General features: G+C 60.8%; 53 protein-coding genes and 1 pseudogene (1 of these 54 running past the window's edge). 21 read left to right on the plus strand and 33 right to left on the minus strand.

Annotated features, from left to right (window positions below; genetic code table 11):
* Positions 1 to 413: 413 nt before the first annotated feature.
* The 11 genes from WHJ28_RS10615 to dnaA all read right to left on the minus strand — a co-directional run bounded on the left by WHJ28_RS10615 (position 414) and on the right by dnaA (position 10,892).
* Positions 414 to 788, minus strand: coding sequence for an SHOCT domain-containing protein (locus WHJ28_RS10615; protein ID WP_340042099.1), 375 nt, complete (start codon positions 786 to 788; stop codon positions 414 to 416).
* A 3-nt stretch (positions 789 to 791) separates the two neighbouring features.
* On the minus strand, positions 792 to 3,299 hold the full coding sequence (gyrA, locus tag WHJ28_RS10620) for a DNA gyrase subunit A (RefSeq protein WP_340042100.1): 2,508 nt from the start codon (positions 3,297 to 3,299) through the stop codon (positions 792 to 794).
* 179 nt (positions 3,300 to 3,478) lie between these two features.
* Positions 3,479 to 5,428, minus strand: coding sequence for a DNA topoisomerase (ATP-hydrolyzing) subunit B (gyrB, locus tag WHJ28_RS10625; protein ID WP_340042101.1), 1,950 nt, complete (start codon positions 5,426 to 5,428; stop codon positions 3,479 to 3,481).
* Positions 5,429 to 5,495: 67 nt separating this feature from the next.
* Entirely contained in the window at positions 5,496 to 5,759 is a 264-nt protein-coding gene (gene remB, locus WHJ28_RS10630) for an extracellular matrix regulator RemB (RefSeq protein WP_340042102.1), read from the minus strand.
* Positions 5,760 to 6,071 carry a Tat pathway signal protein gene (locus WHJ28_RS10635; RefSeq protein ID WP_340042103.1) on the minus strand — a complete coding sequence of 104 codons (312 nt, stop codon included), beginning with the start codon at positions 6,069 to 6,071 and terminating at the stop codon, positions 5,760 to 5,762.
* Positions 6,072 to 6,111: 40 nt separating this feature from the next.
* Positions 6,112 to 6,234, minus strand: a complete 123-nt coding sequence (locus WHJ28_RS10640) for a hypothetical protein (protein ID WP_340042104.1) — start codon at positions 6,232 to 6,234, stop codon at positions 6,112 to 6,114.
* 95 nt (positions 6,235 to 6,329) lie between these two features.
* Entirely contained in the window at positions 6,330 to 7,433 is a 1,104-nt protein-coding gene (gene recF, locus WHJ28_RS10645; protein WP_340042105.1) for a DNA replication/repair protein RecF, read from the minus strand.
* The gene (locus WHJ28_RS10650) at positions 7,430 to 7,642 is read right to left on the minus strand and encodes an RNA-binding S4 domain-containing protein (protein ID WP_087187244.1); all 213 of its coding nucleotides are present in this window, start codon (positions 7,640 to 7,642) and stop codon (positions 7,430 to 7,432) included. The genes recF and WHJ28_RS10650 overlap by 4 nt, the downstream gene beginning before the upstream one ends.
* Complete coding sequence (locus tag WHJ28_RS10655; RefSeq protein WP_340042106.1) at positions 7,639 to 8,079, minus strand: acyl-CoA thioesterase; 441 nt, start codon at positions 8,077 to 8,079, stop codon at positions 7,639 to 7,641. Before WHJ28_RS10655 ends, WHJ28_RS10650 begins: the two co-directional genes overlap by 4 nt.
* A 37-nt stretch (positions 8,080 to 8,116) precedes the next feature.
* Positions 8,117 to 9,229: a DNA polymerase III subunit beta gene (dnaN, locus tag WHJ28_RS10660; RefSeq protein WP_340042107.1), complete on the minus strand. Its 1,113-nt coding sequence runs from the start codon at positions 9,227 to 9,229 to the stop codon at positions 8,117 to 8,119.
* Positions 9,230 to 9,575: 346 nt separating this feature from the next.
* Positions 9,576 to 10,892 (minus strand): chromosomal replication initiator protein DnaA, encoded by a 1,317-nt coding sequence (gene dnaA / locus WHJ28_RS10665; protein ID WP_087389994.1) that lies wholly within the window; start codon positions 10,890 to 10,892, stop codon positions 9,576 to 9,578.
* Positions 10,893 to 11,658: 766 nt separating this feature from the next.
* On the opposite strand from dnaA, the gene rpmH reads away from it, so the two are divergent.
* From rpmH to jag, 5 genes are all read left to right on the plus strand, one after another.
* Entirely contained in the window at positions 11,659 to 11,793 is a 135-nt protein-coding gene (rpmH, locus tag WHJ28_RS10670) for a 50S ribosomal protein L34 (RefSeq protein ID WP_006570963.1), read from the plus strand.
* A gap of 101 nt (positions 11,794 to 11,894) precedes the next feature.
* Entirely contained in the window at positions 11,895 to 12,242 is a 348-nt protein-coding gene (rnpA, locus tag WHJ28_RS10675; RefSeq protein WP_340042108.1) for a ribonuclease P protein component, read from the plus strand.
* Between the two features lies 1 nt (position 12,243).
* Positions 12,244 to 12,462 (plus strand): membrane protein insertion efficiency factor YidD, encoded by a 219-nt coding sequence (gene yidD, locus WHJ28_RS10680; RefSeq protein WP_206407218.1) that lies wholly within the window; start codon positions 12,244 to 12,246, stop codon positions 12,460 to 12,462.
* 31 nt (positions 12,463 to 12,493) lie between these two features.
* On the plus strand, positions 12,494 to 13,840 hold the full coding sequence (locus tag WHJ28_RS10685; protein ID WP_340042109.1) for a YidC/Oxa1 family membrane protein insertase: 1,347 nt from the start codon (positions 12,494 to 12,496) through the stop codon (positions 13,838 to 13,840).
* A gap of 38 nt (positions 13,841 to 13,878) precedes the next feature.
* On the plus strand, positions 13,879 to 14,655 hold the full coding sequence (gene jag, locus WHJ28_RS10690; RefSeq protein ID WP_340042110.1) for an RNA-binding cell elongation regulator Jag/EloR: 777 nt from the start codon (positions 13,879 to 13,881) through the stop codon (positions 14,653 to 14,655).
* Between the two features lie 330 nt (positions 14,656 to 14,985).
* Here jag and WHJ28_RS10695 read toward each other — a convergent pair whose 3' ends face one another.
* Positions 14,986 to 15,567, minus strand: coding sequence for a sugar O-acetyltransferase (locus WHJ28_RS10695; protein WP_340042111.1), 582 nt, complete (start codon positions 15,565 to 15,567; stop codon positions 14,986 to 14,988).
* 101 nt (positions 15,568 to 15,668) lie between these two features.
* On the opposite strand from WHJ28_RS10695, the gene WHJ28_RS10700 reads away from it, so the two are divergent.
* Positions 15,669 to 16,967, plus strand: coding sequence for a putative ABC transporter permease (locus tag WHJ28_RS10700; protein WP_340042112.1), 1,299 nt, complete (start codon positions 15,669 to 15,671; stop codon positions 16,965 to 16,967).
* A gap of 38 nt (positions 16,968 to 17,005) precedes the next feature.
* Here the strand turns inward: WHJ28_RS10700 and ricT are convergent, their stop codons facing one another.
* From ricT to WHJ28_RS10735, 7 genes are all read right to left on the minus strand, one after another.
* Positions 17,006 to 18,259 (minus strand): regulatory iron-sulfur-containing complex subunit RicT, encoded by a 1,254-nt coding sequence (ricT, locus tag WHJ28_RS10705; RefSeq protein ID WP_340042113.1) that lies wholly within the window; start codon positions 18,257 to 18,259, stop codon positions 17,006 to 17,008.
* Positions 18,260 to 18,270: 11 nt separating this feature from the next.
* Positions 18,271 to 19,269 (minus strand): DNA polymerase III subunit, encoded by a 999-nt coding sequence (locus WHJ28_RS10710; RefSeq protein ID WP_340042114.1) that lies wholly within the window; start codon positions 19,267 to 19,269, stop codon positions 18,271 to 18,273.
* Position 19,270: 1 nt separating this feature from the next.
* Positions 19,271 to 19,594, minus strand: coding sequence for a cyclic-di-AMP receptor (locus tag WHJ28_RS10715; RefSeq protein ID WP_209345755.1), 324 nt, complete (start codon positions 19,592 to 19,594; stop codon positions 19,271 to 19,273).
* Between the two features lie 51 nt (positions 19,595 to 19,645).
* Positions 19,646 to 20,959 carry an aminotransferase class I/II-fold pyridoxal phosphate-dependent enzyme gene (locus WHJ28_RS10720; protein WP_340042115.1) on the minus strand — a complete coding sequence of 438 codons (1,314 nt, stop codon included), beginning with the start codon at positions 20,957 to 20,959 and terminating at the stop codon, positions 19,646 to 19,648.
* Between the two features lie 183 nt (positions 20,960 to 21,142).
* Positions 21,143 to 22,159 (minus strand): tRNA 2-thiouridine(34) synthase MnmA, encoded by a 1,017-nt coding sequence (gene mnmA, locus WHJ28_RS10725; protein WP_340042116.1) that lies wholly within the window; start codon positions 22,157 to 22,159, stop codon positions 21,143 to 21,145.
* 81 nt (positions 22,160 to 22,240) lie between these two features.
* Entirely contained in the window at positions 22,241 to 24,049 is a 1,809-nt protein-coding gene (mnmG, locus tag WHJ28_RS10730; protein ID WP_340042117.1) for a tRNA uridine-5-carboxymethylaminomethyl(34) synthesis enzyme MnmG, read from the minus strand.
* A 180-nt stretch (positions 24,050 to 24,229) separates the two neighbouring features.
* Positions 24,230 to 25,123: a diacylglycerol/lipid kinase family protein gene (locus WHJ28_RS10735; RefSeq protein WP_340042118.1), complete on the minus strand. Its 894-nt coding sequence runs from the start codon at positions 25,121 to 25,123 to the stop codon at positions 24,230 to 24,232.
* Positions 25,124 to 25,328: 205 nt separating this feature from the next.
* Here WHJ28_RS10735 and WHJ28_RS10740 point away from each other — a divergent pair, with 205 nt between their 5' ends.
* The 3 genes from WHJ28_RS10740 (at position 25,329) to WHJ28_RS10750 (ending at position 26,987) form a co-directional block, all read left to right on the plus strand.
* Entirely contained in the window at positions 25,329 to 26,039 is a 711-nt protein-coding gene (locus WHJ28_RS10740; protein ID WP_340042119.1) for an AzlC family ABC transporter permease, read from the plus strand.
* Positions 26,033 to 26,365: a branched-chain amino acid transporter permease gene (locus WHJ28_RS10745; protein WP_340042120.1), complete on the plus strand. Its 333-nt coding sequence runs from the start codon at positions 26,033 to 26,035 to the stop codon at positions 26,363 to 26,365. Before WHJ28_RS10740 ends, WHJ28_RS10745 begins: the two co-directional genes overlap by 7 nt.
* Before the next feature lie 124 nt (positions 26,366 to 26,489).
* Positions 26,490 to 26,987 (plus strand): hypothetical protein, encoded by a 498-nt coding sequence (locus tag WHJ28_RS10750; protein ID WP_340042121.1) that lies wholly within the window; start codon positions 26,490 to 26,492, stop codon positions 26,985 to 26,987.
* 104 nt (positions 26,988 to 27,091) lie between these two features.
* Here WHJ28_RS10750 and WHJ28_RS10755 read toward each other — a convergent pair whose 3' ends face one another.
* Positions 27,092 to 28,342, minus strand: coding sequence for a M16 family metallopeptidase (locus WHJ28_RS10755; protein WP_340042122.1), 1,251 nt, complete (start codon positions 28,340 to 28,342; stop codon positions 27,092 to 27,094).
* 308 nt (positions 28,343 to 28,650) lie between these two features.
* Here WHJ28_RS10755 and WHJ28_RS10760 point away from each other — a divergent pair, with 308 nt between their 5' ends.
* Positions 28,651 to 29,178 (plus strand): nitroreductase, encoded by a 528-nt coding sequence (locus WHJ28_RS10760; RefSeq protein WP_340042123.1) that lies wholly within the window; start codon positions 28,651 to 28,653, stop codon positions 29,176 to 29,178.
* A gap of 67 nt (positions 29,179 to 29,245) precedes the next feature.
* On the opposite strand, the gene WHJ28_RS10765 is transcribed toward WHJ28_RS10760, so the two are convergent.
* On the minus strand, positions 29,246 to 30,334 hold the full coding sequence (locus tag WHJ28_RS10765) for a PTS sugar transporter subunit IIC (protein WP_340042124.1): 1,089 nt from the start codon (positions 30,332 to 30,334) through the stop codon (positions 29,246 to 29,248).
* 491 nt (positions 30,335 to 30,825) lie between these two features.
* Here WHJ28_RS10765 and WHJ28_RS10770 point away from each other — a divergent pair, with 491 nt between their 5' ends.
* Entirely contained in the window at positions 30,826 to 32,259 is a 1,434-nt protein-coding gene (locus WHJ28_RS10770; protein ID WP_340042125.1) for a M20/M25/M40 family metallo-hydrolase, read from the plus strand.
* On the opposite strand, the gene WHJ28_RS10775 is transcribed toward WHJ28_RS10770, so the two are convergent.
* The 6 genes and pseudogenes from WHJ28_RS10775 to WHJ28_RS10800 form a co-directional block, all read right to left on the minus strand.
* Complete coding sequence (locus WHJ28_RS10775) at positions 32,252 to 32,497, minus strand: RNA-binding S4 domain-containing protein (RefSeq protein ID WP_087267740.1); 246 nt, start codon at positions 32,495 to 32,497, stop codon at positions 32,252 to 32,254. The genes WHJ28_RS10770 and WHJ28_RS10775 overlap by 8 nt on opposite strands.
* Positions 32,498 to 32,815: 318 nt before the next feature.
* Positions 32,816 to 33,106: pseudogene (locus WHJ28_RS10780) on the minus strand (HU family DNA-binding protein); the annotation flags it as partial.
* A 45-nt stretch (positions 33,107 to 33,151) separates the two neighbouring features.
* Entirely contained in the window at positions 33,152 to 33,940 is a 789-nt protein-coding gene (gene mazG / locus WHJ28_RS10785; protein ID WP_340042126.1) for a nucleoside triphosphate pyrophosphohydrolase, read from the minus strand.
* A 37-nt stretch (positions 33,941 to 33,977) separates the two neighbouring features.
* Positions 33,978 to 35,738 (minus strand): putative polysaccharide biosynthesis protein, encoded by a 1,761-nt coding sequence (locus WHJ28_RS10790; RefSeq protein WP_340042127.1) that lies wholly within the window; start codon positions 35,736 to 35,738, stop codon positions 33,978 to 33,980.
* A 12-nt stretch (positions 35,739 to 35,750) separates the two neighbouring features.
* Positions 35,751 to 37,052, minus strand: coding sequence for an amidohydrolase family protein (locus tag WHJ28_RS10795; RefSeq protein ID WP_340042128.1), 1,302 nt, complete (start codon positions 37,050 to 37,052; stop codon positions 35,751 to 35,753).
* A gap of 149 nt (positions 37,053 to 37,201) precedes the next feature.
* Complete coding sequence (locus tag WHJ28_RS10800; protein WP_340042129.1) at positions 37,202 to 38,029, minus strand: purine-nucleoside phosphorylase; 828 nt, start codon at positions 38,027 to 38,029, stop codon at positions 37,202 to 37,204.
* A 192-nt stretch (positions 38,030 to 38,221) separates the two neighbouring features.
* Here WHJ28_RS10800 and WHJ28_RS10805 point away from each other — a divergent pair, with 192 nt between their 5' ends.
* The 3 genes from WHJ28_RS10805 (at position 38,222) to rny (ending at position 42,177) form a co-directional block, all read left to right on the plus strand.
* On the plus strand, positions 38,222 to 39,472 hold the full coding sequence (locus WHJ28_RS10805) for a putative DNA modification/repair radical SAM protein (RefSeq protein ID WP_340042130.1): 1,251 nt from the start codon (positions 38,222 to 38,224) through the stop codon (positions 39,470 to 39,472).
* Positions 39,473 to 39,579: 107 nt separating this feature from the next.
* Positions 39,580 to 40,362 (plus strand): TIGR03915 family putative DNA repair protein, encoded by a 783-nt coding sequence (locus tag WHJ28_RS10810; protein ID WP_340042131.1) that lies wholly within the window; start codon positions 39,580 to 39,582, stop codon positions 40,360 to 40,362.
* A 267-nt stretch (positions 40,363 to 40,629) separates the two neighbouring features.
* Positions 40,630 to 42,177: a ribonuclease Y gene (gene rny / locus WHJ28_RS10815; RefSeq protein ID WP_340042132.1), complete on the plus strand. Its 1,548-nt coding sequence runs from the start codon at positions 40,630 to 40,632 to the stop codon at positions 42,175 to 42,177.
* Between the two features lie 516 nt (positions 42,178 to 42,693).
* On the opposite strand, the gene spoIIID is transcribed toward rny, so the two are convergent.
* Positions 42,694 to 42,942, minus strand: coding sequence for a sporulation transcriptional regulator SpoIIID (spoIIID, locus tag WHJ28_RS10820; protein ID WP_087267768.1), 249 nt, complete (start codon positions 42,940 to 42,942; stop codon positions 42,694 to 42,696).
* Between the two features lie 133 nt (positions 42,943 to 43,075).
* Positions 43,076 to 43,978, minus strand: coding sequence for a LysR family transcriptional regulator (locus tag WHJ28_RS10825; RefSeq protein WP_340042133.1), 903 nt, complete (start codon positions 43,976 to 43,978; stop codon positions 43,076 to 43,078).
* 254 nt (positions 43,979 to 44,232) lie between these two features.
* Between WHJ28_RS10825 and WHJ28_RS10830 the strand changes: the two genes are divergently transcribed.
* The 6 genes from WHJ28_RS10830 (at position 44,233) to WHJ28_RS10855 (ending at position 53,594) form a co-directional block, all read left to right on the plus strand.
* The gene (locus WHJ28_RS10830) at positions 44,233 to 45,156 is read left to right on the plus strand and encodes an MBL fold metallo-hydrolase (protein WP_340042134.1); all 924 of its coding nucleotides are present in this window, start codon (positions 44,233 to 44,235) and stop codon (positions 45,154 to 45,156) included.
* Positions 45,157 to 45,235: 79 nt separating this feature from the next.
* Positions 45,236 to 46,528: a cytosine permease gene (locus WHJ28_RS10835; protein ID WP_340042135.1), complete on the plus strand. Its 1,293-nt coding sequence runs from the start codon at positions 45,236 to 45,238 to the stop codon at positions 46,526 to 46,528.
* Between the two features lie 364 nt (positions 46,529 to 46,892).
* The gene (locus tag WHJ28_RS10840; RefSeq protein ID WP_340042136.1) at positions 46,893 to 47,768 is read left to right on the plus strand and encodes a DUF2156 domain-containing protein; all 876 of its coding nucleotides are present in this window, start codon (positions 46,893 to 46,895) and stop codon (positions 47,766 to 47,768) included.
* 192 nt (positions 47,769 to 47,960) lie between these two features.
* Entirely contained in the window at positions 47,961 to 49,649 is a 1,689-nt protein-coding gene (locus tag WHJ28_RS10845) for a sigma-70 family RNA polymerase sigma factor (protein ID WP_340042137.1), read from the plus strand.
* 126 nt (positions 49,650 to 49,775) lie between these two features.
* A complete protein-coding gene (locus tag WHJ28_RS10850; protein WP_340042138.1) occupies positions 49,776 to 52,877 on the plus strand; it encodes an S-layer homology domain-containing protein in 3,102 nt (1,033 codons plus the stop codon).
* 117 nt (positions 52,878 to 52,994) lie between these two features.
* The gene (locus WHJ28_RS10855) at positions 52,995 to 53,594 is read left to right on the plus strand and encodes a Crp/Fnr family transcriptional regulator (RefSeq protein WP_340042139.1); all 600 of its coding nucleotides are present in this window, start codon (positions 52,995 to 52,997) and stop codon (positions 53,592 to 53,594) included.
* A 48-nt stretch (positions 53,595 to 53,642) separates the two neighbouring features.
* Here WHJ28_RS10855 and WHJ28_RS10860 read toward each other — a convergent pair whose 3' ends face one another.
* Together WHJ28_RS10860 and WHJ28_RS10865 are read right to left on the minus strand one after the other, a co-directional pair.
* A complete protein-coding gene (locus WHJ28_RS10860; protein ID WP_340042140.1) occupies positions 53,643 to 55,025 on the minus strand; it encodes an MATE family efflux transporter in 1,383 nt (460 codons plus the stop codon).
* 5 nt (positions 55,026 to 55,030) lie between these two features.
* Positions 55,031 to 55,615 carry a hydrolase gene (locus tag WHJ28_RS10865; RefSeq protein ID WP_340042141.1) on the minus strand — a complete coding sequence of 195 codons (585 nt, stop codon included), beginning with the start codon at positions 55,613 to 55,615 and terminating at the stop codon, positions 55,031 to 55,033.
* A 116-nt stretch (positions 55,616 to 55,731) separates the two neighbouring features.
* Here WHJ28_RS10865 and WHJ28_RS10870 point away from each other — a divergent pair, with 116 nt between their 5' ends.
* A complete protein-coding gene (locus tag WHJ28_RS10870; protein ID WP_340042142.1) occupies positions 55,732 to 56,301 on the plus strand; it encodes an MntP/YtaF family protein in 570 nt (189 codons plus the stop codon).
* Between the two features lie 53 nt (positions 56,302 to 56,354).
* Here the strand turns inward: WHJ28_RS10870 and WHJ28_RS10875 are convergent, their stop codons facing one another.
* Entirely contained in the window at positions 56,355 to 56,798 is a 444-nt protein-coding gene (locus WHJ28_RS10875) for a S1 RNA-binding domain-containing protein (protein ID WP_340042143.1), read from the minus strand.
* A gap of 28 nt (positions 56,799 to 56,826) precedes the next feature.
* Positions 56,827 to 56,963: the 3' portion of a septum formation initiator family protein gene (locus tag WHJ28_RS10880; protein ID WP_340042144.1), read on the minus strand. Its footprint extends 139 nt past the window's final position; only the last 137 of its 276 coding nucleotides appear in the window; its start codon lies off the right edge, out of view — the gene reads right to left on this strand; its stop codon occupies positions 56,827 to 56,829.

A 56,963-nucleotide genomic window follows, 5' to 3' on the forward strand; every position in this document is an offset into this window, starting at 1 on the left:
AGGTTAAGCGGTACAAAGCTTCCCCCCCACTGGGGGGAAGCTGGCGAGCGCAGCGAGACTGATGAGGGGGACCTTCTCTCGTGCATCCCCTCATCCGGCCCTGCGGGCCACCTTCCCCCCCCTCAGGGGGGAAGGTTAAGCGGTACAGAGCTTCCCCCCACTGGGGGGAAGCTGGCGAGCGCAGCGAGACTGATGAGGGGGACCTTCTCTCGTGCATCCCCTCATCCGGCCCTGCGGGCCACCTTCCCCCCCCTCAGGGGGGAAGGTTAAGCGGTACAGAGCTTCCCCCCACTGGGGGGAAGCTGGCGAGCGCAGCGAGACTGATGAGGGGGACCTTCTCTCGTGCATCCCCTCATCCGGCCCTGCGGGCCACCTTCCCCCCTCGGGGGGGAAGGTTAAGCGGTATATAACTCTTACAGCTCCTTCAAAATCTCCTGCCGCTTCTGCTCATATTCCTCTTTGGTGATGAGCCGCCGGTCATAGAGGGACTGGAGCTGCTCCAGCCGCTGCTCCGGGGTGCCCTTGGGGTCGTCCACCGACGCCCCCTCCTCCTCGATGTGGATCTCGGGGCCGATATACTTCTTGCCGAAGGCAGAATAGAAGTTGGTACCGGCGATGACAGCGGCAAGGATGGTCCAAAAGATGCCGAAGATGAGGCCAAAGCCCCCCACCATGGCAAACTGGGGAATGACGACAAACAGGCCGATGAGCACAAAGACGCAGCCCACCACGCCCCCCGCCACCGAGCCGGGCTTACTGGGACGGTAAGTGACCCTTTTTCTGGACATGGCTTATTCCTCCCCTTCGGTGGCGCCGGTGTCCTCCTCTTCTTCCTCGTGGTCGGTACGGGCGAAGGAGATGACCTTTACGCCCTCCTCCAGGTTCATGATCTTAACGCCCTGGGCGGTGCGGCCGTAGGTGGAGATGCCGGACACCGCCATACGGATGATGACGCCGGCATCGTTGATGACCAGCACGTCGTCGTTGTCGTTGACCACCTTGACCCCCACCACGGGGCCGGTCTTTTCAGTGACGTTGTAGCCCTTCAGGCCGTAGCCGCCTCGCTTCTGGGGACCATCGGCCCGGATATACTCGTCCATCTCGGTGCGCTTGCCGTAGCCGTTCTCGGTGATCATCAGCACCTGATGGTCGTACTTGGCCCGGGCGGCGCCTACCACGAAGTCGCCCTCCCGCAGGCTGATGCCCCGGACGCCGCAGGCATCGCGGCCCATGCAGCGCACGTCGGTCTCCTTGAAGCAGATGGCCATACCATCGTGGGTGACAATGAGGATGGCCTGCTCCCCGTCGGTCTCCCGGACGGTGATAAGCTCGTCTCCCTCCTCCAGGGTGATGGCCCGGATACCCGCCTTGCGGGCGGTGTGGATCGAGGAGAGCTGGATGCGCTTCACGGTACCGGTCCGGGTGACCATCACCAGATACCGGTCCTCGGGGAACTCCCTGAGGTGGATCATGGCGGTGACCTTCTCGTCCTGCTCGATGGGCAGCACGTTCACCAGGTTGGTGCCCTTGGCGGTGCGGCCCGCCTCGGGGATTTGGTAGCCCTTCTTCCGGTGGACCCGGCCCTTATTGGTGAAGAAGAGGATATAGTCGTGGGTGGAGGCGGTAAACACCGTATCCACATAGTCCTCCTCCTTGGTGGCCATGGCAGTGATGCCCTTGCCGCCCCGGCGCTGGGCCCGGTAGGTAGAGGCGGGGGTGCGCTTGATGTAGCCCCCGGCGGTGAGGGTAAACACGCACTCCTCCTCCTCGATGAGGTCCTCGATGTCGATCTCGTCCTCCACATCCTGGATCTCGGTGACGCGGTCGTCGCCGTACTTGTCCCGGATGGCAGTGAGCTCGTCCTTCAGCACGCCCCGGATCTTCTCCTCGCTGGAGAGCAGCTCGTTGAAGTAGGCAATGCGCTCCTCCAGCTCCTTGTACTCGGCCTCCAGCTTCTCCCGGTCCAGGCCCTGGAGGGCTTTCAGGCGCATATCCAGGATGGCCTGGGCCTGCACATCGTCCAGGCCGAACCGGTTCATCAGGTTCTCCCTGGCGTTGTCGTAACTGGAGCGGATGATGCGGATGACCTCGTCGATGTTGTCCTGAGCAATGAGCAGACCCTCCAGCAGGTGGGCCCGCTCCTGGGCCTTCTTCAGGTCGTACTTGGTGCGGCGGACGATGATCTCCTCCTGGAAGGCGATGTACTCGTCCAGGATGTGCCGCAGGGACAGGATTCTGGGCTGGGACTGGTCGTCCACCAGGGCCAGCATATTGATGGCGAAGGTGGTTTGCAGCTGGGTCTGGGCAAACAGGCGGTTGAGCACCACCTGGGGGTTGGCGTCCCGCTTGAGCTCAATGACTACCCGCATACCGTTGCGGTCGGACTCGTCCCGGATGTCGGAGATGCCCTCCAGACGCTTGTCCTCCACCTGGTCGGCCATGTTCTTGATGAGCTGGCGCTTGTTGACCTGGTAGGGGATCTCGGTGACGATGATGCGGGTACGGTTCTGGCCGAACTCCTCAAACTCGGTGCGAGCCCGGACGCACACCCGGCCACGGCCGGTGGCGTAGGCGGCACGGATGCCGGAGCGGCCCATGATGATACCCTTGGTGGGGAAATCGGGGCCCTTCACGTGCTCCATCAGGTCGGCCAGGGTGGCCTCCGGATTGTCCAGCACGCAGATGGCGGCGTTGATGACCTCCCGCAGGTTATGGGGCGGGATGTTGGTGGCCATACCCACGGCGATACCCGCGGAGCCGTTGACCAGCAGGTTGGGGAACCGGGAAGGGAGCACACGGGGCTCCTTGCGGGACTCGTCAAAGTTGGGGTCCCAGTTTACCGTGTCCTTCTCAATGTCCCGGAGCATCTCGTCGGAGATCTTGGACATCCGGGCCTCGGTGTAACGGTAGGCGGCCGGGGGGTCGCCATCGATGGAACCGAAGTTGCCGTGGCCGTCCACCAGGGGATAGCGCATGGAGAAATCCTGGGCCAGACGGACCAGGGCGTCGTATACGGACTGGTCGCCGTGGGGGTGGTAGCGGCCCAGCACATCGCCCACGCAGGTGGCGGATTTCTTAAAGGGCTTGTCAGCGGTCAGGTTGTCCTCATACAGGGCGTACAGGATGCGCCGGTGGACGGGCTTCAGGCCGTCCCGCACGTCGGGCAGGGCGCGGCCCTTGATGACGCTCATGGCGTACTCGATATAGGACTGTTCCATCTCATGCACCAGGGGCGCGGTAACGATGGTCTGGTCCGGGTACCGGATCTCCTCCGGATCGTACTGTGGCTTTTTGCTCATGCTGTTGCCTCTCAATCTTCATGATAGGGAATCTGTTCCGTACAAGCTTCCCCCCTGTGGGGGGAAGCTGTCAGCCGCAGGCTGACTGATGAGGGGTTCTTTCCATCGTGGGCCCCCTCATCCGGCCCTGCGGGCCACCTTCCCCCCTGTGGGGGGAAGGTAATATGGAATACAATCCCTTAATAGTCCAAATTCACCGCGTACTTGGCGTTGCGCTCGATGAACTCCTTCCGGGGCTCCACCTTCTCGCCCATGAGGACGGTGAAGGTCTGGTCGGCCAAAACGGCGTCGTCCAGCTCGATGCGCTTGAGGGTGCGCCGCTCCGGGTCCATGGTGGTCTCCCACAGCTCATGGGGGTTCATCTCGCCCAGGCCCTTATACCGGGAGATATCCACCTTGGCGTTGGGGTTGTCGCCCCGCAGCTCGGCGGACACCTGGTCCCGCTCCTCGTCGGAGAAGGCCACCCGGGTGGTCTTGCCCCGGGTCAGCTTGTACAGCGGAGGCACGGCGGCATAGACGTAGCCGTGCTCGATGAGGGGCCGCATAAAGCGGAAGAAGAAGGTCAGCAGCAGGGTGCGGATGTGGGAGCCGTCCACGTCGGCATCGGCCATGATGATGATCTTGTGGTAGCGCAGCTTCTCCAGGTCGAAGTCGTCCCCGATGCCGGCGCCCAGGGCGGTGATAACGGGGGTCAGCTTGTCGTTGCCGTACACCTTGTCGGCCCGGGCCTTCTCCACGTTGAGCATCTTGCCCCACAGGGGGAGGATGGCCTGGAACCGGCTGTCCCGGCCCTGGGTGGCCGAGCCGCCTGCGGAGTCGCCCTCCACGATGTACAGCTCGGTGAGCTCAGGGTTGACCTCGTTGCAGTCCCGCAGCTTGTCGGGCATGGCGGCGCCGCCCAGGGCGGTCTTGCGGCGGATGGACTCTCTGGCCTTGCGGGCGGCCTCACGGGCCCGGTTGGCCATGAGGGCTTTCTCCAGAATGGCCTTGCCCACGGCGGGGTTCTCCTCCAGGTACTCGGACAGCTTCTCGGTGACGATGTTGTTCACCAGAGTACGGATGGAGGCGTTGCCCAGCTTGGCCTTGGTCTGGCCCTCAAACTGGGCCTCGGTAAGCTTGACGGAGATGACGCAGGCGATGCCCTCACGGCAGTCCTCGCCGGACACCTTGTCCTCGTCCTTGAGGATCTTCATTTTTTTGCCGTAGTTGTTGAGCACAGTGGTGAGGGCCCGCTTAAAGCCCTCCTCATGCATACCGCCCTCGGGGGTGTGGACGTTGTTGGCGAAGGAGACGATGGTCTCGTTGTAGCCGTCGTTGTACTGGAAGGCCACCTCCGCCATGGAGTCCTCTCTCTGCCCCGCCACATAGATCACGTCGGGGTGGATGGGGTCCTTGGAGCGGTTGATGTAGGACACGAACTCCCGGATGCCGCCGGCGTAGTGCATGGTGTCGCTCTGCTCCCTGCCGGGGCGGTTGTCGATGGTGTGGATCTTCAGGCCGGCGTTGAGGAAGGCCTCCTCCCGCATCCGGGTGTGGAGGGTCTCGTAGTTGTACTCGGTGACCTCAAACATCTCGGGATCAGGTTTGAACACCACCTCGGTGCCGTGGCGGTCGGTGTCGCCCACCACCTGCATGGGCTGGGTCACCTTGCCCCGGGAGAACTTCATCTCGTAGATCTTGCCCTCCTTGTGGACCCGGACCTCCAGCCACTCGGACAGGGCGTTGACCACGCTGGCGCCCACGCCGTGGAGGCCGCCGGACACCTTGTAGCCGCCGCCGCCGAACTTGCCGCCGGCGTGGAGGATGGTGAACACCACCTCCAGGGCGGGCAGGCCGGTCTGGGGCTGGATGTCCACGGGGATACCGCGGCCGTTGTCCACTACCGTGATGATGTCGCCCTCTCCGATGGAGACGGTGATCTCATCACAGTAGCCCGCCAGGGCTTCGTCGATGGAGTTGTCCACGATCTCGTACACCAGGTGATGCAGGCCGGACTCGCTGGTGGAGCCGATATACATACCGGGGCGCTTGCGGACGGCCTCCAGACCCTCCAGCACCTGGATCTCGGAGCCGCCGTATTCATGCTCCACCTGGGTGGTGTTCAGTTCCAATTCTAACTCGTCAGACATAATAACCTCCGCTAGATTCACCATAGGTTGGGTATGGCTCTGTGAGAGCGGCCATACCCTCAATTTTTTATTCAAAACTGTTGTTCTCCGCCCGGCGCAGCAGGGTGGCGGCGGAGAGCTGGCACAGGTAGACCACCGGCAGCCCCTCCCGCCGGGCGCACAGCACAAAAGAGCGGGGCAGATCGTCGGACACGTTGACCAGCCGCCCCTCCTTCTCGGCCCGCTCCAGAAAAGACCGGGTCAGGTGGGAGGAGGAGGTGTTGTCCAGATCGAAGAGGCCCACCACATCTCCAAAGGGTACCACCACGCTCTGACCGATGTGCAGATACATCTACTTGCCCTCCTTCTTGTCCCGGACGATTTTGGGCCGCCACAGCCAGCGGTACAGCTTCCAGCCCAGAAAGAGCCCTACAAAAAAGCCCAGGGCGGGCAGGCCGGGAATGAAGAGCAGCTGGGTCACCGGGGAGGTATCCGCCTCCCACAGGTTGAGCCGGTGGACCACAATGGCGGCCGTTACCAGAACGGCAGCCGCCGGTGGGATCAGCTTCCACAGCCTGCTTCCCTTCCGGGTGAACTGGCACACCAGAAATTCCAGCAGGAAGCCCCCCACCAGGGGGACCAGGGCAAGGATCAAAAGTATCATAGTGTTCTCCTGAATCTGATCTGTATCATGGGCCGGTTTGTCATCCCACCAGTACGCCGTTGTGAATGTGGAAGGTCTTGCCCTCCCCCAGCCGGTCCAGGCTCATTTCTTCACAACAAGTGATAAACCCCCACAAAAGGCCCGCCTTTTGTGGGGACCCCATATTTTCACATCCTCGGGGCAAATGAATTGCCCCTGCGGCAAGATTTGTCCTTCGGACAAATGCTTGTACGGCGCAAGCGCCGAACCAGGTGTTCATCACACCAAAGTTCCATTGTGAATATGGAAGGTCCGCCCTTCTCCCAATCGGTCCAGGCTCATTTCCTCGCAGCAGGTGATGAACACCTGGCCCCCGTTGATGCGTTTGAGGACAAATTCCTGCCGTTTATGGTCCAGCTCGGACAGTACGTCGTCCAGCAGCAGCACCGGCCACTCCCCTGTCTCCTGGAAGAAAATTTCCCGGGAAGCCAGCTTGAGGGACAATGCCGCCGTCCTGGTCTGGCCCTGGGAGGCGAAGGTTTTGGCGCTCACCCCGTCCAGTTCCACGATCAAGTCGTCCTTATGGGGCCCCGACAGGCACTGCCGGGCCTCCAGCTCCGCCTTCCGGTGGGAATCCTGATGTTTCAGCAGCTGCTCCAGCAGGGTGCGGGTGGGGGCCAGGGGATCTTCAATGGTGCTTACCGTCTGGTAGCCCAGCCCCAGCTCCTCCCGTCCCCCGGAGAAATCCCGATGGATGGGGGGCGTCACCTCCTGGAGCCGCTTGATGAAGTAGGCCCGGTAGTGGATGAGCATGGCCCCGGTCTGAGCCATGCGCAGATTGAACTCGTCCAGGGTGTCCAGCAGCGAGGGATGCTCCTCCCAGTCCCGCAAAATCCGGGTCTTATGTTCGTAAAGACGCCGGTATTCCGCCAGCGCCTCGGCATATCTGGGCCGCAGCTGGCAGATGCAGTCGTCCAGAAACCGGCGGCGCACCGCGGCCCCCTCCCGGATGAGCCACAGATCCTCCGGGCAGAACAGCACCGTGTTGAGCACCCCCGCCAGCTCCCCGGCGGTTTTTAATTTCACGCCGTTGGAAAAGAGCTGCCGCCGCACTCCCCGGCCCAGCTTGGCCTCCAGGGTGAAGTCCCGCCCCCGGGAAAAGACCTCCGCCTTTACAAAGGCGTGGTCCACCCCCATCTGGATCAGCTCCCGGTCGTACCGGGCCCGGTGGGAGGAGGCGGTGGACAGGTAGGCGATGCCCTCCAGCAGGTTGGTCTTGCCCTGGGCATTCTCCCCCCAAATCACATTGACGTTGGGAGAAAAGCTGCCCTCAAAGTGGAGATAATTGCGAAAAAAGTCCAGGCAGACCGACTTTACGATCATAAAACTTCCACGCGCAGGTCGTCCAGGGTGACCACGTCGCCGGGGCGCAGCTTCTTGCCCCGCATGGTGCACACCTCGCCGTTGACCTGGACCTCTCCGTCCTGAATGCGCTCCTTGGCCTCCCCGCCGGTCTCCACCAGACCCTCAAATTTCAGCAGGGATTCCAATTTGATAAATTCCGTTGTGATTTTGGACTGAATGGTCTTCATACTTCCGAATTTCTCCCTTCTTCGTGCAGGGATCGCAGCAGTTCCCACAGTTCAGGCAGGGCCTTTTTCAGGGCCACCGGCCGGGCCTTGGCCCGGTCATAGAAGAAGTGGCCGGAGGCGCCCTCCGCCCGCAGCTCCCCGGTGTCGGCGTTGACCATCCTGTAGGACAGCTGCATTTTGGCGGGAGACAGGGACTCCACCGCCATATGGATGGCTACCGTCTCCCCGAACCGGGTCATGGAGCGGTACTTACAGCTGACGTCGGTGACGGCAAAGTCGATGCCCGCATCCACCGCATGGTGGTAGCTCCAGCCGATCTGGTCCATAAAGTCGGTACGGGCCTCCTCCATCCAAAGGATATAATTTCCATGGTGGACGATGCTCATGCCGTCGGTCTCATAAAATTGAACCTTGTGCAGGTAAGGATGCAGTTCCAAGGTGTTTTTCCTTTCTTTCAGAACCTCTGTGCCCAATTTATTCCCCGGCCTTCAGGCGGACGGGCAGTACCATATACAGGAAATTTTCCTCCCCCTCGGTGGGCAGGATGACGCAGGGGGACACGCTGGTGGACAGCTCCAGCCGCACCTTGTCCGCGGGGGCGGCTTTCAGGGCATCCATTAGGTACTTGTTGTTGAAGCCGATCTCCAGACCCTTGCCGTCGCCGGTGACGGGGCACTGGTCATAGGCGTCGCCGATGGCGGTTTTGGTGGAAATCTTCATCAAACCGTCCTCAAACACGCACCGCAGGGGACATTTCAGCTTCTCGGTGATGATGAGGGAGACGCGCTCGATGGAGGAGAGCAGCGCCCGGGTCTCGCCCTCCAGGCAGATGTCGTTGCTGCGGGGGATGGCCTGGCGGTAGGCCAAAAACTCACCCTCCAGCCGGCGGGTCACCAGCATGGTGGAGCCGGCCTTGAACATGACGTGCCGGGCGCCCTGAGTCACCGACACCGGCTCGTCGCAGTCGGTGCAGATTTTTTCCACCTCGGACAGGGCGGAACCGGGGACAACAAAGGAGAATTCCGGGGCGCCGTCCTTTTTGTCAATGGCCTCGTGGCGGAGGGCCAGCCGGAAGCCGTCCACCGACACCACGGTGAGGCCGTTTTCGTCGGCCTCAAAGAGGGAGCCGGTGTGGACCGGGCGGCTCTCGTTGTCGCTGACGGCGAAAATGGTCTGGGAGATCATGGCTTTCAGCTTGGACTGGGACAGGGTGAGGGAGTTCTGATATTCCACCGTGGGCAGCTCGGGGAATTCCTCGGGATCGGTGCCCAGAATGTTGAACTCGCTGGGTCCACAGGTGATGTGGACCATATAGTTGTCGGTCTGGAAGGTGACGATGTCGTCAGGCAGCTTCCGAATGATCTCGCCGAAGAGCCGGGCGGCCAGCACCAGGGTGCCGGTCTCGCTGATGTCGGCAGGGACAATGGTGCGGATGCCGGTGTCCAGATTGTAGCCGGTGAGCCGCAGCTCCTGTCCGGCCTCCAGCAGGATGCCTTCCAGAGCAGGAATGGAGCTCTTGGGGGAAACGGCACGGGAGGCGGTGGAGATGGCGGATTGCAGCAGTGCTTTTTCGCAGGAAAATTTCATATTTGTTCGGTCCTCCGTTTCGTGGGGAGAGAAGGGGCTCCCCGGGATCTCTCGCGCTCCTCCGGAGAGAGGAGGGATATAGTTCGTAATAGTAAGTCGTAGGGGAAAACATTGTGGAAAAGTGGCGAAACTCCTTGAGGCCCATGGTTTGGCTCGTCCACAGGGGGTGTGGACAAAAAAGAGGGGGTTTCCACAGGGGAAAAAGAGCAAAAAAGTTTTCCACATTCCCTTTTCCACATCTCCCCGAAAGAGGGTGGAAATGTGGAAAGCGGTCTGGAAACCGAATTACCAGTCGAAATCCAGTTTCATTCATATTTATGCAGGAGTATTCATAGGCAATTCAGGCTTATTCATACCGGGCGTTGATGTTGGCGTTGATGTCCTTGATAACTTCTGCAATTTCGGGGCTCTGCTTGGTCAATTTCTCGATGCGGTCAATGGAGTGCATGACGGTGGTGTGGTCCCGGTTGTCAAATTCCTTGCCGATCTCCTTCAGAGACAGGTTGGTCATGCGGCGGATCTGGTACATGGCGATCTGCCGGGCCAGCGCGGTGTCCTTGGTGCGGCCCTGGCCCCGGAGGGCCTCCTCGTCGATGTTGTAGAACTTGCTGACCTCGTCGATGATGATCTCCGGCGAGGGGAGGAACTCCGCCTTGTCCTTGAACATATCCCGGACGGCCCGGGTGACGGTGTCCACGTCCACGCTCTCCCCCATCAGCTCCTGGAAGGCCAGGATCTTGTTGACGGTGCCCTCGATCTGCCGCACATTGGAGGTGATGTTCTCGGCGATATATTGGAGGACGGGATCGGGCAGGTTCATGCCCCGGCGGATGGCCTTGGTTTTGATGATGGCCACGCGGGTTTCGTAGTCGGGGGGCTGGATGTCCACGGGCAGGCCCCACTCGAACCGGGTACGCAGCCGGTCGTCCAGCCGCAGCATCTCTTTTGGGGGGCGGTCAGCGGTGAACACGATCTGGCGTTTGGCCTCGTACAGGGTGTTGAAGGTGTGGAACATTTCCTCCTGGGTGGACTCACGGCCGGCAATGAACTGCACGTCGTCCATGAGGAACACGTCGGCGGAGCGGTACTTTTCCCGGAACTCCGGGTTGCGGCCCTCCCGGATGGCCTGGATCAGCTCGTTGGTAAAGGAGTCACCCTTGATATAAACGATGCGGTAATCGGGGTGGGCCTGATGGATCTTGTGGGCGATGGCGTAGAGCAGGTGGGTCTTGCCCAGGCCGGACTCGCCGTAGATGAACAGGGGGTTGTAGGTCTGGGCGGGCTGCTCGGCCACCGCCAGGGCGGCGGCATGGGCAAACTTGTTGGAGGCGCCCACCACAAAGCGCTCGAAGGTGTATTCCTCGGTGCCCGGGAGGAATACGTCGTCCACCTTCTTCTTGCCGTAGCCCTCCAGCTCCCCCTCCCCCAGCACCACCACCTCAAAGTCGGAGGAGAACAGCTCATGCAGGGCCTTCTGGATGTTGGGGATGTAGCGGGAGTTGATGATATCCCGCTTGAAGTTGGTGGGGGTGTGGAGCACGAACCGGTTGGACTCCAGCGCCACGGGGGTGGCGTCGTCAAACCAGGTGTTGATGGCGGTGGCTGTCATCTCCCCCTCCATCAGAGAGAGGACCTTGGCCCAGAGATCGGCCGGTAGATTCACGGAAAGACCACCTCTTTTGTAGAATAGATGGCCGCTGTGGGCGCAGCAAAACAAGACCTTGAAAGCCTGGGCTTTCAAGACCTGGGTCGTGGATGCTGCCGCCAGCGGCGGGAGTACAGATAATTTAACGCATACCATTATAATGCGTACGGAACAAAGCCGAAATCCTTGGTTTTCAAGGTTTTCGGCTTTGTTCTAGTGCAAGAATTTTGGACAATAGTTCCCAAAATCCTTGCACCTTTCATTGGAACGCAGGACGTTCCAATGAAAATACGCATTGTAACAATGTCTGAATTCCATAAAACGGCCTCCCTGAGCCGTTTTATGGAATTGCGCGGCTGCTGCCGCGCAAATAAACTGATTTGCAGTTTATTCAGTAGACATTATTATAGCAAATCACCCTGTGGAAAGCAACGATACAATTATAAAAAGAAACTACTTTTCCACACAAGTTTCCACACAGTCTGACGGTGGCCAGAACAGCCGCCCCTATCCAGAGCCTCAAAAAGAATGGGGCAGAAGGGCTTATGCGTGGGGGTGCGCTCAACAGGGGCCACAAGATATGGTATTTCTCCCGTGGACCCGGAAAAAAACCAAAAAAGAAACCAAATTAGTGGTTGACAGCCCATTTTGAAATAGGCTATAATACCATGTGCATCATGTAAACTGCTATGGTGTAAAGCAGTTTTGTTTGACGACCGCAGCCGAAAGGCTGTTGTGGTGGGCGGGGCAACCCGCTTGATTTTTGTACAGGAGGTGTCCCAACATGGTTCGTACCTATCAGCCCAAGAAGCGCCAGCGCTCCAAGGAGCACGGGTTCCGTAAGCGTATGCGTACCGCCAACGGCCGCAAGGTCCTGGCTCGCCGCCGCGCGAAGGGCCGCGCCCGTCTGACCCACTGATGGGTCCGCAAATGGAATAGGGCATTTCATAGGGGCGGGGGAGCTTTTCCCACCGCCCCTGCGCAGCATACGGAAGTTTGGACCGGGAAAGGAGGACCGCCGTGGAGCACACCGTATCCCTTAAGCAAAATCATGTGTTCCGCCGCCTTTACAGCAAGGGCAAAAGAGCGGTCAATCCCTGTCTTGCGCTCTATTGCAGGAAGAACAACTCCCCCCGCAGCCGTCTGGGCATCACCGTGGGGGTGAAGGTGGGCAAGGCGGTGATCCGCAACCGCACCCGCCGCCGCATCAAGGAGGCCTACCGCATCCATGAGGACCGCTTTCTGCCGGGGTATGACCTGGTGGTGGTGGCCCGGGTGAGGGCCGGCCACAGCCGGTATCGGGAGGTGGAGCGCAGTCTCCTCTCTCTGGCGGACAAGCTGGGTCTGCTCCGAAAGGAGGAGTCCTGAGTTGAAGCGCCTTCTGCTCTGGCTCATCCGGTTCTACCGCAAGCATATCTCTCCTGCCCGTCCCCCCTGCTGCCGTTTTATCCCTACCTGCTCCCAGTATGCGCTGGAGGCGGTGGAGAAATACGGTGCGCTTAAGGGGGGCTTTTTGGCCATTCGCCGTATTCTGAAATGTCAGCCCTTCCATAAGCAGGAATCCATCGAGTACGACCCCGTGCCGTAACGGCAAGACAATGTAACTTGGAGGCGCACAAATGGAAATTATCCTCTCCCCCTTTGCATGGCTGCTGAAGGCTTTTTACAGCTTCTGCGGCAGCTATGGACTGGCTCTGATCTTCTTTGCCCTGGTGGTCAAAGTGGTGCTCTTCCCCCTCTCTCTGAAGGGAAAGCGCAGCATGATCCAGATGAACATCCTGCAGGGCCAGATGCAGAAGCTGCAGAAGCAGTACGGCAAGGACCGGCAGCGCTATAATCTGGAGGTCCAGAAGCTGTATGAGAAGGAGAAGGTCAACCCCATGGGCGGCTGCCTGTGGTCCTTTATTCCTCTGATCATTCTGATGATCCTCTATCCCATCATCCGTGAGCCCATCCACTATATGATGGGCATCAACGACGCCAATTCCCTCAACGCCATTGCCCAGGCTGTGGACTGGAGCACCCAGGCCGTAAACATGGGCTGGATCAAGGAAGCCGCCGACACCTTTACCAACAGCGCTTATAACCAGCTGTATCTGGCTTCCCTTATCAATGAGAACAACCTGGCTGCCGTGCAGCAGGCGGTGACCGCCGCCGGTGGTGTGGGCGCCAACGTGTTTTCCATCAACTTCAGCCTGTTTGGTCTGGTGGACCTGTCCCAGATCCCTCAGCTGCAGTTCTGGACCATTACCGGTGGTCTGGGTCTGTTCCTGCTGCCCGTGATCTCCGCTGTGTCCGGCGTGTTCTTCTCCTTTATCTCCATGAAGACCAACGCCATCAACAAGCAGAGCGCTCAGGCGGCCAACAACGGTACCGCCAAGACCATGCTCATCATCTCCCCCCTGATCTCCCTGTGGATCGGCTTTACGCTGCCCGCCGCCCTGTGTATGTACTGGATCGCCAACAACCTGCTGAGCATGATCCAGGAGTTTTTGTGCAGCCGCATCCTGAAGAAGGACTACGAGGAGGCCGCCCGCAGGCAGGCCGAGCGTGAGCTGCAGGAGAAGGAAGAGGAGAAGGAGGAGCGCCGCCGCAAGGCCGAGGAGCGCGCCCGCCGCATCGAGGAAGAGAAGCTCAATAAGGGCAAGAAGAAAAAGGCCGAGAAGAAGCACGAGGACGAGGAGAAGATTCCCGGCGTCGTGAAGGAGTACAGCCGTGTGGGTCTGCGTCAGTATGCCCGCGGCCGTGCCTATGATCCCTACCGCTACAGCGAGGACGGCCCCACCTGCTATCCCGGCGAGGAGCCTGTTTTCGGCAAAAAGCCGGAGCAGGTCGTTCCCGCTGAGGAGGAGTCCGTGCAGGAGACTGCCGCAGTGGAGGAGGCCCCCGCTCTGGAGGCCGCCCCCCAGGTTGACGCCTCTGCCGCTGATGTCCCTGCCGCCGGTGACGGCGAAACCAAGGAATAACGGCGCCTGCCGTGGATTCATAAGGAGAGATACCCAAAATGTTGAAATGGATCGAGAGCACCGGCAAAAGCGAGGAGGCCGCCATCGAGGCCGCCCTGCAAAAGCTGGGCATGGATCGGGACGAGGTATCTGTGGAGGTCCTGGAGCGGGCCAAGTCCGGCTTCCTGGGGATCGGCAGCTGTCCCGCCAAAGTGAAAGTGACCTACGAGGCTCCCGATGAGCCCGAGACCCCCGCCCCTGTGGAGAAGGTCCCCGCCGCCCCCGTCATGGAGCCTGTCAGGGAGGAGAAGCCCGCCCCCGTGGTGGAGGCTGAGGCTCCCGCGGCTGAGAGCGCCGCCGTCCCCGCCGAAGGGGAGAAGGCCCAGCAGATCGACGCCTTCCTCACCGGCCTGCTGTCCCACATGGGGGCCCAGGCCAAGCCGGAGATCAAAATGGACGAGAACGGCACCTATCAGGTGGAGCTGGTGGGCCAGGACCTGGGCGGCCTCATCGGCCGCCGGGGCGAGACCCTGGACGCCATCCAGCAGCTCACCGGCTACGCGGTCAACCACGGCCAGTCCAAGCGTGTCCGCATCCACGTGGACGCCGAGGGCTACCGGGCTAAGCGGGAGGAGTCCCTCATCCGTCTGGCCCACAAGGTGGCCGGCAAGGTGGTCAAGTACCGCCGCAACGTGACCCTGGAGCCCATGAACGCCTATGAGCGCCATGTGATCCACACCGCCCTGCAGGACACCCCCGATGTGACCACCTACTCCATCGGCACCGAGCCCAACCGCCGGACCGTGGTGGCCTACAGCCGGGGCGAGCACCGGTAATAAAATTTGACGAAAAAGACCCTGCGGGTCTTTCCCGTCAGGGGGCTGCATGAGGAATGAGGTTCGATTTCTGGCGAAATTGTCACCCCATTCCTCATGAGAAGAGTCCTTTCCAAGGCTCATGTCCCCGGAAAGGACGGATTTTGATTTGATTCCACCGCCTGCGGGCGGTGGAACTCTGCGAGGCTGCAAAAAGACCCTGAGCCTGTGGCTCAGGGTCTTTTTGCGTTTGCAGGGGCAACCTTTATGGTCGCCCGAGGACCTTCCCCCCACAGGGGGAAGGTGGCCCAAAGGGCCGGATGAGGGGTGCTGTGTCAATGCAGCAGAATCCTACGGGGCAGGCGTCTCCGAAAGATTCTCAATGACCCGCACCACCTTGCAGGGATTGCCCACCGCCACCACGTTGGAGGGGATGTCATGGACCACTACGCTGCCCGCGCCAATGACTGCTCCGCTGCCGATGGTGACGCCGGGCAGCACCGTCACGTTGCCGCCGATCCACACATTGTCTCCCACGGTAATGGGCCTGGCAAACTCCAACCCGCTGTTGCGGGTGGGGGCGTCCAGGGGATGGCCTGCGGTGTAGAACCCGCAGTTGGGGGCAATGAATACGTTGTCCCCAAAGACCACCGGGGCGCAGTCCAGCACCACCAGGTTGTAGTTGGCGTAAAAGTGTTCCCCCACCGTGATGTTGGAGCCGTAGTCGCACTTAAACCCGTGGTTGATGGTGAGGTGCTCCCCGGTCTTGCCCAGCAGCTCCTTCAGCAGGGCAAGCCGGGCCTCTCCCTCCGTGGGGGAGAGCTGATCCAGCTGGTGGCACAGCTGAGCAGCCCGGGTCCGCATATCCTGCAATTCCGGTACCTCGGCATTGTACAGCTCACCGGCGATCATTTTTTCAAATTCCGTGCTCATCGTTTTCTCTCCTCCTCTGTGCTACAGATTTTCATTGTGTTTTTTCCGAAAATAAGGTAAGATACCTTTCAGATTTTCCTGACAGAAAGGTGGATGCGGCTGTGTCGTTTGATCGTCTGCTGTGGCTCTTCTTCTGCTACGGCCTGCTGGGCTGGGTACTGGAGACCGCCTATGCCGCCCTGCGGCAGAAGAAGTATGTGGACCGCAGCGTACTTTTCGGTCCCCTGTGCCTCTCTTACGGCCTGACAGGGGCTATACTGACCTGGGGCCTGAGCGAGCTGCGGGGCAGCTGGTTTTTCCTCTTCCTGGGCTGCGCCGTGGGCGCCACCCTGGTGGAGTGGGTGGCCGGTCACCTGCTGGAGCGGGCCACCCATACCCGCTGGTGGGACTACAGCAACAGCCGCTTCCATCTGGACGGCTACATCTGCCTCAAGGTTTCAGTGGTGTGGGGCCTGCTGGGTCTGGCGGCGGTGGAGTGGGTCAGCCCTCTGCTTCTGTCTCTGTACCGGCTGCTGCCGCCCCTACTGGCCTTTATCCTGGTGTGGGTACTGGTAGGCCTGCTGGCAGTGGACAGCGTGGGCACCATCCTTACCCTGATGGGCATCCGCGGGACCCTGCCCCGGGTGGAGGCGGTGAACAGCCGTCTGGCCGCCCTGTCCATCCGCATGGGGGAGTGGATCCTCCGCCGCACCGAGGGCCGCATCCAGCGGACCTATCCCCAGGCCAGCTTCGTCCGCCGGAAGGAGAAGGACAAAGGCAACCCCTTTGCCCGGGGCAACAGCTTTTACAGCATCATGCTCCTCTTTCTGGTGGGAGGCCTGTGCGGCGATTTGGCCGAAATGGTCTTCTGCCGGCTGCGGATGGGCTGGTGGATGAGCCGGAGCAGCGTGGTGTGGGGCCCCTTCAGCATCGTGTGGGGGCTGGCCCTGGCGGCCGCCACCCTGCTGTTTTACCGCTACCGGGACCGGTCGGCCAGCTTCTTCTTTGTGGCGGGTACCCTGCTGGGAGGCCTGTATGAGTACCTGTGCAGCGTGTTTACCCAGCTGGTGTTCGGCACGGTGTCCTGGGACTACAGCGCCATCCCCTTCAACCTGGGCGGGCGCATCAACCTGCTCTACTGCTTCTTCTGGGGCTTTGCCGCCATGGCCTGGTTCAAGGGCCTCTTCCCCGTCCTGTCCAGGCTGATGGCCAGGATCCCCAAACGACCGGGAAAGATCATAGTCTGGCTGCTGCTGCTCTTTATGGCAGTGAACATCGGGGTGAGCTCCCTGGCCCTGGCCCGCTACAGCGGCCGGGCCGCCGGACAGCCGGCCCGGCAGGCCTGGGAGGTCTGGATGGATGAGCACTATGGCGACGAGGTCATGGAGCGGATCTATCCCTATGCGCAGATGACAGATTAAACAATAAAACGGGCGGCCTTTTGGCCGCCCGTCCTGTTTTATTGGGGATTGGGATTCTGGGGCTTGTCCCCACGGGGACGGCGGTGGTACCGGCGGCGGGGCCGCTTCTTCTCGCCGGAAGGAGCGCCCTGCTGCTGTCCTTCGCCAGCAGGCTTCTCCTGGGCCTTGGGTCTGCTCTCAGGCCGGGGCTTACCCTCTCCCTTGGGCGGGCGGCTCTGGGCCTTCTGGGGAGTCGGCTTGGCCTCCTCCTTCTTGCTCTGGGCCTGGGGCTGCTGCTCACTGCCGCTCTTCCGGCGGCGGCTGCGGCTCCGGCGGGACTCCTGAGCGGGAGCGCTCTCTTCCTCAACAGTAGCGCTCAGCCCGGCCAGGGTAGCGTTGACGCTGCTGGTCAGGGTGCGGGGCTCCTCCACGGGAGTCACTTTCCGCAGCTTGGAGAGCTCTTGGGCGGGGGGCTCCACATAGTCCTCCGGCCGTTTGCCCTTGCCGTTGCGGATCACCCGCAGCTCGCAGTTGTGGAAGCACTTGGGGGTCTCCGGCTGGTTGTCCAGCCGTACCTTCACCGTCTCCTTCAGCAGATCCACCTGGCACACGTTGCCCGCCCCCTCAGGGGTCTCCACAAAGGACTCGTTCTTGGGCATCCGGCGGACCGCGTCCTCATAGGCCTCCTGCTCGTACTTCAGGCAGCACATGAGCCGCCCGCAGGTGCCGGAGATCTTGGTGGGGTTGAGGGACAGATTCTGGGTCTTGGCCATCTTGATGGATACCGGCTGGAACTCGTCCAGGAAGGAGGCGCAGCACAGAGGCCGGCCGCAGATCCCCAGGCCGCCCAGCATCTTGGCCTCGTCCCGGACGCCGATCTGCCGCAGCTCGATGCGGGCGTGGAACACGCTGGCCAGATCCTTCACCAGGGCACGGAAGTCCACCCGGCCCTCGCTGGTGAAGAAGAAGAGGATCTTGTTGCCCTCGAAGTTGTACTCCACCTCCACCAGCTTCATATCCAGAGCGTGGGCGGCGATCTTCTCCTGGCAGATGGCAAAGGCCTTTTTCTCCTTCTCGTGGTTCTTCTGCACCGTCTCCAGGTCCTTGTCGGTGGCGATACGCACCATGGGGCGGAGGGGCTGCACCACCTCTTCATCCTCCACCATGGTGTTGCCCTGGGCACACTCGCCGTACTCCAGGCCCCGGGAGGTCTCAATGATGACCCCCTGACCGGGCGCGACCTGCTGTCCCTGGGGATCGAAATAATATTGCTTGCCTCCGCTTTTGAAGCGGACGCCGATGATCTCGGTCATACTCCTAACTCCTAACTCAAAATAAGCCTGGCCAGTCCGGCCCCCAGCCAGCCGGCCATATGGCCGGGGCCCACATAGAAGCCGCAGGCGGTGCGCAGCTGTTCCGTCAGGGCGGCGGCCCCGGTCAGAGCCTTGGGGGACAGGGCCTTGGCCCCCTGTTCTGCCAGCGTCCGGCGGCGGGGGTCGCTCTCATGGAGGGCCCCGGCGGCACACACCAGGCAGTCCCGCACCAGCAGCAAAAACTCATCCAGCAGGGCGTTGAGGGAATCCCGGTCCCACTTGTCCCGCTCCAGTCCGGCGCAGAACTCCAGCAGGGCCAGCTCGTCCTTGGCGCAGAAGCGCTCCAGCAGGGCTGCCGCACCCTCCAGGGCCTTGCCGTCGGCGGCTTTGCCCTCCAGCTGGTCCACTGCCCGGCCCAGAATGCCCTCGCACCGGGCGGCGGCGTTGGCGATCTCCGCCGGGGAGCGGTCGGGGTACCGGGCGGTGAGAAATCCCTCCGCCTCCTGCACCGTCACCGGGGAGAGGGCCAGCACCTCGCACCGGGAGCGCACCGTGGACAGCAGGGCGGCGGCGTTGTCGGGGAGCAGCAGGAAGGCGGCGTAGGCCGGTCCCTCCTCCAGCAGCTTGAGCAGCGCGTTCTGGCTGGGGTCCTTCATGTTCTGGGCCCCCTCCAGGATGTACACCTTCCGGGGCGCCTCGTTGGGCTTGATGTAGGCGTCGTTGCGGATGGCCCGGATGCGGGCCACGTTCAGCTCGTCCCCCTCCCCTCCGGCGTGGATCACGTCGGGGTGGATGTGGCCCAGGGCCTTTTTACAGCCGGAACAGGCCATGCAGGGGACCTCTCCGCCGCCGGTACACACCAGGGCAGCGGAGAGCAGGCCGGCCAGGGTGCGCTTACCCGACCCCGCCGGCCCGCTGATGATATAGGCGTGAGACAGCCCCCGCCGGGCGGTCTCCAAAGAGAGCTGCCGCTTCAGGGAGGCATTGCCCGCCAATAAGGACAGGTCCATCTTATACCCGCTCGAACCGCTCGATGTCCACCACAAAGATGGTGGCGCCGCCTACCACGACCTCCACGGGCATACTGGGATAGTAGCCGTAGCTCATCTCGGTGGTGGTGGGGATCATCTGCTTGCGGGAGTGGGAGTGCTCCTTGATGATGTCGATGACAGTCTGCACCTTCTCCTCATCCACGCCGATGAGGATGGTCACGTTGCCCGCCATGAGAAAGCCGCCGGTGGTGGCCAGCTTGGTGGACGAAAAGCCCTTTTTGGTCAGGGCCTGGGTGACCGTGTTGGCGTCGTCATGATTGATGATAGCCAGAACCAGTTTCATGGGTATCCCTCCTGCTCAAAGATGCCGGAAGTCCGGCGCTGAGGCCGCTTTTTACAGGACGGCCACAGAAACATCTTCCAGTGTATTATAACCTATTTGTTTCAAATATGCGATACTTTTTTTGTCCAAGCGCTCCCCCGGCGCGATGACGGGAATCCCTGGGGGATAAGGGGCCACCTGGCAGGCGGCAACCTGTCCCTCCGCCTGTTCCAGGGGGAGGCTTTTCCGGGGTGCAAAAAGGGCCTGCCGGGGGGTAAGCACCATCTCCGGCGGCTGGGGTGGGGCGGGATAACCGGGACATGGCCCTAGCTCCACTTCCTGAAGCGCTCCCTCCAGCCTTGCAAAGTCCTCAGGGCCGTCGGCACAGGTGGGGATGAACACCACATGGCCCCCGTCGGCCATCTCGGGCCATACGTTGCGTGCCTCCAGTGCCTCCTGGGCGGCGTAGCCGTGGGGGGCGCACAGGGCCAGCCGGGTGGGGTCCAGAGGAGCGTCCTTTTCCGTAAGGGCGGGGAAGGTATTCCGCAGCCGGGCCACTTCCTCCGCCGTTTTGCGGTAGGCATCCGCCCCTCCCTCCAGCATATGGGCCCGGCACAGATCCAGTGCGGCCATCATGGCGTAGGAGGGGCTGGAAGAGCCGTAGATGCTGGCCGCCCGCCGCAGGTCGGCGTGGGAGAAGGTACCATTTGAGAACAACAGAGCGGTCTGCCCCGGGGCGGGCAAAGTCTTGTGGGCGGACACCACCAACAGATCGGCGGCGGACAGCCCATAGTCCCCCAAAAAGGGCAGATGAGCCCCGTGGGCCCCGTCCACCACCAGCACGCCCCCGTGGCGGTGGATGACCTCTGCCAGAGCGGGCAGATCCGACAGTACGCCGTAATAAGTAGGAGAGGTGATGCACAGGGCCTTGATCTCCGGGTGGGCCGTCAGTTGTTCTTCCACCCTTTCCGGGGAAACCGGCCCGGTCACCCCCGCCTGGTCCAGCCAGGGCCGGTCCAGGTACACCGGCTTTAAGTCCAGCAGGGCCAGAGCATTGTAGGCCGAGCGGTGGCTCCCCCGGTCCAGCAGTACCCTGTCCCCCGGCCGGCAGGCCAGGGTGAGGGCGGTCAGCACCCCCTGGGTGGAGCCGCCGGTGAGGAAGAGGCAGTTGTCCATGTGGAAGGCCTCCGCCCACAGTTCCTCGGCCTCCCCGATGGCCCCGCCCTCGTCAAACAGGTTGCCGGTGGGAGGCAGCTCGGTAAAGTCGATGGCGGCCAGGTGGTCCAGCCCCGGCAGGGGCTTGCCCTTGTGGCCGGGCATGTGCATCCGCAGGGGATTTTGAGCCGCAAAGGCGGTCAGGGCGTCATACAGCGGCGTATTTTCCACAGGGTTTCCCTCCTTTGTGGAGAAAAGTAAGGTATGGCTTATCTGCCGGGCTCCCCTCATCAGTCTCGCTGCGCTCGACAGCTTCCCCCCAGTGGGGGGAAGCTCCATACAAACCTTCCCCCCTCAGGGGGGAAGGTGGCCCGCAGGGCCGGATGAGGGGGTGCGCGTCAGGAATACCCGGCCTTATAGAGCTCCCTCAATCCAGGCCGAACCGGCCACGATGTCCCCCAGGTAGAACACCGCCAGCTGTCCTGGCGTGGGGGCACGAGCGGGGTCCTTCATCTCAATCCGTACCCCGTTTTCGTGGGGATAGACGATGCCCTCCGCCTGGGTGCGGGAGTGGCGCAGGCGGACGGTGACCTCCAGAGGCTCCGTCAGCCCCTCCACCCCGATCCAGTTGGGGGAAGAGCCAAACACGGTGAACTTGCCCAGGTCGGAGCCGTCGGACAGCACCACCTCATTGGTGGCCGGCCGCAGGGCGGTGACGAAGTAGCGGTGAGGCCCAGAGACCCCCAGCCCTCTCCCCTGGCCCAGGGTGTAGTGGTGGACCCCCTTGTGGCGGCCCAGCACCTTGCCCTCTTTGTCCACAAAGTTGCCCTCCGGTGTGGAAAACCCACGGCGGTCCAGCCAGGCGGCGTAGTCCCCGTCGGGGATAAAGCAGATCTCCATGGAGTCCGGCTTGTCGGCCACGGGAATACCAAAGTTGTGAGCCAGCTGCCGAACTTCCGTCTTTTCGTAATTTCCAAGGGGGAAAATCACTCTCTGTAATTGCTCTCTGGTCAATCGGGCCAGCATATAGGACTGATCGTTGGCGGGTCTCCCCTTTTTCAGCACCCCGTTTTCCACATTGGCGTAGTGCCCTGTGGAAACATAGCGGGCCCCGATTTTATCGGCCAGCCGGAACAGGGCGGGGAATTTCACCGTGGGGTTGCACAGGGCGCAGGGCAGGGGCGTACGGCCGCTCTGATAGGCGGCGGCGAAAGGAGCGCACACCTGCTCCTCCAGATCGGCCCGGATGTCGGCCACTTCAAAGGGGATGGACAGACGCTCCGCCACGGCGGCGGCGTCAGCCGCCCCGGTGCCCCCCAGACCGATGTCCAGATAGAGGCCGGTGACGGCAAAGCCCCCCTCCTTCAGCAGGCTGGCCGATACGGCGGAGTCCACCCCGCCGGACAGGCCCAAAACGATTTTTTCCTTCATAGGTTCTCCTTTTTTGTTACGGGCCGTCGGGGACGCCGGCCCCTACGTAGGGGGCGGCCTCCTGGACGCCCCGCCCACACCTTATTTCTCCAGGGCCACCATCAGCACGGCGATATCCGCCGGGCTGACGCCGGAAATGCGGCTGGCCTGGCCCAGATTCAGAGGCCGGATCTGGTCCAGCTTCTGCCGGGCCTCCAGCCGCAGACCCTCCATGGACAGGTAGTCCAGATCGGCAGGCAGGGGCCTGTCCTCCATCTTCCGCTGCTCGGCCACCTGCCGCAGCTGCCGGTCGATGTACCCCTGATATTTCACCGAGATTTCCACCGCCTCAGTCACTTCTGTGGATAACTCCGGGCGGCCCGGGTCCACGGCTGCCAGACTGTTATAAGTATTCTCCGGCCGGCGCAGCAGGTCCACCAGGCGGCCCTCCGCCGTGCCGGTGTGGGTGAGCCGTTTGATCTCCCGATCCACGGCGGCGTACTTCTCCTCCACCGCCGCCATGCGAGCATCGCTCACCAGCCCGATGGCGTGGCCGATGGGACACAGCCGCCGGTCGGCGTTGTCCTGCCGGTGAAGCAGCCGGTACTCGGTGCGGGAGGTCATCATCCGGTAGGGCTCCTCGGTGCCCTTGGTCACCAGATCGTCGATGAGCACCCCGATGTACCCCTGGTCCCGCCGCAGGATGAGGGGGGCCCTCCCCAACAGCTTCAGCGCGGCGTTCACACCCGCCACAAAGCCCTGAACGGCGGCCTCCTCATAGCCGGAGGAGCCGTTGAACTGGCCCGCGCCGTAGAGGCCCTTCACTTTCTTGTGCTCCAGAGTGGGCAGCAGCTCGGTGGGGTCCACGCAGTCGTACTCGATGGCGTAGGCGGGCCGGGTCATTTCGGCCTGTTCCAAACCGGGGATGGTGTGGAGCATCCGGATCTGCACGTCCTCGGGCAGCGAGGAGGAGAAGCCCTGAAGGTACAATTCTTCCGTGTTCAGCCCCATGGGCTCCAGAAAGAGCTGGTGCCGCTCCTTGTCGGGGAATCGCTCTACCTTGGTCTCAATGGAGGGACAGTACCGGGGGCCAACGCCCTCGATGGTGCCGTCGTACAGAGGGGAGCGGTCCAGATTGGCCCGGATGATGTTGTGAGTCTGCTGGTTGGTGTAGGTCAGCCAGCAGATGGCCTGATTTTCCGGGGGCGTTTTGGTTTCAAAGGAGAAGGGCAGGACCTGCTCGTCCCCCGGCTGGACCTCCAGCTGGGAAAAGTCCACGCTGCGGGCGTGGATGCGGGGAGGCGTGCCCGTCTTGAACCGGCGGAGGGTGATCCCCAGCCCTTTCAGACTATCTGTGAGGGGGAGAGCCGCGGCCAGGCCGTCGGGGCCGGAATCCCTCGTCACCTCGCCGATGATGGTGCGGCCCCCCAGGAAGGTGCCCGAGGCCACCACCACCGCCCGGACCTTGTATTCCGCGCCGTACACGGTGCGGACCCCGCACACTTGGCCGTTTTCCGTTAAAATGTCGGTGACCTCCGCCTGCTTGACCCACAGGTTGTCCTGGTTTTCCAGAGTGTGCTTCATGACCTCCTGGTACCGGCGGCGGTCGGCCTGGGCCCGAAGGGACCACACTGCCGGGCCTTTGCCCCGGTTGAGCAGCCGGTACTGGATGCAGGCCTGGTCGGCGGCTCTGGCCATCTCCCCTCCCAGGGCGTCCAGCTCCCGGACCAGGTGGCCCTTGCCGGTGCCGCCGATGGCCGGGTTGCAGGGCATATTGCCCACCGCGTCCAGATTGACGGTAAAGCATAGGGTACGGAGGCCCAGCCGGGCGGCGGCCAAAGCGGCCTCAATGCCCGCGTGGCCAGCACCAATCACAGCAATATCAAAGGTTCCAGCGTCGTAAGTCGTCATAGTACAAGTCCTTCATTGGCAGAATCATTTACAGGGTGCGGTCCCCCTCATCCGGCCCTTTGGGGCACCTTCCCCCCTGTGGGGGGAAGGTCAAAAGGAGGACCATTTCTGTTGGAGCTTCCCCCCTCAGGGGGGAAGCTGTCGAGCGCAGCGAGACTGATGAGGGGGCATCCCGTGTGATTACGCCCCATATACGATGGTCACCGCCTGGTGACAGTTGGCCACCTCCACCACCCGGTGATCTCCCCCGTACTCCCCGTCCAGGGTCCAGGCCAGGTCCTGATCGCTGATGATGCGCACCTTGTTGGCGCGGAAGCAGGTCACCAGCCCGTGGTCATCGCTCTCCGCATTGGTGAGGGCCTTCAAAATCCGCTGGAGCTGGAGCAGGGTCTTGGGCTGGCGCACCAGCATCACCTCAAACAGGCCGTCGTCCAGGGCGATGGGCCGGTCAGGATTGGCATGAATGCCGGCGATGGAGTGGGAATTGGAAACAAACCCCAGGCAGTAGCTGCCCAGTTCCACCTTTCCGTCGTGCTCCACCGTCATGGAGTAGGGCTTGATGGACCCCAGCCGGGAGAGGACCCCCATCAGGTAGGCCATATGCCCGAAGATGTGCTTGAACTGCTGGGGGGTGTTGTAGGACAGGTCGGTAAAGGCCCCGAAGGCGGCCACATAGAGGAAATCCTGGTCGTTGAACTTCCCCACGTCCACCGGCCTGGGCTTTCCTGCCGCCGCAACGACGGCCAGCTCCTCCAGGGTGCGGGGCAGCTCCAGGTTCTTTGCAAAGTCGTTGGTGGAGCCTGCCGGAATGTACCCCACCGTGGGCCGCCCCTCCGGGGGCAGCTCCATCAGGCCGGATACCACCTCGTGGAGGGTGCCGTCGCCGCCGGAGCATACGATGCGGTCAAACTCTCCCGCCCGGTCCCGGGCCACCGCCGTGGCGTCCCCCTCGCCCCGGGTGGGATGGACGGTCACGTCCCACTGTGCCGTCAGCTCGTCCAGAATGGGGGCCAGACGTCCCCGCAGGGTGCCCTTGCCTGCATATAGATTGTAGATAAACAGCAGCTTTTTCATTTCGTTCGCTCCAAAACCGGACGCCGGTGGGTCCCGACATAACATTGTTCCATATTATATACCGTCCCGGTGGGAAAACACAACTCTTTTGCAGAGAAACCGCCTGCTTTCCTTCAAAAACAGGAAAATGCCCGGCCCCACTTGCTTTTCTGCGCTAAAGTGTGTAAAATATGGTTTCGATCTCAGCGCAAAGGAAGTGTACGCTATGGACCGCAAAGCCCTGTCCGCCGCCTTTCCGGTGACGGTTCCGGTGCTGATGGGCTATCTGGCCATCGGCATGGCCTTCGGCTTCATGCTCCAGGCCGTGGGCTACAACTTTATCTGGGCCTTTTTCATGTCTCTCACCATCTATGCCGGATCGGGCCAGTACCTGGGGGTGACCCTGCTGGCCACTGCCGCCTCCCTGGGCACGGTGGCCCTCATGACCCTGCTCATCAATTTCCGCCACCTGGTATATGGCCTGTCCATGCTGGAGAAGTTCCGGGGCATGGGCTGGCGGAAATTTTATATGATCTTTTCCCTCACCGACGAGACCTACGCCCTGCTCTCCTCCGTCCAGGCTCCGGTGGGGGTGAGTCCCAGGAATTTTTATTTTGCCATTGCCCTGCTGGATCAGAGCTACTGGATCATCGGCTCGGTGATCGGCGGAGTGGCCGGAGCCCTCATCCCGGTGGATACCAAGGGCATCGACTTTGCCATGACCGCCCTCTTTGTGGTCATTGCCGTGGATCAGTGGAAGGCCTACCGCAAGCACCTGCCCGCCCTGCTTGGGTTTGGGGTGACCATCGTATTTCTCATCATTCTGGGCCAGCTCTTCGGCCAGCAGCAGATGCTCATTGTCTCTCTGGGGGTCATCGTGTTGCTGCTGCTCATCCTGCGGGACAAGCTGGAGGAAAAGGAGGAAACATCATGCTGACCACTGCCGGAGCCATTGCCGCCATCGCGGTCATGGCCGTCGTCACCTTTCTCACCCGGGCCCTCCCCTTCCTGCTCTTTGACCGGGGGAGCGCGCCGCCCAAATTGATCCTCTACCTGGGCCGGGTGCTGCCCCCTGCCGTCATCGCCATGCTCATCATCTACTGCCTGAAGGACATCTCCTTTGCCCAGGCGGGAGGCTGGGTCCCCCAGCTTATTTCGGTGGCGGTGGTGGTGGTCCTCCACCTGTGGAAGCACAACAACCTGCTGAGCATCTTCGGCGGCACCATCCTGTACATGGTACTGGTACAGGTCGTCTTTGTTTAACAAAATAAATAAGAAAAAAAGACGCCGCTATGCGGCGCCTTTTTTATTTTCCAACCGGATTGCCTTTTGATTGGCAATCCGATACAATGAACATACCATATCCCAAAAGACAGGAGGGCATAATATGAAGCAGATATTGCGTCAAGTCTGTATTGCTGCCGTTGGCCTTTTGCTTGTTTTAATTCTGGCCATAGCGTTCTTTATGAAATTATTCCATCCTGCGATACCGCTGAATGATCTTTTGGAATTGCCTTCTGACAGCGATATTGAAGTAATGTTCTTTTTCTCGGCCTGTGAAATGGGCACCAATTCAAATTATCATCCTTATACCACTTCAGATGATAGCGTTGAATCTGCGCTAAAACAGCTGATATTGGATACCACGGTGAAACATGGTGGTTCCACCGATATTATGCCCGTTGACGATACCTATGAGATGGCCTTTTTTACCGCTGCAACAGATTTTACAGGAAGAGAACATTACAGCTTTTATATGGATCCTTTTTATATTTATTTCAATGGGCAATTCTATTCATATGACAACGACCAAATATATGAGTTTGTAAAAGAAAAAGCAATGCAGCCGTACGAACCATCTGAAGATTTGGAGAAGTCCACATGAAACCTAGTTGATAAGAACAGCAGCCGGGGCGCCGCACAGCGGCGCCCCGGCTATTTACCTAAGAAAAGAGTTTTGCACATTATCCACATGGTTTTCCACATAGGTTAATGAAGCAGGGCCTGGTACTCCTCTGCCTTGCCTACCCGGCCCACGGCGGACAGGGAGGCGTTGGACAGGTCCATCAGCTCCTCCGCCAGAACGCGCACATCCTCCCGGGTGACGGCGTCGTAGGCGGCGATGATCTCCTCCTCGTCCAGCACCCGGCCTACCAGCATCTCCCCCCGGCCCAGGCTGCTCATGTGGGCCTGGGTGGATTCCATTCCCATGAGTACGTTGGCCTTGGACTGCTCTCTGGCCCGGTCCAGCTCCTCCTGGGTGACGCCGTGTTCGTTAAAGTCCCGGATGACGGACAGAATGGTGTCCAGAGCCTGACGCTCGGTCTCCTTGCCCAGGGCGGTGTAGATGCCGAAGTACCCCGCGTCGTCGTGGCAGGTGCCGTAGGAGTAGACGGAGTAGCACAGCCCCTTCTGCTCCCGCACCTGCTGGAACAGCCGGGAGGACATCCCGCCGCCCAGAATGGAGGACAGCAGCTGGAGGGTAAACCGCCGGGGATCGGAGAAGGACAGCCCCGGGAAGGCCAGAGTCAGGTGGTTCTGCTCAATAGCCTTCTTCTTGACCACAATGCCGCTGCGGTAGGCGGCGGGCTTGCTGATGATGGGTTTGCGGGGTTCCAGCACCGAGAACCGGGCGGCCAGATCGTCCACGTCGGCCTGGGTGAACCGGCCCGACAGGGCCACCACGATGGACTCCGGGCCGTAGTGGCTGTCCTTGTACTGCCGCAGCCAGGTCCCGTCCATCTGTTCCAGCGTGGCTTTTTTGCCCAAAATGGGCCGGGCCAGAGGGGAACCCTGAAAGACCACCCCGGCCAGCCGTTCGGCGCACAGGTCCTCGGGGTTGTCCTCGTACATTCCGATCTCCTCCAAAATGACGCCTCGTTCGGTCTCCACGTCGCTGTCGTCAAATTTGGAGTGGAAGAACATATCACATAAAATATCGGTGGCTCTGGGCAGATGGGTGTCCAGCACCCGGGCGTGGAAGCAGGTGCACTCCTTGGTGGTAAAGGCGTTGACCTGTCCGCCGATGGCGTCCATCTCCTCCGCCAGTTGGCCGGCGGTGCGGGTGGACGTGCCCTTGAAGAGCATATGCTCGATAAAGTGGGCGGCGCCCCCCTCCCCCGGCTTTTCGTGGCGGGAGCCGGTGCCTACCCAGATGCCCAGGCAGGCCGAGCGCACGCCGGGCACCTGCTCGGTGAGAATACGCACCCCATTGGGGAGCGTGATTTTTTCATACTTCAAGCAAAAGGACCTCACATTCATTTGTGTGGGGATCATCCCCGGAGGGCGATCAGGAGCAGTACCACCCCGGTGATCGCCAGGACAAGGGCCAGGTATCCGATGACTTTCATTTTCATGCCATGCCGCTCCTCTCCTCAGATTGCCCTGACCGATATTATATCATACCTGAAATCGGTTGTCAGCTGAAAAACAAAACACCCGGGGAGCGGCAAAAAAATTCTGTGAAAAAGGCGGCTTTACGGCGGGCGGAGAAACGGGTATACTGAAAAGCAGAGACAAGCCCGCGAGGCGGAAAGGAAGTTGGAAGTATGAATCAGGAAGCGCTGAAGGTGCTGGAGGAGCGGAGGAGCTGCCGGGCCTACAAGCCTGAGCAGATCACCGAGGAGGAGCTGCAGGCGGTGCTGAAGGCGGGGACCTACGCCCCCACCGGCATGGGCAGACAGTCTCCCATCATCGTTGCCGTGCAGGACAAGGAGACCATCGCCGCTTTGAGCAAGCAGAACGCCGCCATTATGGGCAAGCCGGATATGGACCCCTTCTACGGGGCCCCCACCGTGCTCATCGTGCTGGCGGACAAGAACATTCCCACTTGGTTCTATGACGGCTGCTGCGTCATGGACAACCTGCTCAACGCCGCCGAGGCGGTGGGGCTGGGCTCCTGCTGGATCCACCGGGCCAAGGAGGCGTTTGAGTCCGCCGAGGGCAAGGCACTGCTGGCCAAGTGGGGCATCGAGGGGGACTACGAGGGCATCGGCCACTGCATCCTGGGCTACCGGGCCGGCGAGAAGCCCGCCGCCCCCGCCCGCAAGGACAACTACATCTATTATGTGCGGTAAGAGCCGTAAATAAGCAAAAAGCGCGCCGAAAGGCGCGCTTTTTGTGTTTGGCAGCAAAGATTGCCGGTCAGTCCAGCTTCAGATCTCCCTCTTTGATCCAGCCGATCCTGCGGAAGAACAGGCCGAACAGCCAGGTGAGGACGGCGGGGAGCACAAAGCAGATTAGGATCATGCCCGTCCAGTCCATGGCGGTGATGGCGGCCTTGGCCCCGGTGGCCACGTCGTTGACCCAGCCGGTGTACACCCCGATGGGGCCCACCATGCCGCAGGTGCCCATGCCGGAGGCCACGCCGGAGGCAGGGTCGTTCATCTGGAACCCAAAGACACAGGTGGCCAAAGGCCCGGTAATGGCGGAGGTGAGGATGGCAGGCAGCCAGATTTTCGGGTTTTTCACGATGTTGCCCATCTGGAGCATGGAGGTGCCCAGACCCTGGCTCACCAGGCCGCCCCAGCGGTTCTCCCGGAAGGAGAGCACGGCGAAGCCCACCATGTTGGCGCAGCAGCCCGCCACCGCGGCCCCGCCCGCCAGCCCGGTGAGGCCGATGGCGGCGCAGATGGCCGCCGACGAGATGGGCAGGGTAAGGGCGATACCGATGACCACCGATACCAGAATGCCCATCCAGAAGGGCTGGAGGACGGTGGCCCACTTGACGAAGTCACCCAGAGCGGAGGCCGCCGTACCGATGGCGGGGGCCCACAGGGCGGACAGTCCCACACCGGAGAGAATGGTCACCAGAGGGGTAACCAGCAGGTCGATCTTGGTCTCCTTGCTGACCACCTTGCCCAGCTCGGCGGCGATGACGGCGATAAAGAGCACCGCCAGAGGTCCGCCTGCTCCCTTGCCGCCGTCCAGGGTGGTGGAGCCCAGGGCGTTGGCGGCATAGCCCACCGTGGCCAGGGAAAAGAGCACCAGGGGGGGCGACTGGAGGGCGTAGCCAATGGCCACTGCCATGGCAGCGCCGCTCATGGCCGAGCAGTACCCCCCCACCTCCACCAGGAAGGCCAGCCCCAGCTGCTTGCCCAGGGTGTCCAGAATGGTGCCGATGAGCAGGGAGCAGAACAGGCCCTGAGCCATGGCCCCCAGGGCGTCCACGCCGTACCGCTTGGCGGAAATCACAATGTTTTTCTTCTTGAGAAATGCCGAAATCTGTCCCATAACCAGTTCCTCTGTCAAAAAGTCATTACAGGTGTCATGACACCTTAATGCACTATTATAATGCGTATTGAACAAAGCCTTGGCTTTGTTCAGGTGCAAAGTTTTTGGACAAAATACTTCAAAAACCTTGCACCTTCCGCTGATGCGTTGAGACGCACCAGCGGAAATACGCATTGTAACAATGGCTGAATTCCATAAAAGCGGCTTTCTTGAGCCGTTTTTATGGAATTGCGCGGCTACCGCCGCGCAAATAAACCGATTTGCGGTTTATTCAATAGACATTATTATAACGAGAGAGGAAATTTTGTCAAGGAAAAGATGCCGGGTTTCGTGGAATGTGGTAAAATAGGGCAGAAAAGCAATTATAAAACCTTCCCCCCTCAGGGGGGAAGGTGGCCCAGAGGGCCGGATGAGGGGGCCCCCTCATCAGTCTCGCTGCGCTCGATAGCTTCCCCCCTCAGGGGGGAAGCTATATAGAAAGGATGAGCTCTGTGACAGTATCCCATCGTCTTGGTCCCCGGGCGGATATTACCGCCGGGGTGATTACTACCTTCCGCACCCTGTCCCGCCACCCCCACCCCTCTCACCACGAGGAGGCAGTGGGTCAGGACTACATGGAGTTTCTCCGGGGCCTGGGCCTCTCCCCCGTCCGGGATGAGGCGGGCAACGTGATGGCGGACTGCCCCGCCACCCCGGGCCGGGAGGGCGAGCCTCTGCTTATCCTCCAGGGCCATATGGACATGGTGTGTGCCGTCTCTCCCGGCAGCGGCTTTGATCCCCTCACCGATCCGGTGACCATTCTGGAGCAGGACGGCTATCTGTGTACCGACCGCCATTCCTCTCTGGGGGCGGACAATAACCTGGGCAATGCCGCCGCCCTGTGGGTGGTACAGCAGGGGGTGAGTCACGGTCCCCTGCGTTTCCTCTTTACCGTAGGCGAAGAGATGGGCCTGGAGGGGGCCAAGGTGGTGGACCCGGCCTGGCTGGCAGGGGCGGCCTGGCTGCTGAACACCGACGGCTTCCATCTGGGGAGAGCCATCGTGGGCTCCGCCGGAGGGCGGCGGGAGTGCTGGACCCGTGCTCTGGATACCTGCCCGGCACCCGATGGCGAGGCCTGGCGCATCTCCATCACCGGCGGCGCCGGCGGCCACTCTGGCGACGACATCCACCTGGGCCGCATCAACCCCATCAAAGTGCTGGCGGCCTGGCTGAAGGATCGGCCCGGCCTGGCGGTGGCCGACTTTGCCGGCGGCTCCGCCTTCAACGCCATTCCCGCGGCGGCCGAGGTTGTGGTGGTGGGCCAAAAGCCAGATTTGAAAGGGCTGGAGGAGGCCATTCTCCTCTTCCGGGCCACCGATCCCAACCTGAAGCTGGACCTGTCCCCTGCCTCCCGGCCCGAGACGGTGTGGACGGCAGATTTCCGCCGGGAAGTGCTGGACCTGCTCACCGCCCTGCGCCACGGGGTGTACGCCATGGACCCCCAGTTCCCCGGCGTGGTGGGGGCCTCGGTCAACCTGGGCGTGGCCCGGCGGGAGGAAAATACCTTCGCCGTCCGCCTCTTCCTCCGGGCTGCCCGGCAGGAGGACGAGGGAGCCATGGCGGCGGACAACCGCCGGTTGGCGGAACAGGCCGGCTTCTCCCTCACCGTCACCGGCTATCCCGGCTGGCCGGGAGATAAAAACAACCCCCTTGCCCAGGTGCTGGACCGGGTGTACCGGGCCCAGACCGGGCGGGGGCTGGAAATCAATATGGTCCATGTGGGGCTGGAGCCCTCGGTGTTCCGGGCGAAGGCGCCGGGGCTGGTAATGGCCTCCACGGGGCCGGATATTCTGGACGCACACTCGGTGGACGAGCGGGCGCCCCTGGCAGGGCTGGCGGATTACGCCCTGCTGCTGGCGGGACTGCTGGAGGAGACCCTCAACTGAGCAGCTCCTTGTACAGGGCGGGAGCATCGGCCTTGCCCACGTGCTCGGCCACCGACAGCACCTCCACTTTCACGGTGCGCTCGCCGAAGCGCAGCTCCAGCACGTCGCCTACCTTCACGTCATAGCTGGCCTTCACCGGCCGGCCGTTGGCGGTGACCCGCTGGTTGTCGCAGGCCTCGTTGGCCACCGTCCGGCGCTTAATGAGCCGGGAGACCTTGAGCCATTTATCCAGGCGCATATGAAGTCCTCCTTGTTCTATCAAAAAAATCATATTACAAAAATGCCCGTCCTTCCGGACGGGCATCAGTCTGTGAAAAGATCTCCCCCAAGGGAAGCCTCGCAGAGTTCCGTCGCCCGCAGGCGACGGAATCAAATCAGAATTAGTCCTTTCCCAGGACATATCCTGGGAAAGGACTCTTCTCATGACGGATGGGGTGACTATTTCACAAGAAATCGAGCCCCATCCGTCATGCAGCCCTTTGCCGGAAAAGACCCGCGGTCTTTTCCGGCAGTCTCATGCCCGTCCTTCCGGACGGGCAATTTTTATCAGGTCAGATTACTGAGCCACGACGTCCTTCAGGGCCTTGCCGGGCTTGAACACGGGCACCTTGGAGGCGGGGATCTTAATGCTCTCCTTGGTCTTGGGGTTGCGGCCGGTGCGCTCGGCACGGCACTTCACCTCAAAGGCGCCAAAGCCCACCAGCTGGACCTTATCGCCCTCGGCCAGGCACTGGGAAATGACCTCGATGGCGGCGTTGATGGCGGTCTCGGTATCCTTCTTGGACAGGCCGGCCTTCTCGGCGGCCGCATTGATCAGTTCAGCCTTGTTCATGTTGCTGCTTTCCTCCTGTTTTGCTCTGTTGTACTTGTTATTTACTTAAGGCGTCTGCCTTTAAGTTTCCTTGGCGTGCTCCCATAGCTTGTCCAGTTCTTCCAGAGTCATGCCCTCCATGGACTGATTCTGGGCGGCGGCCTGCTCCTCCACCTTGGCGAAGCGGCCGATGAACTTGTCGGTGGCCTGGCCCAGAGCCTCCTCCGGGTCTACCTTCAGAAAGCGGGAGACGTTGACGGCGGAGAAGAGCAGGTCCCCCAGCTCCTCCTCCACGTTGGTGCCCTCGGCCACGGCGGTTTTCAGCTCCTCCAGCTCCTCGGACAGCTTGTCCAGGGCGCCGGAGATATCCGGCCAGTCGAAGCCCGCCTTTTTGGCCTTTTTCTGCACCTTCTCGGCACGCCACAGGGCGGGCAGAGAGCGGGCCACGGCGTCCAGGGCGTCGGTGTTGGTGGCCTGGCCCTTTTCCCTGCGCTTGAGCTCCTCCCAGTTGGTGAGCACCTCGCCGGTGCCCGACACGCTCACGTCCCCAAACACATGGGGGTGGCGGTAAATGAGCTTTTTGCACACGCCGTCGGCCACATCGTCCAGATCGAACCGGCCGGCCTCCTGTTCCATACGGGCGTGGAAGAGCACCTGGAGCAGCACGTCCCCCAGTTCCTCCTTCAGGTGATCGGGGTTTTGCTCGTCAATGGCCTCCACGGCCTCATAGGCCTCCTCCAGGAAGTTGCGGCGGATGGACTCATGGGTCTGTTCCGCGTCCCAGGGGCAGCCGCCGGGGGCGCGGAGGATGCGTACGATCTCCTCCAGGTCCCGGACGTCATAGGAATCCTTATACTGAAAATCTACCATATTTCAAGGCCTCCTGCAACCTCTTTTTCCAAAAAACTCAGCGGATGCGCAAGAGTTTCGCGATCTTATCGCCCTTGGGCATCATTTCCAGGTCCTCCCTGGACAGCACCTTCAGCACCACGATGAGGATGACGTACACCACCACGCCGGCCAGGATGCCGCCGCCGGTGGCAATGGCGTTCATCAGGAAGGAGCCGGAGAAGAACCGGGCCAGCAGACCCTGGCAGCCCCAGGCCGCCGCCGCCATAAGGAGGGAGGCGATAAGGGGCTTGACAAAGACGGGGATGAGCCGGGGGGGATGGGGCACCATCCGTTTGATGACGATGAGGTTGAGCACCGACACCACCACAAAGCAGGTCAGGGTGCCGATGGGGGCGCCGTAGATCATGAACTTGGGGTTGCCCACCAGGGTGTAGCTGACGATAACCTTGGCCACGCCGCCGATCACCATGGTGATGATGGGCAGGTTGATGATGCCGTTGGCCTGGAGGATGGCGGAGGCCACCACCTGGATGCACACAAAGAGGGAGGCGATGCCCAGGATGGACAGCAGGGGTCCGGCGATGGTCTCATCCACGTTGCCCACGGTGAGCAGCTGGATGATGGGGGTACCCAGGGCGAACAGGCCGAAGCCGCAGGGCAGGGCGATGAGGGCGGACACCCGCATGGCGGACTCGGTGGTGCGGTGGGCGCCCAGGCCGTCCCGCCGGGCGATGCAGGCGGACACGGCGGGCACGATGCAGGCGGTAAAGGGAACCATGAGGTTGAAGGGCAGGTTGTAGATGCTCATGGTCTTGCCGTAGATACCGTACAGTCCCCGGGCGGAGTCCAGCACCGGGTTGAGCTGGGTGTCCGGATTGGTGAGCACCTCCGCCTGGAAGGCGGCCAGGTTGTCCTGGAAGATGGCCACGGCCTTGGGGAAGATGTCCAGCACGCTGTTGGAGATGCCGGTGAGGCCGTCCTGAATGGCGGTGAACACGGTTTGCAGCTGGCTCTGCACCAGGTTGGTGTCAATGAGGTTGACGATGGACAGGGTGCAGGAGCTGAGGGTGATGGGAATGGCCAGCTTGAGCAGGTGGGAGAGGATGCTTCTGCTGCTGTCGGGCACGTCGCTGGAGGGGGTCCGATCCCGCCGGTTGGTGCGGATGTGGTTAAAGACCAGATAGCACACCGACAGAATGGAGCCGATGGACACGCCCAGCAGAGCGCCGGAGGCGGACAGCCGGCTCTTCAGGTCCTGGTCGGGGATGGCGGAGTTGAGGATGAGGAAGGCCAGGGCCAGGCCCAGGAACATCTTGGACAGGGCCTCAATGACCTGGGAGACGCCGGTGGGCACCATGTTCATGTGGCCCTGGGCGTAGCCCCGGAAGGCGGAGCAGATGCAGGTACACAGCACCGCCGGAGACAGGGCCAGCACGGCAAAGACGGCCTTCTTGTTCTGCAGCACATATTTGGCCACAATGGGAGAGAACACCGACATACACACGAAGCTGAGCAGGCCCATGAACAAAAAGGCGAAGAAGGCCACCTGGAACACCCGGGACTTCTGGTTCCGGCGGCCCAGGGTGTTGCACTCGCTTACCGTCTTGGACAGGGCCACCGGCAGGCCTGCGGTGGAGATGGTGAGAAAGAAAGTGTAGATGTTGTAGGCCGCGTTGAAGTCGCCGTAGGCCTCGTCGGACAGCAGGGCGGTCAGTGGGATCTTGTAGATGGCGCCGATGACCTTGACGATGATGGTGGTCATGGCCAGAATGGCCGCCGCGCCGTAAAAGCTATTTTTCTTCTGCTGGTTTGACAACGGTAGTCCCCCTTAATGGTTCTGGAACAGCAGGGGCAGGGCGTAGTCCGCCACTTCCCGTCGCACCCGCTCCAGGTCGATGGTCAAAAAGTCTCCATCCTTGTATATGACCTTGCCCCGGGCCATATTCATCACCACATCGGAGCCGTGGGCAGCGTAGGCCAGGTTGGAGATCACGCTGTGGCAGGGGGTCAGGTTCAGGTGGGAGAAGTCCACCAGGATCAGGTCGGCCTCATAGCCCCCCTGAATCACGCCGGTCTGGCGGCCCAGGGCGATGCCGCCGTCCCGGGTGGCCATCTTCAGGGCGTCCAGAGGCAGCAGGGCCAGGGGATCGCAGCCCGCTCCGTTGTGGAGGATGGCGGCAAACTTCAGGTCGCTGAAGAAGTCGGTGCAGTTGTTGGAGGACACGCCGTCGGTGCCCAGACACACGTTGACCCCCGCCTTCTTCATGGCGGGCACCGGGGCGATGCCGCTGCCCAGCTTCAGGTTGGAGATGGGGTTGTGGATGGCGGAGATCCCCTTCTCGGCCATGATGGCCCAGTCCTCCGGGGTGGTCCACACGCAGTGGGCGGCAATGGCACGGCCGTCCCACACGCCGTAGTCGTTGAGGGTCTGGATGGGGGTCTTGCCGTGGCGGGACAGGCAGGCCTCATGCTCGGCGCGGGTCTCGGAGATATGGACGTGCATCCCCAGATCGTGCTCCCGGGCGTAGTCGGCCATCCACTGCCACAACTCCTTCCGGGAGGTGTACTCCCCGTGGATGGAGGCGTCGATGCGGATCTGACCGTCGTTGTAGTTGTGCCACTTCTCGGTCAGTTCCCGCTGGACCACGCAGTCGTTGTGGGTGGCGGGGTCAAAGGTGTCCCCGAAGAGCACGCCGCCGCAGCACAGGTTGGCGCTGATGCCGGCGGAGGCCACCTCCTGGGCGATGATGTCGGTGTGCATATACATATCGGCAATGGAAGTGACGCCGGAGGCGATCATCTCCGCCAGACCCAGAGTGGTGCAGGCCCGGACGGCCCGGTCGTCCCAGCGGGCTTCCACCGGGAAGATGTAGTTGTGCAGCCAGTCCTGCAGGTTGTTGCCGTCGCCGTAGCCCCGCATGGCGGTCATGGGCACATGGGTGTGGGCGTTGACAAAGCCGGGCATGAGCACGTTGCCGTGGCCGTCGATCTCCTGATCGAAGGGGCCCCAGGGCCGCTCGGTGCCCACCGAGCGGATCTTGGTGCCCTCCACCACCACATAGGCGCCCGGCATAACGGTGCCCGCCTCGTCCATCAGCACGGCGGTGCAGTTGTGAATGAGAATAGACATGGTTCTTGTCTCCTTTGGTCGTGATAAAAGGATATGGGCGGGGGAGACAGCCTTCCCCTGGGGGAAGGTGCCCCAGTGTGTACACTGGGGCGGATGAGGGGAAGAATATCGTCTGCTGCCCGAGCCGGTCTGTATTTCCCCGCGCCTGATTACCCAATCTGCTTCAGGCAGGAGAGCACCAGCCGGGAGAACTTGTCCCTGCAGGCCTCGGCAGCCTCCAGCACCTCCTCCTCGGAGAGGGGCTGGTTCAGGATGCCGGCGGCCATGTTGGAGAGCAGAGTAAAGCCCAGCACCTGCATCCCGCAGTGGCCGGCCACGATGACCTCGGGGGCGGTGGACATACCCACCGCGTCGGCCCCTGCCATGCGGGCAAAGCGCACCTCGGCGGGGGTCTCATACTGGGGGCCGGGGAAGTACATATACACACCCTCCTTCAGGGGAATGCGCAGATCCTTGGCGGTCTTGCGGGCCAGCTCCTGGAGGGCGGGGGTGTACAGGTGGGAGGCGTCGGGGAAGCGGACGCCGAACTGGGGCAGGTTCTCGCCCCGCAGGGGGGACTCCATGAAGATCTTGATCTGGTCGGTGATGAGCATCAGGTCGCCGGCCTTCCAGTTCATGTTGACGCAGCCGGCGGCGTTGGTGACGATGAGGGTATCGCAGCCCAGCAGCCGCAGCACCCGGACGGCGTAGGCCACCTCCTCGTAGGAGTAGCCCTCGTAGTGGTGCATCCGGCCCTGCATGACGGCCACGTTCTGGCCCTCCAGAGTGCCGAACACCAGGCGGCCCTTATGGCCGGGGGCGGTGGAGGCCTTGAAGTGGGGGATCTCCCCGTAGGGCACGGCAATGGGGTTTTCCACAATGTCACCCATGTAGCCCAGGCCGGAGCCCAGGATCATGGCCACCTTGGGGGCAAAGGTACCAATCTTGCCGCGGATGTAGTCGGCGCTCTCCTGATACTGTGCAAAGGTATAGTTCATAAAAAATCCTCCTTAACAGCGGATAACATGAATGGTTTCGTTTCTATTAAAGGTTAATCTATGCAATTATACACCTTGTAATAGGAAAAAGCAATGAGGATTGCAGGGCGGAATGGGGAACAAAAGTTCCAGAACTCCCCTCTTGACTGGTACGTTTGTTCGATATATAATGGAGCCAAAGGGGGGAGCACAGTGGATCTGATGGACAAGCTGACCATTCTGGCGGACGCGGCCAAGTATGACGCCGCCTGCACCTCCAGCGGGTTGGACCGGCGGGGCAGCAAAGGCATGGGGAGCACCATGGCCGCCGGGTGCTGTCACTCCTTCTCCGCCGACGGCCGGTGCATTTCCCTGCTAAAGGTGTTATACACCAACCGCTGCATCTACGACTGCGCCTACTGCGTCAATCGCCGGTCCAACGACCTGCCCCGGACGGCCTTTACCCCAAGGGAGCTGGCGGAGCTGACCATCGGCTTCTACCGGCGCAACTATATCGAGGGCCTCTTCCTCTCCTCGGCGGTGTGGGTCAGCCCCGACCGCACCACCGAGGAGATGATAGCCGCCCTCTCCCTTTTGCGGGGGGAGTACGGCTTTCACGGCTATATCCACGCCAAAGCCATCCCCGGGGCCGACCCGGCCCTCACCCAGCGGCTGGGCCAGCTGGCTGACCGCTTGTCCGTCAACATTGAGCTGCCCAGTGAGGACAGCTTGCATAAATTGTGTCCCGACAAGGAGAAAAAGGCCATTCTGGCCCCCATGGCCCAGATCCGGGACGGCATCACCCAATCCAAAGGGGAGCTGGTGAAGTACAGGCACGCCCCCCGGTTTGCCCCGGCGGGCCAGTCCACCCAGATGATCATTGGCGCCACTCCCGAGAGCGACAAGCACATTTTGACCCTGACCCAGGCCTTATATGACCAATATAAGCTGAAGCGGGTGTTTTTCTCCGCCTATATGCCGGTGTCCGACAGCGCCCTCCTCCCTGCCCGGCGGGACTTCAAGCCCCCCCTGCTGCGGGAGCACCGGCTGTACCAGGCCGACTGGCTGCTGCGGTTCTATCACTTCCGGGCGGAGGAGCTGCTGGACGAGGCCCACCCCAACTTTGACACCCGGGTGGACCCCAAGTGCGCCTGGGCCCTGGGGCACATGGAGCAGTTCCCGGTGGAGGTGAACAAGGCCGACTACGAGACCCTGCTGCGGGTGCCCGGCATCGGGGTGGTGTCCGCCCGGCGGATCCTGACCGCCCGGCGGGTGGGACCCCTCACCTTCTCAGGCCTGAAAACCCTGGGGGTGGTGCTGAAACGGGCCCAGTATTTCATTACCTGCTCGGGAAAGATGCTGGAGGGGTTAAGGGTGAACCCCGACGGGGTGCTCCGCCACCTGGTGGCCCTGGAAAAGCCGGCCCTGGCGGGGAATGAGCCGGAGCAGCTGTCCCTGTTTTAAAGGGCGGCGGGCCGTCGGGGACGCCGGCCCCTACGCCAAATCGTAGGGGGCGGCCTCTGGACGCCCCGTTGCCTGCCTGTCCTATCCCGGTGTGAAAGGAGGTCCCTATGGATTGGCCCAGGTTTTCCTATTCCTATGACGGCAGTTTTGCCGGGTTCCTTACCTGTGTGTTTGAGGCCTACGCCAATAAGGAGGAGCCCGCCTGTTTCCTCACCTACGGGGACGGCCGGGTGACCCTGTGGCCCGAGCGGACGGTGGACACCGACGACCAGAAGGCCCGGCGGGTGTACCGCTCTCTGGACCGGAGCATGAGCCAGCAGGGCCGCCGCCTGGTGACTTACGGCTTTCTCACCTGCCTGGAGGAGCGGGAGCTCCATCTGTGGGACTTCCTCCGGCTGGGCTATGAGCGGGGCCCGTCGGTGGTGCGGGATCTCACCGACCCCCGGGTGGCCGTCCTGGGCAAGGCGGTCCAGCACCTGACCCACGAGGCCCACCTGCTTAAGGGTTTCACCCGCTTTTCCGACCAGGACGGGGCCCTGGTGGGAGAGATCGAGCCCAAAAACCGGGTACTCCCCCTGCTGCGGCCCCACTTTGCCGCCCGCTACCCCGGGGAGAAGCTGGTGCTCTACGACCGCACCCACCGGGAGGCCCTGTTCTGCCAGAGGGGGAAGTGGGCCATCGTGCCTCTGGACCGGTTTGATCTGGCCCCACCCAGGGCGGGCGAACTGGATTGGCGGGCCCTGTGGCGGCGGTTTTATGATACCATCGCCATTGAGGGCCGCTATAACCCCAAATGCCGCATGACCCATATGCCCAAACGGTACTGGGGTACCATGACGGAATTTCAGCGGGAGGAGCCCCCTGCCCCTGGCTCTATCGTACAGATTTGAACACAGGCTGTCCGACGCGCTGCAAAATTGCGGCGCGTCCTGTTTTTTCCCGGGAAATCAGGCAGGAAGGGATTCTTCCGGAGACGAATTTTCTTGACAGAAGAGGCGGACAGCCTTAAAATAGTTTCGGTGCATTTTTTGAAGGGCAAGGGGTACGCTCTTCAAATTTTTGTGCGGGTCGGACAAATCCGTGCCCGCCGCCCACATGGGAATTGAACAAAACGATTGAACGAAAAATCCAAACAGATGGAGGTGTGAACCCGGCTCATGTTGCCTATTATATTAGCAGCCGTCATCGCGTTCGTGGTCGCGGCTGTGGTGTTTTTTGTGCTCGGCATCCAGTACCGCCGCCGCGTGGCGGAGAAGGAGATATCCAGCGCGGAGGAGGAGGCCAAGCGCATCATCAACGAGTCCATCAAGAGCGCCGAGAGCAAGAAGCGCGAGGCCCTGGTGGAGGCCAAGGAGGAGATCCTCCAGGCCCGCAACGAGTACGAACGGGAAGTAAAAGAGCGCCGGGCCGACCTGCAGAAGCAGGAACGGCGCTTGCAGCAGAAAGAAGAGAACCTGGACCGCAAGACCGAGAACATCGAGAAGAAGGAGGACACCCTGCAGCGCAAGCTGGCCGAGCTGGAAGAGGCCCGGGAAGAGGTGGCCACCGTCAAAAAGACCCAGATGGAAGTGCTGGAGCGCATTTCCGGCTTCACCGCGGAGGAGGCCAAGGATTACCTGATCAGCCAGCTGGCCGAGGAAGTGACTCACGAGTCGGCCATGAAGGTGCGGGAGATCGAGGCCCAGTTCAAGGAGGAGGCCGACCAGCGTGCCAAGGAGATCCTGTCCCTGGCCATCCAGCGCTGCGCCGCGGACCATGTGGCGGAAGCCACCGTCTCTGTGGTACCCCTGCCCAACGATGAGATGAAGGGCCGCATCATCGGCCGCGAGGGCCGCAACATCCGCACGCTGGAGACCCTGACCGGCGTGGACCTGAACATCGACGACACCCCCGAGGTGATCACCGTCTCCTGCTTCGATCCTGTCCGCCGGGAGATTGCCCGGCTGGCGCTGGAGAAGCTGATCCAGGACGGCCGCATCCACCCCACCCGTATCGAGGAGATGGTGGAGAAGGCCAAGCGGGAGGTGGACGCCACCATCAAGGCCGAGGGCGAGCGCGCGGTCTTCGAGACCAACGTCCACGGTCTGCACCCCGAGCTCATCAAGCTGCTGGGCCGGATGCGCTACCGCACCAGCTACGGCCAGAACGTGCTCAACCACTCCATCGAGGTGTGCCATCTGGCGGGCCTGCTGGCCGCCGAGATCGGCGCCGACGTCACCGAGGCCAAGCGTGCCGGTCTGCTCCATGACCTGGGCAAGGCCATCGACCACGAGGTGGAGGGCTCCCACGTCCAGATCGGCGTGGAATTGGCCCGGAAGTACCGGGAGAGCGAGAACGTGATCCACGCCATCCAGGCCCACCACAACGATGTGGAGCCCCAGACGGTGGTGGCCTGCCTGGTTCAGGCGGCCGACGCCATCTCCGCTGCCCGGCCCGGCGCCCGGCGGGAGAACCTGGAGAACTACATCAAGCGTCTGGAGAAGCTGGAGGAGGTCACCTCCTCCTTCCCCGGTGTGGAGAAGTCCTACGCCATCCAGGCGGGCCGGGAGGTCCGCATCATGGTGGCGCCCGACAAGGTCAGCGAGGACCAGATGGTGCTGCTGGCCCGGGACATTGCCAAGAAGATCGAGGAAGAGCTGGAATACCCCGGCCAGATCAAGGTGAATATGATCCGGGAGACCAAAGTGGTGGATTACGCCAAGTAATCAAAGAGAGTAAACCGGCGGGCTGCGTCAGCAGCCCGCCGGTTTAGACTGTCGAAAAAGCCCCCTGGCCAAAGGTTTCGGAGGGAAGGATAGTGTGAAAGGGACAGACTGTCAAAAAAGGCAGAACTGATACAAGAGAGAAATAAGTTCTTGCACCGCGGAAAAGCCCTCGGCAGAGTTTTGCCGCCCGCAGGCGGCAAAACAGAGTCAGAAGCTGTTTTTTCCAAGGACATGAGCCTTGGAAAAAACACTTCTCAGCCCGCAAGCGTGCGCGCTTTGCGTGTGCGACGCAGCGGGCTGCATCCCCTCGAAAAAATGCTTGCATTTTTGAGAAGCGTGTCGAGCTTTCTCGACACGCTGAGGGAACCGTCAGGGTTCCCTTTCGCGTGCAATCAAACAACTTTTGAGGACTTATGGAAGGCCTCAAAAGTTTAGCAGACAGTCAAAAAAGTGGCCGCAGCCACTTTTTTGACTGTCTGAACCGGCGGGCTGCGTCAGCGGCCCGCCGGTTTTTGCTTAAATGCCTTTGTACTTCCGCCGGGTGGCGATGCCCCCCCGGATGTGGCGCTCGGCCTTGTTCTCCTCCAGCACCCCCTTTACCTGAAGGTACAGGGGCCGGTTGAAGGAGGGCAGGCGTTCGCTGAGATCCTTATGTACGGTGGATTTGCTGATGCCGAACTGCCGGGCGGCGGCCCGCACCGTGGCACGGTTCTCTATGATGTAAAGCGCCAGCCGGCAGGCGCGTTCCTCGATGTTCCCTTTCAAGCAGCAACACTCCCCGTTTCTTTCACTGGTGGAGTGTATGCAGGCGTGGGATATATCATGCCTGTGTGGATGCGGTGAAACCGGTGGTATATGCCCTATCGGCAGCACCGGCACCTCTTTATGAAAGGTTCAGTTAAATGGAATCAGACATTTCCCGTACATAGTTGATACAGTGTTCGATAAAAGAAGTATGGGCTGGGGATAAAAACTTATCTTTATGATAAATCAGAGTAAAGGTTCGTTTGTCATGGATGCCGTCTACCGGAAATTCGCAAAGCGTACCATCCCGCAGTGATTCATACACCAGATGTCTGGGCACATATGTGATTCCGAGGTTTTGCTTGACAGCCGAAGACAGCGCTGTGTTGCTGATGCTTTCCCACTGGGGGATGATAGGCGCATTGTCGGAAAGTGCATTAAAATGAGAGTCCAATAAATACCGGGAAGCACTGCTCTGGTCTCTCAACAGCAACGGCTGTGCCATAAGCTCATCGATGGAAACATTTTTTCGTTTGGCGAAGGGGTGCTGTGGTGTACAGACAAACACCATATCGTCTTCATAAATCGTCTTTGTGAAGATCTGGCTGTGATCTGCGTTTTGCTCCACGATCCCAATATCCAGTTGATTTTTCACAATGGCCTGCACAATGTTTTCCGATGTGTTGATTTGTACAACCACTTTGTTTTTTGGAGAGATTTTGCCGAAAGCGGCCACCAGTTTAGGCAGCAAAATTGCACCTACGGCAATGCTTCCTCCTACCCGCAGAATACCGCCGGCACTGCTGTCGCGCAAGCTTTGTACAGACTCGTCGCTCAACGCAATAATACGGCTTGCGTACTCTCGAAGCCGCTCTCCCTGAGGCGTGATGTGAATACGCCTCGCAATACGGTCAAACAGCTTTACGCCATAATATTCTTCCAACTCAGAAACAGCCAGGCTTACCACGGATTGGGGCAAATAGAGATTCTCTGCCGCTTGGGTGATCTTACCTGTGCTGCACACCTCCAAGAAAATTCGCAATTGCCTGAGTGTCATGTTCAGATTCCTTTCATCGCATTTTATATATGATGTTCATCATATTATAGTATTTTTCAAAAAGGACTACAAGTGATATAATGAGCCAACAAAAAGGGGGGCTTTTCGTCAATATGGGCCTGTTTCCGGCTTGAAAGGTGCGGCCGCACAAACGCGCAGGCGGGCAGGACCATTACCGGCAACCCTTTCTGGCGTACACATTTCCTGGAGCGGACATCAAACCACTGCCGCTCTATTGTGAAAGGAGTTCTACCATGAAAACGGATGTTGCAGCAAAGCCGAATCCAATTACGATCTATTTGCTGGGCACAGGCGGCCCGTCCTATCAGGCAAATCGTTTCGGGCCTGCTACACTGGTAAAAGTCGGCGATTCTCATTTCCTTTTTGACGCCGGCAGAGGGGTGGGACAAAGAATCTACGAGTGCGGTATTCCCCTTGAGAAAGTAGACAAAGTATTTCTTACCCATCTGCACAGCGACCACACGGAGGGCCTGCCCAATCTGTGGATGGCGCCGTGGTTCTTGATCGCACGGCCCAATCTGCATATTTGGGGTCCCCCAAAAACAAAGCCCATGACAGATGGAATTGTCCAAATGTTTGCAGAGGACTGCAAAATGCGTCCCACCAGCTTTGCAAAAAAAGAATATCTGCCCATGTACGTCCAGGAATTTGAAAAAACGGGTGTTATTTATGATGATGGAGAGGTAAAGATCACTGCGTTTGAAGTCATCCATGTCCCCAACTATCCTGCGTTTGGCTTTCGCCTGGAGCATAGAGGGCGGGTAGTGACCCTTACCGGAGACACCACCTATCACGAAAATATTATTACATACGGAAAAGATTGTGATGTCCTGGTGACCAATGTAAATGTCGTGGACGAGGAACGGCTGAAACATTCCCCTTGGACCGCCATGATCATGTCGAGACAAACCACACCGGAACAAGTCGCTGACATTGCCAACAAAACAAAGCCCGGAATGACCGTACTGTCCCATGTAAGCAAAATGGGTTACTCTGGCATCGAGGGGGACAATCGCATTGTAGAGCGCGTAAAAGCCTGCTATGACGGGCCTTTGTGCATGGCTTACGACCGTATGCGGGTCGAGATTTCTCCCGATGGTGATATAGAGGTATTTGCTCCCAATGACATCACCAATTTGCCCGATCTGCGTGATTAAGAAAACTGGATTGAATGGCTGTTTGGTTTGAGAACTGTTGTCCATAGATATTGATTGCCGCGTAAGGAGGGATTGAACAATGAGCAAATCCAACCAATCCAGCACATATGGCACAGACTCCATTCGAGCGGATGGAAGAAAGAGCTGGGTAAGCATCTTTGTTATTATGGCGGGCATGATTTTTGCCGTATCCAAGGTGGTCTACGGCGGAAAAGTGGGTACATTCCTTCCGTTGAGCCAGGCGTTTTGGGCGATTCTGCTGGGCAATGTACTTTTGACACTGGTTACGATACCGGTCGCCGGCATCGGAGCGGATACCGGCCTGGGCGTATTTGAGTTGGTAAAGTACAGCTTTGGCCAGGTGGGAGGAAAATTCATTATCGTTTTGCAGCTGCTTGTTCGGCTGGGCTGGGCCGGCATCGGAACCATACTGGTGATTGAACTGCTCTCCTTTTATATTCCTTTTTTGGCCACTCCTGTTGGCTTTGCCATTGCCGGCATTTTAATCAACCTGCTGTTTATTGTAACGGTGTGGACCGGCTTTGACGGGCTGAGCATCATTTCAAAACTTGCGGTGCCGCTGATCCTTGTCATATTTGTCATTGCGCTGTTTCAGGTGGAACGGCTGCATGGCATTGCCTCCGTCATTACCAAAGAACCCACTGACCCCAAATCGTTCTTTTTTGTCGTAAATGGAATCTTTTTTTCCTGGATTGGTGCGGTCATCAACAGCCCCAATACGCACCGCTTTGCACGGTCCAGAAAGGATTCCGCCGTCGCAATCGCTCTGGCGTTTGTTTTGTGTGCGCCAATCGTCTATGGCGTGGGAGCCATCACATCGCTGGCCACAGGATATGGAGATGTTCCCAATATCTTTAATGCGTTGGGACTCACCAGCCTTTCCGCCGTTCTTGTGCTGCTGCTGACATGGACAACAAACTCCGAGTCGTTTTACAGCACCTCGTTGGGCTTTACGTCCCTGCTTCCCATCAAAAACAAGGCAGTGATCCTGCTGTTCCCATTTTGTATCTCCACTGTTTTTACGCTGGTGGATCTGTACTCCTCTTTTATGCTTTGGGTAGACTTTACCGGCTTTATTTTCTGCCCTGTCATTGGCGTGCTGATTGCAGACTATTATGGGTTCAAGCGCAAGTATAAAATGACGGCAGATAAAATTGAGACAAAGATTTCTGTGGCGTCTGTTGTTGGTATTGCGGTGGGCATTGCCACCAATCTTCTGATTCCGCTTTATGGCGCCATGCTGGGCATCGTAACGTCTGCGCTGGCATACTACGTCATGAACCGCTTTGTTATCCCGGACAAGACCTTAAAGAAGGCGCTGGAAACATCCGCCGAGGAAGAAGTCCTGTAAGTATCCTTTGGAAAAGTGCGAATAAAATGAAAAAAGGCGGCATAGGTCAGCCCGTTTACGGGCACTGACCTATGCCGCCTTTTTGTCTGTATGGGCGTTTGCTGTCCTGCCTGGATGGGCCATTCCACGCGTTCCTCCACTGGCGGAGTATATGAAGGGGGCCCACAGATATTTCTGCCCAGGCAGGAAAGGGACTTGTAATGTAGAGCGGGTTGGTAGATAATAGAGGGGCGTCAGAGCGAAAAATGGGCCGTCTTATGGAAGAAAAAGGACAAAAAAGGGTATGATACCGTGGAGACGCCGGTCTCCGCCGTTTCAAGCCGGGCGGCCCTTCATCTTAAAAGATTACGGAGAACGAGACTCTATGCAATTCAAGCAACTGACACTGAACGAGGTCCCCCTTGTTCAGCCCTGTTTCCGGCAGATGAGATCCAGGACCTGCGACTTTACCGTGGGCGGAATGTTCATGTGGCGGAATTACTATAAAATGGAGTATGCCATGGACGGAGGGATCTTTTATTCCCGCCTCCACGACCAGGACGGCCAGGTATACTACAATCTCCCCCTGGGGGGCGATATGGCCGCCGGCATCGAGGAACTCAAGCAGCTGACGGCGGGCGGCCCGCTGCGGTTCTGCACCGTCCCGGAGTGTGATCTGGAGGAAATTCAGGCCATCTGTCCGGGGTGTACCGTCAGCGAGCAGACCGATTTCGCCGACTACCTGTATCAGGCCTCCGATCTGGCCCGGCTGGCGGGCAAGCGGTACAGTGGCCAGCGCAATCAGATCAGCCAGTTTAAGCGGGGCGTGGAGGGGTGGTCCTTTGAACCCCTGACCGCCGGAAACCTGGGGGCGGTGGAGGCCTTTTTCACCCAGACCTATCTGTCCGGCGCGGGCGCCGGGGACACGGAGCGGGAGGAAAACCGCCGGGTCCTGGAGGTGCTGCAAAACCTGGACCGGTACGGCATGGTGGGGGGCGTGCTTACCGCCGACGGGTCCATCGTGGGCTTCTCCCTGGGAGAGATCGTCAACGACACCCTGTTCACCCACATCGAGAAGGCGGACCGAAGCTGCAAGGGCGCCTATCAGATGCTGGTCAATCAATTTGCCGCAGCCTACGCAGGGGAAAACGTGACCTATATTAACCGGGAAGAGGATATGGGGGACCCGGGCCTGCGGCGGGCCAAGCAGGCCTACCACCCCATAGAACTGCTGAAAAAATATGTGGTTGAGGTAATGTGACTGAACAAACTGAGCGGGACGCGCCTTTTCAGGGTGCGCCCCGCTTTGTCTTTTTGTACCAGTCAGATATTTCAAGCAAGAAAAAATGGTGGTACAATGGAGTAAAACTGAGGTAAAATTTCCGTGAGGATAAAACCGGCGGAGTCTCTTCCGGCACCAACAGACAGAAACGTTCCAAAGGGAGGAAGTCATATGCAGCTTTTGTCCGATCTGTCCAACACCGAGGCGGTAGCCCGGCTTCGGGCGGGGGATGAGGAAGTCTTCACCCAACTGTATCAGGCCTGTTACCGCATGGTCTATCTCCAGGCCATGAAGATCCTGGGGCAGGCTGATCAGGCTGAGCAGGTAGTACAGGATGTGTTTATCACCGTGTTCCGCTCCATCGACAAGCTGAAGGACCCGGAGGCTCTGCGGTCCTGGATCGGCGGTATTGCGGTCCGGCTGGCCCTCCATCAGCGGAAGATGCTGACCGACTCCCGTGAGTTCGCTCTGGAGGAGGAGGCTATGTTTGACCTTCTGGATTCCGGCCCGCCTGTGTCCTCGCCGGAGGATACCCTGTGTGAGCGGGACACGGGCCTGATTTTGGGAGAGCTGGTGGACCAACTCCCCGATGAGCAGCGCACCGCCGTCATGCTCTACTACTATGACCAGTGCCCTGTTAAACACATTGCGTCTATTCTGGAATGCGCCGAGGGCACGGTAAAGAGCCGCCTGAACTATGCCCGTAAGGCGCTGGAGAAACTGATCCTTCAGCGGGAGCAGCGGGACGGGGTGCGGCTCCATGCCCTCAACCCGGGCCTGCTCTTCCTGGCTCTGCTGCTCCAGGAGCAGAATCTGGCGGTGGACCAGCAGGCCATGGAGCGGGGGCTGCTGGCCGTCAAGGGGGCCCTGGGCCTCACCGCGGCGGCAGCGGCGGGCTCTGCCGCGGGGGTTTCCGCCGCAACTGCCGCTGCCACCACCGCCTCCACGGCCGGCGGCGGTCTGACCCTGGGCAGCAAGCTGGCCATCCTGCTGGTGGCGGGGGCTGTTGCCACGGGGGGCGGCGTGTTTCTGGCCACCCGGCCCCAGCAGGAGCCTCAGCCCAGCGTTCCGGTGATGGCTGTGGTCTCCCCCACCCCGTCCCCCTCTGCTGTGCCCTCCCCTGACGCCACAGCCACGCCGTCGGCCACCCCCAGTCCTACTCCCTCGGTCACGCCCACAGCCACGCCCAGTCCCACGCCCACAGCCACCCCATCCGCCACCCCCAGCCCTACCCCGTCGCCCTCTCCCACGCCTGCCGCTACTCCAAGGCCCACGGCCACGCCCAGGCCAACCTCCACACCTACGCCCACCCCGGTGGTGGAGAACCGGAGCATGAGCGCTGAGCTGGGGCGCGGCTACAGCTTTGGAGGACAGTGGGGAAATCTGAACCCCTCTGACGCCGGTCTGCCGGCGGGGTTGAGCTACAGCTCTTCCAATCCCAGTGTGGCGCCCATTGACAGTTCCGGCTGGTTTACCATCCTGTCCCCCGGCACGGTGGTGCTGACGGCTGTCAGCCCCCGGGAACCCGACGTCCACTATACCATTACGGTGCAGGCCAAGGATGAAGTGCCCTGGGACTACCAGTTGGACGGCATCACCCTCAATGTGGGGCAGAGCCGGTATCACGGATTTTCTTCCTATTCCCTGTATACCAACTTTACCATTGCCTCTACCGCATGGAGCAGCAGCGATCCGTCGGTGGTGACGGTGGGCAACCAGGAGCCCACAATCTGTCAGCTCACTGCCAACGCCCCGGGCACAGCCACCATCAGCGGCGTAGTCACCTTGCGCGTGGATAGTCAGGAGGGCGTGCTGACTTTTACCGACAACGTGTCCTTCCAGGTCACCGTAAACGCATAATGACCGGGACGCGGTCGTTGGAAAAAAGTTAAAAAATTTGTCCGGCCTTAAAACCAGTCTGCCGGTTCAGAACACTAACAGACAAAGCCCCTGCAACATCCCAAATCAAGAGAAGGAGAATGCCCGATGAAAAAACGATCTTTACGACTGCTTTCCTGTCTGTGTGTTCTGGCTATGGTCATCTCCATGCTGCCGGCGGCCTGGGCCGCGGAGCTGACGCCCCTGAGATCCAACATTGCCGGCGGTACCTACAACGGCAACTGGGCGGTGCCCATTGACGCCTACCTGTACCAGGACGGCGACAACCTGGTGCGGGTGGAAAATTTCAAGGGTGTCAAAATCGTCGATGCCCAGGGAAATTTCATCAAGTGGAGCGCCTATCCCAGGCTGGTGGCTGAGACCTACGACAGCAGCTTCCGGCTGATCTCCTCGGTGGATCTGGAGATGGAGCTGGACCTGTGGGGCGGCTTCTATGCCGGTGAGGACTACAACTTCCTGATCTTCGGCCAGGAGAACCCCAGTGAGGACGACAACGCCGAGGTCATCCGGGTGGTGAAGTACGACAAGGACTTCAACCGCCTGGGCCAGGCCAGCCTGCGGGGGGCCAACACCACCATCCCCTTTGACGCCGGCAGCCTGCGGTGCGACGAGTACAACGGCTACCTCTATGTGCGCACCAGCCATGAGATGTACCGGTCGGGCGGCGGGTTGAACCACCAGGCCAACCTGACCTTCTCGGTGCGCCAGTCCGATATGACCATCACCGACGGCTATCACGACGTGGTGGCCAACAAGGGCTATGTGTCCCACTCCTTCAACCAGTTCATCCTGGTGGACAGCCAGGGCCGTCTGGTGGCCCTGGACCACGGCGACGCCTACCCCAGAGGGGCCTGCCTGTCCCTTTACGACAACAAGGCGGGGAGCGACACCTTCGCCAACGGCTGCAAGACCTTCAACCTGACCACATGGTCCGGCAGGGTGGGCGAGAATACCACCGGCGCCAATGTGACCGACCTGGCGGAGACCGCCTCCGGCTACCTGGCGGCCTACAGCAGCACCGGCAAGGGCTCGGCCTCCACCATCGGACAAGACCCCATGAACATCTTCCTGAGCTATACCAGCAAGGACGATATTTCCCCCAGCGGCACCACCGTGCGCCAGATCACCTCCTGGCCCAGCGGCTCCGACCTGTACGGCTCCCAGCCTGTGCTGGTCCCCACCGGTCCGGAGGGCGGCTACATCCTGTGGCAGCTGGCTGAAAAATGGGATAACGGCTACTATTACAATAAAGAAAGCGTTCAGTATGCCGCCTATTCCGCCGACGGCACCGTCTCCGACATTAAGACCGCCGACGGCGTGCGGCTGTCCCGCTGCCATCCCATCAGCTGGGACGGCAAGGTGGTGTGGTACTCCACCTTCGATTCCACGCCCGTGTTTTATGTACTGGACGGCTCCGGGATCCACTCCTATCCCGTTGGGGAAAGCGGCGGGCAGCAGCCTGATCCCGACCCCACCCCCGACCCGGAGCCTACCCCCGACCCCGGCGATGCCCACTCAGTGGGCGTGGAGCGGATGCTGGCCGCCCCCACCATTGACTCCGAGGCCGCCCTTAAGACCGACGGCTCTGTGTGGATGTGGAGCGCCTCGGCGGCCGACCTGGGCAAGTACAATCAGGAGGACCAGTACGGAAACCGTTACCAGGACACCCCTGTCAAGGTGATGGACGACTGCCTGTCCGTTGGGAACTTCTGGTGCGTCAAAAAGGACCATTCCCTGTGGATGTGGGGCAATGCGAGCGCCATCTCCGGAAATTACAGGGACCAGGGCAAACAGAGCCAGCCTATCAAGGTGATGGACGATGTGTCCTATTTTGACGGCAACTACCTGTGCTATGTGGCCCTCAAGACCGACGGTACCCTGTGGGGCTGGGGAGATATGAGCTGCATCACCGGCGACAACAGCCGGCAGGACATGACCTCGGTGTACGAGGCGGTAAAGCTGATGGACAATGTGAAGCAGGCCCAGTGTACCGGCTGGGGCTGGATGGCCCTGAAGGAGGACGGCACCCTGTGGTCCTGCGGCATCAGCAACCTGTCCAACCTAAACGCCCAGGACTATGTTTTTGGCAACCAGCTGATTCCCCTCACCCACATCATGAACGACGTGGCCGCCTTTGACCTGGGCTGGCAGAACACCATGGTCATTAAGAACGACGGTTCCCTGTGGACCTGGGGAGACAGCTCCTGCGGCCAGATCGGCAACGGCGGAGACTATGGCGAACAGCAGGGCAACAGCTATTGGTACGACACTCCCTACAAGGTCATGGACGACGTGGTGTATGCCAGCGCCGGCAGCACCGCCTACGCCATCACCAGTGACGGAACCCTCTACGGCTGGGGCCGCAACGAAAATAACCAGCTCAACCGTGCCGGCGGAAACTACACCAGCCTGGGTAATCCCTACGACGAAGTGACGTGTCAGTCCACCCCCGTGGTGGTGGCCAAGGACGTGTATGCCGTGTCGCACAGCGATGACTACGGCGTGCTGTTCCTGAAGAAGGACGGCTCTTTGTGGGTGTGCGGGCCCAACATCAGCGGCGACCTGGGGATTCCCGGAGTAGACCGGGTGGATACCCTGACCAAGCTGATGGACGGCGTGGCTCTGCCCGGCGGCGGTGAGAGCGGCAGCATCTCCTTCCGCGACGTGCCCGCCGGCCAGTGGTACGCCGACTATGTAGCGAAGGCCGCCCAGGCCGGCCTGATGAAGGGTACCGGCGGCGACAAGTTCAGCCCCAACGGCACCCTCACCGTGGCCGAGGTGGTCACCCTTACCGCCCGGCTCCATGCCGATCGCCAGGGGGAGAGCGTTCCCGCCTCTGACGGCGTATGGTACCTGGGCGCCTACAACTACTGCGTGGATCAGGGCCTGTTTACCACCAGCGAGGTGCCCCTGTCCACCATGCTGAACAAGGCCACCCGCTTCCAGATGGTGGACCTGCTGGACCGGGCGGTGCCCCAGGAGGAGAAGCAGGTCATCAAAGTGGTGTTCAACGGTGAGGTACCCGACGTACACGAGACCGATCCCTACGGCCCCGTGGTCTACCTGTGGTACCGGGCCGGCATCGTGGAGGGAGACAGCAATGGAAACTTCCACGGTGATACCAATATCAGCCGGGCGGAGACGGCAGCCATTCTTTGCCGCCTGGCTGGACTGACCCCTCGGGTATGACACGGCACCTGCCTTTATTTGGACAACAATTTTATGGAATTTAACCTAGGATAATGTAGAAACCACGCAAAATATGATAAAATAAAGTACTCATATTTTGTACTGGGGGGATGAGAGATGGATCTGCCGGAGTTATACCATCACCTGTTTGGACTGTCGGACCAGGCTCTCATCCAGCGGCTCACGGAGTGGAGCGAGCTGCGGAGTGTGAAAAAGGGCCACCTGCTCTACCGGGAGGGCGAGGTTCCGGCAAAGCTGACCTTTTTGGTCCAGGGGCTGCTGCGGGGCTACTTCCTGGACGCTGGCGGCCGGGATATCACCGACTGCTTTGCCTTTGAGCCGGGATCTCCCGCTACCGCCTGCATTGCTCTGGGGGAGCCGGCCACCATCAACATTGAGGCCCTTACCGACAGCCTGGTGCTGGAGCTGCCCATGAGCCTGGTGCTGGAACTGCTGGAGGAACACCCCCAGCTCTACCGCCTGTACAGCGGTTTTCTGCTGGATGCCCTCAAGCGCCACTGGGAGGTGAAGGCCGCCATGTACCAGTATGACGCCATGGAGCGCTATCAGTGGTTTCTGCGGGCCTATCCGGACCTGCACCGCCATGTCAGCGGCAAGCACGTGGCCTCCTTCCTGGGCATGACCCAGGTGACGCTCAGCCGCCTGCGCCGCACCCTGCGGGAGGCGGGCCAGCTCCAGACCAACGAAGAAGATTAACGAAAAAAGGAGGTATCGCCTTGGCGATACCTCCTTTTTTGTTTGGGTTCAGGCGTGTTTGTGCTCCAACTCCTCCTGCCGGCGGGCCAGGATACGGGGAAACCGCCACAGGAAAATCGACCCGGTGGTGATAGCGGCCAGGATGTCGGCGGCAGGCTCAGAGAGAAAGACTGCCATTACCTTGTCCTGGAACAGGAGGGGCAGGATAAAAATCAGAGGGATGAGCAGGATCACCTTACGCAGCAGAGCCAGGAAAAGAGAGACTTTGGCCTGCCCCAGGGCCACAAAGGTCTGCTGACAGGCGTTTTGAATGCCCAGCATGAACATACCGGCGGCGTAGATCCGCAGAGACCAGACGGCGATGGATACCAGCTCCGGCTTGTCGTTGAACATGGCCACAAAAACGCCGGGGAACAGTTCAATGGCGAGACAGGCGGTGCAGCTGAAGGTCAGGGCGCAGGTAATGAGCAGGCGGAAGGTCTTTTTGACGCGGTCCAGGTTGCCTGCGCCGTAGTTGAAGCCGATGATGGGCTGTGCGCCCTGGCTCAGGCCCTGGAAGAGCAGATAAAACACCTGCATAATGCTGGAGCAGATGGTCATGGCGCCCACGGCAGGGGTGCCGCCATAGGCCTTCAGGGAGGAGTTAAAGGCGATATTGACCAGACTTTCGGTGGACTGCATGATGAAGGGGGAGATTCCAAGGGCCAGCACAGGGGCCAGCACCTTAAAGTTCAAACGGAAGAAGCGCTTTTGCAGTCTCAGCTTGGTGCGGCTGCCCGACAGGAAGCGCACCACCCAGACGGCGGAGACGATCTGTGCGGTAATGGTAGCCAGGGCGGCGCCCTGTACGCCCATTCCAAACCCGAAAATAAAAATGGGGTCCAGTACAATGTTGATCACAGCGCCGATGAGCACGGTGGCCATGCCGATGGTGGAAAAGCCCTGGGCGGTAATAAAGAAGTTGAGGCCCAGGGAGAGCTCCACCGCAATGGTGCCCCACAGATAGATAGAAAGATATTCCACTGCATAGCCAATGGTCTCCTGAGTAGCGCCGAAGAGGAGAAGCATGGGCTGTTTGATCAGCTGAAAGACTGTAGTGACCACCAGGCTGAGCACCACCAGCAGGGTAAAGCAGCCGCCCAGGATGGCGTTGGCCTGTTCCACTTTTCCTTCGCCCATCCGTACCACTGCCCGGGAGCCGCCGCCCATGCCCACCAGGGCGGAGATGGCGGAGACGAACATCAGCACCGGGAAGCAGACCCCCAGACCGGTGAGGGCCAGATCCCCCACCCCTTCAATATGACCGATGTACATCCGGTCCACAATGTTGTAAAGAGCATTGACCAGCTGGGCGGTGACGGTGGGAATGGCCAGCCGCAGCAGCAGCTTGCCTACCGGGTCCCGTCCTAAATCGTTTTCTCGCTTTGCCAAAATGATTACGCCTCGTCTTTCTCCAGAAAATAGGTGGCCTCCATGTCCGCCACGCTGAGGGCGAAGGCCAGAGGGTACTGCTGGAAGGCCTGACCCACCAGCCGCTTGTCCTCATCGCCGGAGAAGCCCATGTGCCAGCGGATGGCCATGGCCTCCTCCCGGGTGAGGCGCAAAAAGCCGGAAAGGATGTACACGCTCTTCTCCCCGTGGCCGTAGGGCAGAGTATCTTCGTAGAAGAAGGTGGGCACGCTCTGCCACTTGCCGTCGGGGCCCTTTACATTGCGGGTGCCGCCCCGGTAGCAGCCGATCTTGCATACGTCATGGAGGAGGGAGACCAGGGCAACCGTCTCCGGGGCGTAGTCCAGGCCGTACAGCTCCCGCACCCGTTCCCGCTCCAGGTAGGCCTCCAGGCAGCGGTAGACGTTGACGCTGTGCTCGCACAGACCGCCGGGGTAGGAGCCGTGGAATCGGGCCGAGGCGGGAGAGGTGAAAAAGTCGCTCTTGTGTTCCAGATAGTCCAGCAGAGCGTCGGAGCCCTCCCGGTGGATGTTGTCCCGGTAGATCTGAAGAAATACTTCCTTACTGTCCATGACAGACCTCCTCGTGATTCGCTTAAAACTCAGTATAGCACAGCACCCCGCAAAAAACCACCCCATGCACCACTGATTCGTACCCCGAATAGAATGGGCGGAACAGGAGGTGCTCCATGGAGTGGTTTTCCATGCTGGCGGCGGCGGTCCTGTTTGCCGCCGCCTGTAATTTTGATACGGTCATCCTGGCCATGGGCTGGGCTGTGCGGGGGGTGCGCCCCTCCCCTGCTCATACCCTGGTCATCGGGGTGCTGACCACCCTCATCACCTGGCTGTCCCTGGTGCTGGGCGAGGGAGCTGCTGCCACTCTGGGCCGCAGCTTTGCCGGAGCCCTGGGGGGCCTGGTGCTGGCGGGGATCGGGCTGTGGTTTGTGCTGGACTGGCTGCGGGGCCTGGGCGATCCCGGACAGGAGGATACTCCCGCCGCCGGGAAAAGCCTGCTGGGCTGGGTGGCTCTGGCCGCCGCCCTGGCGGTGAACAACGCCGGGGTGGGTGTGGCCGCCGGCGCCTCCGGCGTAGGCCCAGGCTTGGCCTCTCTGGCCAATTTCGTACTTACCCTGGCCGCCCTGCCCCTGGGCCGGGTACTGGCCGACAAGGTGGCCGGGCGGCTGCTGGGCCGGTTTGCCCTCCCGCTGTCCGGCTTGCTCCTCATCGCCCTGGGGGTGTGGCAGGTGCTGGGGGGATAAGAAAAAGACCTGCTGCACAGGTGCAGCAGGTCTTTTGTGATGTACGGATGGAATTACTTCCGGCCGCCGCGGCGGGAGCTGCGGCGCTCAGCCTGGCGCAGCTCGGACAGCTTGCTGTCGGAAGAGGCCATAAACTGCTTCAGCCGGTCCTCAAAGGTGGTGGGCTCGGCGGGAGCGGGCTTGCCCCGGAAACCGCCGTTGAAGCCGCCGGGACGTCCGCCGGGCCGGCCCTGACCGCCGTGACCGACGGGACGGGGGGGCGGATCCATAGCCTTCTTAATGGAGAGGTTGATACGGCCGTTCTCGTCGATGCCGATGACCTTGACCTTGACCTCCTGCCCTTCCTTCAGATGATCCTTTACATCGTTCACATAGGAATAGGCGATCTCAGAGATATGCACCAGCCCCGATTTGCCCTCGGGCAGCGAGACGAAAGCGCCGAACTTCGTGATGCCTGTGACCTTTCCTTCCACAATCGTACCAACACCAAACTCCATTTGCCTGAAAAATCCTCTCTTTCAAAATTCAATCGGTGAACTGGAAGACGTATTCGCCCGGTTCCACCAGGCCCAGCTTCTCCCGGGCCAGGTCAGCCTGCCGGTCAGGATCGCCGCTGTTTTCCACGGCGTCCGCCAGGTCGGCGTTGACCTGCTTCTGCTCCT

Origin of the sequence: Flavonifractor porci, assembly GCF_037572415.1 — a bacterium.
GTDB lineage: Bacteria > Bacillota > Clostridia > Oscillospirales > Oscillospiraceae > Flavonifractor > Flavonifractor porci.

Excerpts from the sequence above, each read along its gene's own strand:
- WHJ28_RS10650 (WP_087187244.1), bottom strand. The coding sequence starts at position 7,642 with ATGAAGACCATTCAGTCCAAAATCACAACGGAATTTATCAAATTGGAA.
- WHJ28_RS10800 (WP_340042129.1), bottom strand. The coding sequence starts at position 38,029 with ATGAACTATACCTTTGCACAGTATCAGGAGAGCGCCGACTACATCCGC.
- rpmH (WP_006570963.1), top strand. The coding sequence starts at position 11,659 with ATGGTTCGTACCTATCAGCCCAAGAAGCGCCAGCGCTCCAAGGAGCAC.
- gyrA (WP_340042100.1), bottom strand. The coding sequence starts at position 3,299 with ATGAGCAAAAAGCCACAGTACGATCCGGAGGAGATCCGGTACCCGGAC.
- WHJ28_RS10825 (WP_340042133.1), bottom strand. The coding sequence starts at position 43,978 with ATGACACTCAGGCAATTGCGAATTTTCTTGGAGGTGTGCAGCACAGGT.
- mnmG (WP_340042117.1), bottom strand. The coding sequence starts at position 24,049 with ATGACGACTTACGACGCTGGAACCTTTGATATTGCTGTGATTGGTGCT.
- WHJ28_RS10695 (WP_340042111.1), bottom strand. The coding sequence starts at position 15,567 with ATGAGCACGGAATTTGAAAAAATGATCGCCGGTGAGCTGTACAATGCC.
- WHJ28_RS10635 (WP_340042103.1), bottom strand. The coding sequence starts at position 6,071 with ATGATACTTTTGATCCTTGCCCTGGTCCCCCTGGTGGGGGGCTTCCTG.
- WHJ28_RS10760 (WP_340042123.1), top strand. The coding sequence starts at position 28,651 with ATGAATCAGGAAGCGCTGAAGGTGCTGGAGGAGCGGAGGAGCTGCCGG.
- WHJ28_RS10745 (WP_340042120.1), top strand. The coding sequence starts at position 26,033 with ATGCTGACCACTGCCGGAGCCATTGCCGCCATCGCGGTCATGGCCGTC.
- WHJ28_RS10835 (WP_340042135.1), top strand. The coding sequence starts at position 45,236 with ATGAGCAAATCCAACCAATCCAGCACATATGGCACAGACTCCATTCGA.
- mazG (WP_340042126.1), bottom strand. The coding sequence starts at position 33,940 with ATGGTAGATTTTCAGTATAAGGATTCCTATGACGTCCGGGACCTGGAG.
- WHJ28_RS10870 (WP_340042142.1), top strand. The coding sequence starts at position 55,732 with ATGGAGTGGTTTTCCATGCTGGCGGCGGCGGTCCTGTTTGCCGCCGCC.
- WHJ28_RS10710 (WP_340042114.1), bottom strand. The coding sequence starts at position 19,269 with ATGGACCTGTCCTTATTGGCGGGCAATGCCTCCCTGAAGCGGCAGCTC.
- remB (WP_340042102.1), bottom strand. The coding sequence starts at position 5,759 with ATGTATCTGCACATCGGTCAGAGCGTGGTGGTACCCTTTGGAGATGTG.
- WHJ28_RS10865 (WP_340042141.1), bottom strand. The coding sequence starts at position 55,615 with ATGGACAGTAAGGAAGTATTTCTTCAGATCTACCGGGACAACATCCAC.
- gyrB (WP_340042101.1), bottom strand. The coding sequence starts at position 5,428 with ATGTCTGACGAGTTAGAATTGGAACTGAACACCACCCAGGTGGAGCAT.
- rny (WP_340042132.1), top strand. The coding sequence starts at position 40,630 with ATGTTGCCTATTATATTAGCAGCCGTCATCGCGTTCGTGGTCGCGGCT.
- WHJ28_RS10640 (WP_340042104.1), bottom strand. The coding sequence starts at position 6,234 with ATGGGGTCCCCACAAAAGGCGGGCCTTTTGTGGGGGTTTATCACTTGT.
- WHJ28_RS10685 (WP_340042109.1), top strand. The coding sequence starts at position 12,494 with ATGGAAATTATCCTCTCCCCCTTTGCATGGCTGCTGAAGGCTTTTTAC.
- WHJ28_RS10830 (WP_340042134.1), top strand. The coding sequence starts at position 44,233 with ATGAAAACGGATGTTGCAGCAAAGCCGAATCCAATTACGATCTATTTG.
- WHJ28_RS10795 (WP_340042128.1), bottom strand. The coding sequence starts at position 37,052 with ATGTCTATTCTCATTCACAACTGCACCGCCGTGCTGATGGACGAGGCG.
- ricT (WP_340042113.1), bottom strand. The coding sequence starts at position 18,259 with ATGACCGAGATCATCGGCGTCCGCTTCAAAAGCGGAGGCAAGCAATAT.
- WHJ28_RS10840 (WP_340042136.1), top strand. The coding sequence starts at position 46,893 with ATGCAATTCAAGCAACTGACACTGAACGAGGTCCCCCTTGTTCAGCCC.
- WHJ28_RS10765 (WP_340042124.1), bottom strand. The coding sequence starts at position 30,334 with ATGGGACAGATTTCGGCATTTCTCAAGAAGAAAAACATTGTGATTTCC.
- dnaN (WP_340042107.1), bottom strand. The coding sequence starts at position 9,229 with ATGAAATTTTCCTGCGAAAAAGCACTGCTGCAATCCGCCATCTCCACC.
- WHJ28_RS10775 (WP_087267740.1), bottom strand. The coding sequence starts at position 32,497 with ATGCGCCTGGATAAATGGCTCAAGGTCTCCCGGCTCATTAAGCGCCGG.
- WHJ28_RS10850 (WP_340042138.1), top strand. The coding sequence starts at position 49,776 with ATGAAAAAACGATCTTTACGACTGCTTTCCTGTCTGTGTGTTCTGGCT.
- WHJ28_RS10740 (WP_340042119.1), top strand. The coding sequence starts at position 25,329 with ATGGACCGCAAAGCCCTGTCCGCCGCCTTTCCGGTGACGGTTCCGGTG.
- WHJ28_RS10615 (WP_340042099.1), bottom strand. The coding sequence starts at position 788 with ATGTCCAGAAAAAGGGTCACTTACCGTCCCAGTAAGCCCGGCTCGGTG.
- WHJ28_RS10735 (WP_340042118.1), bottom strand. The coding sequence starts at position 25,123 with ATGAAAAAGCTGCTGTTTATCTACAATCTATATGCAGGCAAGGGCACC.
- WHJ28_RS10845 (WP_340042137.1), top strand. The coding sequence starts at position 47,961 with ATGCAGCTTTTGTCCGATCTGTCCAACACCGAGGCGGTAGCCCGGCTT.
- recF (WP_340042105.1), bottom strand. The coding sequence starts at position 7,433 with ATGATCGTAAAGTCGGTCTGCCTGGACTTTTTTCGCAATTATCTCCAC.
- WHJ28_RS10855 (WP_340042139.1), top strand. The coding sequence starts at position 52,995 with ATGGATCTGCCGGAGTTATACCATCACCTGTTTGGACTGTCGGACCAG.
- WHJ28_RS10810 (WP_340042131.1), top strand. The coding sequence starts at position 39,580 with ATGGATTGGCCCAGGTTTTCCTATTCCTATGACGGCAGTTTTGCCGGG.
- mnmA (WP_340042116.1), bottom strand. The coding sequence starts at position 22,159 with ATGAAGGAAAAAATCGTTTTGGGCCTGTCCGGCGGGGTGGACTCCGCC.
- WHJ28_RS10715 (WP_209345755.1), bottom strand. The coding sequence starts at position 19,594 with ATGAAACTGGTTCTGGCTATCATCAATCATGACGACGCCAACACGGTC.
- WHJ28_RS10750 (WP_340042121.1), top strand. The coding sequence starts at position 26,490 with ATGAAGCAGATATTGCGTCAAGTCTGTATTGCTGCCGTTGGCCTTTTG.
- WHJ28_RS10875 (WP_340042143.1), bottom strand. The coding sequence starts at position 56,798 with ATGGAGTTTGGTGTTGGTACGATTGTGGAAGGAAAGGTCACAGGCATC.
- jag (WP_340042110.1), top strand. The coding sequence starts at position 13,879 with ATGTTGAAATGGATCGAGAGCACCGGCAAAAGCGAGGAGGCCGCCATC.